This is a genomic window from Nitrospinota bacterium, from assembly GCA_029881495.1.
Taxonomy (GTDB): Bacteria; Nitrospinota_A; UBA7883; order JACRGQ01; family JACRGQ01; genus JAOUMJ01.
Window position 1 is genome coordinate 1 of record JAOUMJ010000003.1, and the last position, 57,671, is coordinate 57,671.

The following is a 57,671-nucleotide window of genomic DNA, read 5'->3' on the forward strand; positions in this document are numbered from 1 at the left end:
AAAAGAAAGCGGCAAAGAAAGCTTCGAAAAAGGCGAAAAAGAAAGTAGCCAAAAAGGGGGCAAAAAAGAAGGTCGCAAAAAAGAAAGCTTCAAAAAAGGTAGCCAAAAAGGGGGCTAAAAAAGCTGTAAAGAAAACAGTAAAGAAGAGCGCCAAGAAGGCCGCAAAACCTGCCGCGAAAAAACAGGTAGTGAAAATATTTTACACGGATACGGATGAGGCGCCGGCTCTTGCTACCTACTCATTCCTTCCCATCATTCAGGCTTTCACGAAGGACTCAGGTATAATAGTTGAAAAAAGGGACATATCTCTGTCAGGGAGGATCATCGCGAACTTCCCGGAAAAGCTGACATCAGCGCAACGGATCGATGATGAGCTCTCAAAGCTCGGCGATTTGGCAAAGAAGCCCGAAGCAAATATTATCAAACTGCCAAACATAAGCGCTTCCGTACCCCAGCTTAAAGAAGCGATAAAGGAACTCCAGGATAAAGGTTATAAAGTACCGGACTATCCCGAGAATCCGAATACGGATGCGGAAAAGGAAATTAAGGCGAAGTATTCAAAGGTTCTTGGAAGTGCCGTTAATCCCGTATTGAGGGAAGGGAACTCAGACAGGAGAGCCCCGGGCGCGGTAAAGAATTATGCCAAAAAGTTCCCGCATTCAATGGGTGCCTGGAGTTCAAGCTCGAAATCCCATGTTGCGACAATGAGCAGCGGCGATTTCAGGTCGAATGAAAAATCCGTTACTCTTTCCAAGGCTACCACAGCGAAAATCGAATTCGTGGACGGTAGCGGAAAAGTAAATGTTCTGAAGGACAAGCTCCCTCTTGATGCAGGCGAAGTCGTAGACTCGACATTCATGAGCATTAAGGCGTTGAAGAATTTCATCGCGCAACAGATCGATGATGCCAAAGCGAAGGATGTACTCTTCTCCCTGCACATGAAAGCGACGATGATGAAGGTGTCGGACCCTGTTATTTTCGGTCATGTGGTCAAGGTTTTCTTCAAGGATCTGTTCGAAAAACATGCCTCTACGTTCGCTCAACTGAAAGTGAACGTTAATAACGGTCTTGGGGATGTCTATGCGAAAATAAAGAATCTCCCTGCCGAGAAGCAGGCTGAAATCGAAGCTGACATCAAGGCGGTTTACGCAAAACGACCGGCGATAGCGATGGTAGATTCGGATAAGGGGATCACCAATCTTCATGTGCCAAGCGACATTATTATCGATGCCTCAATGCCTGCCGCAATACGCGCTTCCGGGCAGATGTGGGGACCGGATGGAAAACAACGCGATACCAAATATGTTATCCCGGACCACAGCTATTCAAGTCTGTACCAGGCAACTATTGAAAACTGCAGAGCGAACGGTGCTTTCAATCCGGCAACAATGGGGACTGTTCCGAACGTCGGACTTATGGCGCAAAAAGCGGAAGAGTATGGCTCGCATAACACCACTTTCGAATCGCCCGGAACAGGAAAGATACGGGTCGTTGATTCTTCCGGCAAGGTTATTCATGAACATAGCGTGGAAGAGGGGGACATCTGGCGCATGTGTACCGTTAAGGATGCGGCGATCCGCGACTGGGTGAAGCTTGCCGTAACAAGGTCAAGAGCCTCGGGTATGCCAGCTGTTTTCTGGCTCGATAAAACGAGACCGCATGACGCTCAACTGCTGGAGAAGGTAAATAAATACCTGAAAGATCACAATACAAGCGGGTTGGATATCCGGATCATGAACGTTGCGGATGCGACAAAGCTTTCGCTTGAGAGGATGAGAAAAGGGCAAGATACTATTTCCGTTACCGGTAACGTATTGAGGGACTATAACACGGACCTCTTCCCGATCCTTGAGCTAGGGACAAGCGCCAAGATGCTTTCAATCGTACCGCTCATGAACGGTGGTGGATTGTTCGAAACCGGCGCAGGCGGATCCGCTCCGAAACATGTTCAGCAGTTGGTCAAGGAGAATCACCTCAGGTGGGATTCACTTGGAGAGTTCCTTGCCCTTGTGCCCTCGCTTGAACACCTCGGAAACATCACGAAGAACAAAAAGATCCAGGTGCTTGCGGACGCGCTCGACAAGGCGACTGAAATGCTGTTGAATAACAATAAGTCTCCGAGGCGCGGTTGTGGCGAACTGGACAACCGAGGAAGCCATTTCTATCTCGCGCAGTACTGGGCAAAGGCGTTGGCCGACCAGAATGTTGATGCCGAGATAAAGAATCGTTTTGGCAAGGTTGCAAAACTCCTTCTTGAGAATGAGTCAAAAATTATCAGCGAGCTCAATTCCGTTCAGGGGAAACCTGCCGATGTAGGCGGATATTATCGCCCGGATGCGGAAAAGGCTACGAGGGTAATGAGGCCAAGCCCTACGCTTAATTCAATAATTGATTCTATCTAGTTAATAGGCGGATATACATGGGTGGGCGCACAAACGTCCACCCATGTCTGCTTTTAACGGATTTTTTAAAATGTGGCGCTTGAACTATAAATGCGCTAATTCTTATCTATCAGGGAAGAGATTCGTATCTCGTATGTCTTGATCTTATCCTGCAGGTTTTTTCTGGCCAGCTGGATCATCTCAGCCGTTTTGGAAATGTTCCCCTTGTTGAGGATAAGCGCTTTTTCCAGATATTCTTTTTCAAATGACTGCTTCGCCTCTTTCAAGGCGACGATCTGCTCACCTTCAATGGCCATCTGTTTTCCGGGTTCGTGGCGGATGTTGTCAGGGAGGTCGCCGATATCTATAACAGTCGTTTTTGCCAGAACGATCGCGCGTTCTATAACGTTTTGGAGTTCACGGATATTTCCCGGCCAGTTATACCCCATAAGGGCGGCAATCGCTTTGTCGGATACGGATGAGATATTCTTCTTTACCTCAAACTTGTATTTCTCAAGGAAATATTCGACCAGAGTAGGGATGTCGTCCTTCCTATCCCGAAGCGGAGGCATTTTTATCGCGATAACATTAAGACGGTAGAAGAGATCTTCCCGGAAACGCCCCTCTTTTACTTCAAGCGCCAGATCCTTGTTTGTGGCGGAAATGAGTCTTACATCTGTCTTTATGGTCTTAGTTCCGCCGACCCGGTCGAACTCTCTCTCCTGGAGCACCCGAAGAAGCTTGACCTGGATTGAGGGGGAGATTTCGCCGATCTCATCCAGAAACAGGGTTCCGCCATCGGCGTATTCAAACCTCCCTTTTCGCTGGGCAATTGCTCCCGTGAAGGAACCTTTTTCATGTCCGAACAGCTCGCTTTCGAGGAGGCTTTCCGGCAAAGCGGCGCAGGCGACTTTTACAAACGGAGCGTTTTTCCGGTCGCTCGCATGGTGGATGGCGTTGGCTACAAGCTCCTTGCCGGTTCCGCTTTCCCCTTGGATAAGGATAGTTGCGTTTGTATTGGAAACAGTCTTTATAAGCTCAAATACGGCTTTTATTTGAGGGGTATTGCCGATAAATGCGTCGGGCTGTCTTACTCTTGCCAGCTCTTCCTTCAAGGCGAGGTTTTCTTTCTTCATATTTATGAGGTTCATGACCTTCTTAACCTCATTCAGGAGGTCGTCCGGTTCAAAAGGTTTCAGGATGTAGCTGTAAGCCCCTTTTTTGATTGCTTCCACAGCCGATTTGACGCTGCCATGAGCCGTTACAATAATCACCTCGGTATCGGGCCAGGTGGCTTTTATCTTTTCCATCAACTCAATACCATCCATGTGGGGCATCATCAGGTCGCTAAGGACTATCTGGAAATGATCGACTTCCATTTTTGCCAAGGCTTCCATGCCGGAAGTGGCTGTTTCATATTCAATATCGTCGCTTTCCAGCATATGACCCATCAGGTCGAGATTTTCCAGATTATCGTCTACTATCAATATTTTTCGCATATGGGCTAGATGATATATTATCCGGCTGTTATAGTAAATCCTGCAAAAATTGATTGAGAACAACAGATAAAGGAGATTATTTAGGCATGAACCAACTGCTAAATCTGATTAATGCAACGGTGCTGGTAGCCGACGACACGAAAAGTGACAGGGAGATGCTGGTCGAGCTGTTTAATGATCTGGAGGCCAATACTTTTGTGGGGGAGAGCTTGGATAGCGCCCTTAATTTGGTAGAGAAGCATAGATCCAGGATCGATATCATATTGGTCGACCTGAATCATCCTGAAAATGACAGCATAAGATTCATTAAGAAAATACGGGCGATTCCCGAACTGAATCCAACATCGATAATACTCCTTTCAAATTCCGATATGTCGCATGAAACATTGGCGCTTGGCGTTGAATCCGGGGCGAACGATTTTTTAAGAAAGCCGATCAATCAGCTCGAACTGGTTTCAAGGAGCCTCTCAATGCTGCGCCAGAAAAAGCTGCACGAAAGAAATATAGATCTCCAAAGGGAACTTGAGTTGGAAGTGGTGGAAAGGAACATTGAGCTGGAGCAGACCAAGGATGCCGCGCTGTTCGGTTTTGCGAAACTAGCGGAAGCCAGGGACCCTGACACCACTACACATCTTGAATGCGTGCGGGATATTTGCGCAGAGGTATCCAGGCTTTTATATAAGGCCAGGATTTATAAGGACCAGATAAACGAAAAATTCATTAGTGATATTTATAAGGCGGCTCCACTGCATGACATCGGGAAAGTCTCAATTCCTGATAGCATTCTATTGAAACCGGGCGCCTTAACGCCGGAGGAGTTTGAGTTTATGAAGAAACATTCCGCCATCGGAGCGGAGACACTAGAAAAGACATCGGCGCACCTGCAAAACAGCTCATTTCTTGCCATGGCCAGGGATATTTGCCACTATCACCACGAAAGGTGGGATGGAAAAGGATATCCTAAAGGCTTGAAAGGGGAAGAGATACCTCTTGCCGCAAGAATAATGTCGCTTGCAGACGTTTTCGACGCTCTTGTTGCGAGGAGGGTTTATAAGGACCCTCTCCCGGCTGGGCAAGTAGCGGAGATCATCAAGGATTATTCGGGAAAGAATTTCGATCCGGTCATCGCTGAACTCTTTTTGGAGAATATTGAAGTTTTCCATATGATCAAAAACAGACTGGAAAGGGATGATGCTTAGAGAAAAGGTCGGAACCTTTATCAGGGAGAACCGGCTGTTTGCGAAAGGGGATGCCGTAACGGTTGCGTTCTCAGGCGGGCCGGATTCAACGGCACTTCTGGTTATTCTGAATGAACTGAAGGACGATTTCGGCATTTCGCTTTCGGCGACACATATCAACCATGGCCTAAGAGGTAAAGAATCGGAAGATGATGAGGCGTTCGCGATTGAAACGGCAAGGAAATTATCTCTGGCGATTCATGTAAAAAGGATCAATGTCGGAAAATTCAGAAAAGGGTGGGGCGGGTCGATACAATCTGCTTCAAGGGAGTTAAGGTATAAGGTATTCTCCCACCTGGTACAAACCGGCGTCGTTAATAAAGTGGTTACGGGACATACGGCGGATGACTCCGTTGAAACGGTATTGATGAATATCCTGAGAGGAACAGGCATCCATGGTCTCTCAGGCATACAGACCGTAAGGGATGGCTATATTTTACGGCCTCTCATTAATATCTGGAAAAGTGAGATTCTTGAGTTTCTCGAAGATAAGCAGATACCTTTCAGGGTTGATTCATCCAATTTCAGCATGAAATATACACGGAACAGCATCAGGGAAGACCTCCTCCCATTACTGCAGAAATACAATCCCGAAATCAAAAGATCGATCAAAAGGTCGTCTTCTGTAATGTCCGATCTCCGGAATTTTCTGATGAAGGCCGGCAGGGAGGGGTTTGAAAAAACCTGTTTAGAAAGTTTGCCTGGAAAAAGCATCATACTTGATTGCGAGAAGTTGAGAGGTATGGATAGGGCAGTACAGATGGAGATAGTAAGGTATTCGGTTGAATTGGCTACCGGAGGGGGGGCTGAGATATCATTTGACCATTTCGAGGATGTTTTGAAGCTTGCTCTCGGTAACGATAGCGGAGAGACCCACATTCACGGAATAAAAGGGGTAAAATCCTCGAACAGGCTTTATCTGAAAAACAGCCAGGTCGCCTCGGTGCCGTGGTATTCATACGACTTTATAAGCAAAGGTGATATACAGATAAACGAAACCGGCTCTATAGTTCATGTTGAGCCTGTGCCGGCTCCTGATCTGGTATTTGACCAATCATGCAAAAGGATTTTTATCGATGCCGACGCCTTGCCGAAGAACGCGGTAATAAGGAACAGGAGGGATGGGGACAGTTTTCGCCCAATGGGATTAGATGGAATTCAGAAGCTGAAAAAATTCTTTATAAATAACAAGATCCCCAGGTGGGAACGGGAAAAATTACCCCTGCTAGTTTCGGGGAAAAGAGTGCTATGGATACCAGGCTACAGGCTCTCCGAGGATTTACGTATACGGGAGGGGGCAAGAAACATCCTTTGTATTGATTACAGGGATTGAATAAATTGATCGTCCGCGGATCTACATGAACTCCTTTGGAACACTGCTGTAGATTTTCAGCTTTTTAGCGAGAGAAGAGCCCATGTTTTTGTAGAATTTGACCTGGGTTTTTTCCGGAAGGTCCCGTATCTTCAATCCGTCGATCACATAAACCACCGTTTCGTTCATGCTCAGCATGCTGGCTGTCCTTTGGCCATCAAGGAGTATTGCCATCTCGCCAATGCAGTCCCCCTCTTCAAGAGTGTTCAGAAGCTGTTTTCTTCTATCCTTCTTGTATTGTTTGATTATCCCTACGCTCCCTTTGATGATGACGTAAAGGTTGCTGGCTATGCTGTTCTCTTTTGAGATATATTCATGGTGTCCGAACTTTTTTATCTCCCCCATTTTGATAACAAGCGTTATTTCGTCGTCATCGAAATCGGCAAAAAAGCTGACCCCTTTTAAAAGCATTTTCCAGCTTTCAATATCAGAATCCTCTATCATGTTCCTTGTACCAGTCTGAAAGCCAGATAGTCTGTTGTGCCGTGGTCAGACTTATGGCTTTCAGTTTTTTGGCCAGGTATATGGCCAGCTGTTTATAGAATTTTGTCTGCGCCTTTTGACTCATGTTTTCTATTAAAGCACTTTCTAGCGTGAACATGAAAGTCTCTTCAGAGGCAATGATTGTTGCGGTGCGCTTCTCCTTGAGGAGGGTGGCTATTTCTCCTATTACATAACCCGCTTCAAGAGTGCCGATCTGCGTTTTGTTCTGCATGGCGCTATCTTTCACGATACTCACCCTCCCTCGGAGAATTATATAGAGACGGGAGGATGGGTCTTTCTCCCTAATTACGTACTCGTGCATCCTGTATTTCCGCCCTTCGCCGAATTTTAGAAATTCGTCAAGTTCGGCATCATCGAAAGGGGAAAAAAAGCTTGTTGCCTTCAGCAGTGTTTTCCATTTTTCACCGGATGTAATTTCCATAAAACTTTATATCCTGGAAAAAGCCAGTTATTTAATTTTATCGATAGCTCGCCTAAGACTCTCTACAAATTTTATCCCACTTTTAAACTTTGTTGAAGCAGAACCGCCTTCCCCGAGTATTTTCACAAGAGCGCTCCCTATGATTACCCCGTCGGTGATTTTCCCTATCTCATATGCCTGCTTTGGATTGGAAATGCCGAATCCGCATGCTACAGGGAGGTTCGTAACTTTTCGGATGAGAGCAACCTGATTCCTTATCTCGGAAATATCCGGTTTCTTATTCCCGGTAATCCCCTTCACGGAGATGTAGTAGAGGAACCCGCCGCTCGATTTGCCGATTTTTCTAAGCCGCTCCTCCCCGCTTGTCGGGGCGGCGAGAAAGATGGCGTGTATCCCGTATTTCTTGAATATCGGGATGATGCTCTTCGCTTCTTCGGGTATCAGGTCCGGCAGTATCAGACCGTCAACACCTGCCTTTGAGGCCGCAACGGCAAACGCCTCTATGCCGAAGTTATAGACAAGATTATATGCTGACATAAGCACCAGCGGTTTGTCGGTCTGTTTACGGACGGTTTTAACCATCTCAAGGATATTTGCGATCGAAACCCCTTTTTTCAGAGCCCTGATAAAGGAACTCTGGATAGTAGGTCCATCGGCCAGCGGATCTGAAAAGGGGACGCCGATCTCGATGATGTCAGCGCCGGCGTCAAAAAGCGGAGGTATCAGCCTAGCTGTGGTTTTAATATCCGGATCCCCGGCGGAGAGGAAGAGTATCAGCGCTTTCCGCTTTTCAGCTTTGAGCCGTTTAAAGGTTGCGTCTATTCTGTTCAAGCCCTATACCCCCATGTTGTGAAGCTGTCCGACGTCCTTATCCCCCCGGCCCGAAAGACATACTACGATAATTTTGTCCTTGCCGAGCTTTGGAGCTATCTTGCTTACTTGAGCTATCGCGTGAGAAGACTCCAGGGCTGGCATTATCCCCTCCAGCCTGCTAAGCATTCTGAATCCCTCTATCGCTTCCTTGTCGGAAACGGTAACGTATTCAGCCCTGCCGGTACTTGCGAAAAAGCTGTGTTCTGGGCCGACACCGGGGTAATCAAGTCCTGCCGATATGGAATGGGTAGGGGCTATCTGTCCGTTTTTATCCTGCAACAGGTAGCTGAGATTTCCATGAAGTACCCCTTTTCGCCCTCTGGAGATGGTCGCACCATGTTTGCCCGGGGCGTTCCCAGTCCCGCCAGCCTCAACGCCGATCATCTTAACGGTTTTATCGCTAAAAAAGGGGTGAAATAGGCCGATAGAGTTGCTCCCTCCCCCTACGCAGGCAACCAGCACGTCAGGAAGCTTTTTTTCCGTCGAGAGAAGCTGTTTTTTGGTCTCCTGTCCTATTACAGACTGAAAATCCCGCACCATCATAGGGAAAGGGTGCGGTCCTACCACCGACCCTATTATGTAGTGGGTGTCCTTTACGGAGGCAATCCAGTCCCGTAACGCCTCGTTCGTAGCATCTTTCAGGGTCTTGCTTCCGGAGGTGACCGGTATCACTCTGGCGTTCATCAGCTTCATCCTGTAAACATTCAGGCTCTGCCGTTCAATATCATCGGTGCCCATGTATACGTCGCACTTTAGGCCGAAGAGGGCGGCAGCAGTCGCAGTTGCCACACCATGCTGTCCAGCGCCGGTTTCCGCGATAACTCTCCTTTTCCCCATTCTGAGCGTGAGGAGTCCCTGTCCGATTGTATTGTTGATCTTGTGTGCGCCCGTATGATTCAGGTCTTCTCGTTTTAGATATATCTTTGCCCCGCCCAGGTGCTCCGTCAGGCGGCTGGCAAAATATAAGGGGGTAGGGCGCCCCACATAATCTTTTAAAAGAGAGGCGAGTCTATGTTTGAATTCGGGATCTTTTCGCGCCCTGTTATATTCGGCTTCAAGTTCTTCAAGAGCGGGGAGGAGTGTTTCAATAACATACCTCCCCCCGAACTCTCCAAAATACCCATGCTTGTCAGGAAGGGAGCTGCCTTTTGCCACTGTAACCTAAACTGACGGAAGAGCCGCAAGCGAACTTGCCAGCAACTTGTCGTCAAGAGAGTAATCCTGAAGCTTTTTGGCAAAATATGCGTCGTATGCTGCCATATCAAAGTGTCCATGTCCCGAAAGGTTGAAGACAATTGTCTCCGCCTTCTTCTCTTTTTTGCACCGCATCGCTTCCGCGATCGCACCTTTGACCGCGTGAGCAGATTCCGGCGCGGGAATTATCCCTTCGGTTTTAGCGAAAGCAACCGCCGCCTCGAAAACCTCGATCTGGTGATAGGCTTGCGCTTCAATGACCTTGTCGTGATAAAGCTGGGAAACGATTGGGGCATCCCCATGATATCTAAGTCCGCCGGCGTGGATTCCCGGCGGTACAAAAGAGCTCCCTAGTGTGTACATCATTGCCAGCGGCGTGAGGCCGGCGGTATCGCCGAAATCGTAGGCGAATTTTCCCCTTGTGAGGGTTGGGCACGCGGAAGGCTCGACAGCGACCATTCTGATCTTTGCGCCATCGTTCTTTTCCGGAAGGAAAGGGAGTGCGAAGCCCGCAAAATTGCTCCCTCCGCCGCATGACGCAACAAGAACGTCCGGTTTCACTCCGGCGATCTCAAGCTGTTTCTTCGCTTCAAGACCGATGATAGTTTGGTGAAGGAGAACGTGGTTCAAGACAGAACCGAGAGAGTACTTGGTGTCGTCATGCGTAGCCGCGTCCTCTACCGCTTCGGAAATGGCTATCCCTAGTGATCCCGGGGAGTTTGGGTCGTTGGCCAGTATCTTTTTCCCGGAATTTGTAAGCGTGGTTGGGGATGCGTAGACCTTGGCGCCCCAGGTTTCCATCATCGACCGCCTATACGGTTTCTGTTCGTAGGAGACCTTGACCATGTAAATGGAGCATTGCAGGCCGAAATGGGAACAGGCGAGGCTTATGGAACTACCCCACTGGCCCGCGCCCGTTTCGGAGGCTATCCTTTTTGTGCCGACCATTTTATTGTAGTAGGCTTGCGGAACCGCCGTGTTCGGCTTGTGGCTCCCTGCAGGGGATTCCCCTTCGTATTTATAGAAAATCTTAGCAGGCGTATCGAGAAATTTCTCAAGGTTGTATGCCCTGTGGAGGGATGTGGGCCTCCAGAGGGTAAGGACGTCAAGAACGTCATCCGGGATGTCTATCCATCGTTCGGAACTTACTTCCTGTTCGATAAGCGGCATCGGAAAAAGAGGCGCAAGATCATCAGGGCCTACAGGCTGTTTGGTGCCCGGGTGCAAGGGTGGAACCGGCGGGTTTGGCATATCCGGAATAACGTTATACCATTTCCTCGGTATGTCTTTTTGTGCCAGAACGATTTTCTTCTCTTTCAATTTGCTCTCCCCCATATTATTGAATTGAGCCCGTATATTACCTGAATTCTTTACTTTCAGGCAAGTTTTCGTTACAATACTTCTAGAAAAATTAGGAGTAGAAAAGTGTCAGTTATAATCCAGGGAAGTGTTCAGGGAAAGCTTGGAGAAGATACTCCAAACGTTCTGGCCGCGACAGGGGACAAGCCAAACCACAAAAGACAGGCGTCCGGATTCATGAAGCTCGTTACTGATAACAATGCGAAGGTTGCCGAAGCGCACAGCACCCTTTACCAGACGATAAAGCCGAAAAATACAGCTGAGATCGTAGCCATGACCGCAAGGACCGCCATGGACGCTACTCCCGGCCAGCTCGAATCGGGAAAAGGCAACAAAATAGCATCCAGGGCGTAAGCTCTCCTTTTGCATAACGACTCAGGATAGTTTCAATTGCGTTATTTTCTTGTAATTGACAGCTTTAATATTATTACCTCTATTCAATCGTTTATTCCCAAAGACGATGATGTCATTATCTGCTCTCCTGATGATGAATTTTGCCGGACAAGATCTGAAGATGGACGCGTTATTCTGAACCTGGATTCCATAGAATCATATGGACTGAATTCAAGGGACAGGGTAGTGGTGAACATCTTCAAGGAACCCAACATCGAAAGCGTTATCGCCAGATTACGCTCGTTTTCTTCTGATGTGCCAATACTGTTATTGAGCCAGTTCGACATGCAGGATATCAGCAACAGGGACCCAAGCATTGATACGTTCAGGATAAGCGATATGTTGAAAGAAGGGGTGCAGGAAAAATGGCGTCACCTGAATATCAAAAGGAAGGTTCGGAACCTTCGTAACGCCGTTGATCCGGCAAAGGAGCTTCTGATTTTAACTCAGGATGACCCGGATCCCGATGCCATTGCGAGCGGCATGGCGCTAAGGGAGGTGTTGGGAAGGGATTTTGAAAGCGCACCGATAGTCACCATGAAAAAGGTCTCCCGCAACGAAAACGTAAACATGATCAACCTTCTCGGTATTGCAGTGAAGGAAGTTTCGGAAAAGACACTCCTCGAAGCGGATCAGATAGCGATGGTCGATGTACAGCCATCTGTTTTCCAGCTAGATTTCTCTTCGAATTTGAAAATTATTGTGGATCATCACCCTGGAGCTAAGGATTACTCTGTTCCGTTCCAGGATATCCAGGTTGAGTTCGGAGCAACATCGAGCATGTTCACGGAGTATCTGCTGGCCGAGGGTGCGGAGTTATCCACCAATCTATCAACTGCGCTTTATTATGGAATAAAAACTGATACGCTTCTTTTTGGCCGTGAAGTCTCGAAATACGATTTTATTGCGTTTTCCCGCCTCTGGCACAAGGCGAACCATACGCAGATATCCCGCATGGAAAGGCCCAACCTGAAACAGGACGACATCGGGATGTACATCAAGGCGTTGAAGGATTATGAAATCAAGAACAGATCCCTTTTTGTTCCGCTTGGGAAGGTTCAAAAGGACAACATCGTTCCACGTTTGGCGGATTTCGTCGTCCAGATAGGGAATACGGAGTTTATCGTGGTATGGGGAATAATCGGCGAGGAAGTGACTTTCTCGGCCAGGTCGCTGTCGCCGAGGATCCACGCGGGCGAGGTGATGCAGAACTCTTTTCAGATGATAGGGAGCGCAGGGGGGCATCAGTCAATGGCGAGGGCTACAGTTCCGATGAAAAAGCTCAGAAAAGAATTAAAGGCAATGACGAACCGGAGCATGAAGGAAAAGATCATATCCCGGATACTGAATAACATTGCGGAACAGAAAAACAGTATATAAACGTCTGCCGGAGGATCGCTATCATATCTGAAGAGAAGAAAACGGAGAATGTATCAGTTCCAGGTGACAGGATGGGGCCGTTCTTCCTCTGGATCAATAAAGCGACCATTTATATTCTCGCAATTACGTTTCTTCTCGGTGTAATATCCCGGCCCGGTTTCGATTTTACCGGAGCACATTCCTTGACAGGTCTTTCCGCCTCAGTCCTTGGACTGTTCGGACTTGTTGCGATTATGTTTTTCCTTTTGGCTACAGGGGGATATATGAAAGAACTGCTGAAAGGGGGGAGTGACGAAAAGGAATTTTCCAGGCGTATCGCTTCCCTGAAGATGAGTGTATACCCCTGGTGTACGCTTGAAATAGCTCTGCTGATAGCAGTCACTGTTGCAGGTGGGGGATTGCTCTCCGGCGCCCCGGTTTACTGGCACCATTTGGCGCTCTCAATCCTCACGCTTGCCGCTTATATCAAGACATACAAAATCTCAAAGATAAGTTTTCTCGAGAACAGGGAACTGCTTAAAAGTGTGCTGGAAAAGAAGAAAGATATACCAAAGCCTTAAACTTCCAGCAGACGATCAGGAATAGCCAGTCAACTGGCGGAATATAAAGTAATTTGCGCTCGGGAAATATTTAAATCGTCAGAAAGGGATCAGGCTGTTTTCAATTCGTCGGGAAGAACCATATCGGTTTCAACCATATCAACCGAGAGTACCTGCGAGATACCGGGCTGTTGCATGGTGATACCATAAAGCCTGTCTGCGAAGGCCATGGTCTTTTGGTTATGCGTGATGACCATGAACTGAGTAGTTTCCGCAAAGTCTCGCAAAATATCTTTAAACCGTTGAATATTTGATTCATCCAGTGGCGCGTCGACCTCGTCCAGAAGACAGAACGGCGACGGCATAACCATAAAAACTGAGAAGAGGACGGATACTGCGGTCATCGCCTTTTCCCCTGCGCTTAGGAGGGTAATATTCTGCCTCTTTTTACCTGGAGGGCGAATTATGATATCTATTCCTGTCTCAAGCATATTTGATTCGTCCATTAAAATCATGTCGGCCTCTCCGCCGTTGAACAGTCTTTTAAATACAACCTGGAAGTTGGCCCGAACCTGCTCAAAAGTATCCTGGAACAGTTTTCTCGATGTTCGGTTAAGTTTATCAATTACTTTCGATATATCATCTATAGACTGGGTGAGGTCATCGCGCTGGGTTGTCAGGAATGTAAGCCTCTCCATCACCTGGTTGTAGTCCTCAATTGCGGAAAGGTTTACGTCTCCGATCTTGGACATTGAATCCCTTAGTTCGGCATAGCGCTCCCTGCACTCTTCTATGTTGAAACCGCTCAGATCGAACGTCTTTACGGTATCAATGTTGAAATTATGCTCCTCTATCTTCTCGGAAAGGGAGGATATCTTAACAGTCGTTTCTGAATTCTTGATTCGGGCTTCGCTTAGTGTGTCTTTTGTAAGATCCAGAGAATCATGTGAACGTTTGAGATGGTCTTCCTTGTCCCCGATCTGACCTCTGGCATTTTCGAGAGTTTCGTTCAGTTCAGTAAGTTTTCCGGTGAGACTATCTTTTTTGGCGAGGCCGTTGTGGATAGCCTCTTTCGCCAGTTCAATTTCTTCCAGGAGTTTCGATTTTTTAGCATTTGCGGATTCAATTTCCCCCTGCATTGCGGCAATCCGCGAGGTGAGATCCGATATTCCGGTCTCAAGGCGGTTCTTTTCTGAAGTCAGCATGTTGAGATCACCTTTAAGGGAGGTAAGCTCTATCTCCATATTTGAAATCAATTCCGCAAGGCCGGCAATTGTGCCTCTCGATTCCTTTTCGGTTTTTTGAAGCTCGGCCAGTTCAGCGGCAATTGCGCTCTTCCTGTCTGTCAAATTAGCAATTTCACCTGAAAGGTTGCTGATGTCGGATTCAAGTCTTCTCTTTTCGTTATCGAGCGATTCGATCTCATTTTGGAAAGTATTTATTTTTTCGGACTGGCGGCGCATCTCCAGGTCGATAGCCTCAACGTCCCTTTTTTCATGGACCAGGTTGAGCTCCTCATCCTTAAGGAGTTTTTCCTTCTGCTCTTTCCGCGATTCGGATTCTGCAAGCTCGGCGGTAACTTTTTCAAGTTCCGATACCAGGGTTTCGGTCATCGCCTTGTTGTCTGCCAGCGATTTGGAGAGCTCTTCGATGGCCCGTTTCCGTTCGAGTATCCCTTCGCTTGCATTGCCGGATGTTCCCCCGGAAATTACACCAAAACGATCAACAACATCGCCTCTTGCGGTTACGAAGGTAAGGTCATTATTTGCCCGCAATCTTATGGCGGTCTGGATATCCTCAACGAACACGACGTCGAACAGGAGACGTTTTAAAAGCGGACGAAGATTTGGCTCGGTTTCGATCAGTTCGGTGGCATGTCCGATAACCCCGTTCCCTTTTGGGATATCGGCGATCTTTCTGTCATCAAGGAATTCAACGGGGAGGAACGTGCTTCTGCCAAGCCGGTTTTTATGCAGCAGCTCAATAGCTTCGACGGAGTCCTCAGGTTTTGAGATAAGGAGAGCCTGTAACTTGTTCCCAAGAAGAACCTCAAGAGCAGTTTCGAATCTCTTGTCTACCTTAACTTTTTCAAGGAGAGTCCCATGAAGTTTTGACCTGATGTCACTGTTATCCTCGCCAAGCTGAAGGAGCGATTTGATGCCGTCCTGATACCCTTCAAGCGATCTATCCACTTCGGTGATAGATTCGAGCCTTGCGCCAATCTCGGTAACTTTAGTTTTCTGGTCGATTACCTGGTTTTCCTTCTCTTTTTTATCCCCTGCGAGTTTTTGCAGTTTTTCGGTCAGTTCCGAATTTTCGGATTGAAGCTGTTCGAAGCGGGCGCGCACTTCCGCTTCGTTCTTTAGTTTTTCGCTCTTTTTCAGGGTCAAGTCGGCGAGATGTTTCTCCGTCTCTTCCTTTTCACCTAAAGTTTTTTTCCGTCGCCCTTCAAGGATTTCGATTCTGGTTCTGTCAGAAGCGAGGTCGTTCCCTTTTTGGGAGAGCTGGCTATTTAACTCGGCGATCTCGGTCTCCTTGGAGTCTATTTGCGAGTTGATCTCCTCCATTCCGGACTGCCCCGAATTCAGGCTGTTCTTTTTTGCCTCAAGTTTTGCGGTTTTATCAGATACTTCGTTTAGTAGTTCAGTTCTATTTTTGTCTTTTTCCTCAAGAGAGGCGCTCATCTCCTTCGATCTTGCATTCATCTCGGCAATATCCGCCTCAAGGCGCTTCACACGTGTGGAAGATTCCTCTATCTGGCTGGTGAAAAGAGCTATTTTGCCTTCGCTGTTCTCTACCATGGAAGTTATTTTGAATTCCTCTTCCTTTACCGAGGCTAGTTCTCTGGAGTTCTCATCAATTGTCGATTGAATTGAGATAAGGTTGTTTTTCCTCGTGGAGATGTCTGTTTCCAGCGAAACACGAACCTCTTCAAGTCTCTTTATCTCTTCCTCTATCGTGGCCTGAAGACTGTTCAATCTCTTCCATTCATCGGAGGCTGTGGCAAGGAAAAGTTGATCCATTTCATCTTTGTACTGCTTATATCTTTCAGCTTTGTTCGCCTGTCTTTTAAGTGAGTTTCGCTGACGCTCAAGCTCGTTAATGATATCGGTTACACGCTCAAGGTTTGTCTTGGCGGCGGTAAGCTTGTTCATTGCGGCATGTTTGCGGTGTTTATATTTCATTATCCCGGCGGCTTCTTCGATGATGAAGCGGCGCTCTTCGGGTTTGCTGGTGACTATTCTCTGCACCTGGTCCTGCTCAATGATGGAAAATGCCCTGGTGGAAATACCGGTATCAAGGAAGAGGTCGACAACATCCTTGAGACGGCACTGCGTTTTGTTTATCAGGTATTCACTTTCACCGCTTCGGTAGAGGCGTCGAGTGACGGTTATTTCGTTAAATTCCGCCAGCTCCGGTATTGAGATCTTTCCCGCCACGTCGGAGATAGTTATCGAGACCTCGGCCATGCCTGCCTGCTTCCTGCTGGCTGACCCGGAGAAGATAAAATCCTCCATCTTGGCGCCACGAAGCATCTTGGCGCGTTGTTCGCCAAGAACCCATCGTATTGCGTCGGAGATGTTGCTCTTGCCGCATCCGTTGGGACCGACAATAGAGGTTATCCCTTTTCCAAAACTTATCTTCGTATGATCAACAAACGATTTAAAGCCGGTGAGCTCAAGACTTTTAAAAAACATTAAACCTCAAATTGGAAAGAGTTTTTCTCATATTTTCAGGTGATTATATGGATGATGGAGGGTCAAGTAAAGCGAAAATATCAATATATTGTGGCTAAAAATATTCATCGCACTAGATATTGTGACAATATATTGAAATATAAAGGCATATCTCTATGTAAGATGACTATAGCCAATCCCTCCAACAGAAATTTCGTTGTTCTCAGTATCTCTCACAACGAATCCTTTTTCCACTACCTCCCCGATTTCAGTCACGTTTGATGAGAATCGTTTCAAAAGTATTATTTTGTTTTTCGGGACTGTGAAGAGGAGTTCGTAATCCTCACCAAAACCGATCATGTGGGGGGTCGGGTTTGTTTTTTTCAGTTCCGGTTCTATTGGAAGGCTATCCCAGTTTAGAACGACGCCTACACCTGATTCAGAAGCGATATGTGCCATATCCTGAAATATGCCGTCGCTGATATCAATGCACGAGTTGGCGATACCTTTTTTTGAGAGATATATCCCAAGCTCGCACTTTGGTGAAGGGTTCGCCCATCGTTTCAGAAGATAATCATCCGGCCTTAAACCCTTTTTAAACTGCTGATAGGCAAGTGATGACGCGCCGATAGTTCCGCTTACGAAGATCGAGTCTCCAACCTTCGCCCCCTTTCTGGAAAGAATAAATCCTTTTTTCACCCATCCGGTAATTGTGAGATGTATTGAAAACTCAATAGAGGAGGTGATGTTCCCCCCGGCTAGTGAAACGTTGTACCTTTTGCAGTCGTTACGAAAGCCGTCCAGTATTCCATCGACAAGTTTTTCGTCGATATCTGCCGGAAGCGCGAATGTCAGCCAGGCGTAATATGGAGGAAGAGCCCCCATGGAGGCCAGATCGGACAGGTTTACCCTAAGTACCTTGCGTCCAATTTCGACTGGTGTGAAGTATAGGCTGGAAAAATGGTTTCCGTCGACGAGGGAATCGACGGTTGTCACCTGGAGGAGATCTTTTGGCGGTTTTATTACTGAGCAGTCGTCGCCGATAGGGAGAAGAAGATTCCGGTTCTTCGAATGCCCCTTGAATTTTTTCTTTATGGATTCAATGAGCTCAAATTCTTTCATCAGGCGCTTTCCAAAACAAAGGATTTACAGAATTTCACTTGGCTGAAAGGATAACATTGACAAAAGCGGTTTGGAACTTCGATATCACCGGCATTAACAGTGAATTGATATTCTGTCATGTAATTTCCGTGTGATTACAAAGAGATACAGGCTAAATATTAAAGCATTGCAAGAGCGAAGTTCGCGTTCAGGCCAGGTTGCCGAACGGTTTGTTCTTCGATTCGAGTCTGCTTTCGCCGCCTCTCAGGAATTTATCGACTTCCCTTGCGCATTCACGCCCTTCGGATATCGCCCATACGACAAGCGACTGCCCTCTGCGCATATCACCGGCGGAAAAAACACCTTCAGCCGAAGTGCGGTAGTTGTCGTCAGTTTTAACATTCCCTCTCTCATCTTTTTCAACGCCCAACTCCTCAAGCATTCCTTTCGGGTCTGCGTAGAGGAAGCCCATTGCGAGAAAGGCGAGGTCAGCTTTGTATAGAGACTCACTGCCTGGAACCTCTTCAAACTTGGTATCGCTTATCCAATTGATCTTTACATGCCGTACGCCGGAGAGATTTCCGTTTGCATCCTTGACAAATTCCTTGGAAAGAACGGACCACTCGCGTTCACACCCTTCTTCCTGGGAAGTGGAGGTGCTCAGCATTTTTGGTCCCGGGTGCGACGGCCAAGGGGTCTTATCGGTTCTGGACTCCGGTGGTTTCGGCAGGAGTTCTATCTGTGTGACGGAGGCGGCGCCGTGGCGAATGGAAGTGCCGACGCAATCGGAGCCGGTATCGCCACCACCGATCACAAGGACATGCTTTCCTTTTGCATGAATTTCCTCTTCGGGTGATATAGCATCGCCTGCAACACGTTTATTATTCTGTTTCAGGAATTCCATGGCGAAGTGTACCCCTTTCGCATCGCGTCCCGGGATGGGGAGATCTCTTGGTACCGTAGACCCGCCCGTAAGGACGATCGCGTCGAATTCTTCTCGCAGGTTTGCAACCTTCACATTGACACCGACGTGGGAGTTCGTGACGAAAAAGATACCTTCATCTTCCATCAGCTTTACTCTTCTATCGATGACCTTTTTATCGAGTTTGAAATCGGGAATACCGTATCGTAAAAGCCCGCCAACGCGGTTATCCTTTTCGTATACGGTTACACGATGACCAGCCTTGTTCAGCTGATCCGCAACGGCAAGGCCGGCGGGACCGGAACCTATAACAGCCACGGTTTTACCAGAGCGCTTTTTCGGCGGTTTTGGACTCATCCAGCCTTCCTGGTAGGCATGTTCGATAATGGAGAGCTCTATATTTTTTATTGAAACGGCTTCATTGATCAATCCAAGCACGCAACCCGATTCGCAAAGGGCAGGGCATACACGCCCTGTAAACTCTGGAAAACTGTTGGTGCTAAGGAGGCTTTTTAAGGCTTCTTCCCATTCGCCTCGATAAACATGGTCATTAAAGTCCGGGGCGATGTTATGTACAGGGCAATTCGGGTGGCAAAAAGGTGTACCGCAATCCATGCACCTTGCCGCCTGTGTTTCTATCTCCTCTTTGGAGAGAGGGACCATGAATTCAAAAAAGCCTTTAACCCTTTTCTCTACAGGTTCATATCCCGGATTTTTCCTGTTGAATTCTCTAAAACCGCCATGTTTACCCATATTGCTTTACCTCGATGCCATATCGGTTTAACCCGCCATGGTTTTAATAAGTTCCTTTTCTTCAGCCATCTCGGCCAACGCCCGTTTATAATCCTTTGGCATGACTTTTATGAATTTGGCAACGGAGCTGTTCCACTTGGCCAATACTTTTCTTGAAGTGTTGCTGCCGGTAAAGTTGTGATGTCTTTCAATCATCCCCTTTACCTCCTCGATTTCGGCAGGATCTGAAAGTCTTTCCAGGTCCACCATTTCGGGATTGATCCGTTTTTTGGACATACCGTCGGTTTCGAGAATATAGGCAATGCCGCCGCTCATGCCGGCGCCGAAATTCTTCCCTATGCTTCCGAGGATGATGACTCTCCCGCCGGTCATGTATTCGCATCCGTGGTCGCCAACCGCTTCAACAACCACTTTCGCGCCTGAATTCCTGACGCAGAAACGTTCGCCTGCAATGCCGCGGATATAGACCTCACCATTCGTCGCGCCGTAAAGCGCTACGTTTCCAACGATAACATTTTCGTGTGCGTTGAATGTCGAATTTTTAGGAGGGTAGAGGATTACCTTGGATCCCGAAAGACCTTTGCAGAAATAATCGTTTACCTCTCCTTCAATTTCGAATGTAACCCCTTTTGCGCCGAATGCGGAGAAACTCTGCCCAGCGGAGCCGTTCGCCTTTATGTAGATGGTATCGTCCGGGAGCCCTGCAGCCCCGTATCTTCGGGATATCTCGGCTGACAGCATCGTCCCTATCGTCCTGTTGATATTCCTTATTTTTATTTCCCCTTTGACCTTTTCACCCTTTTCCAAGGCTGGTTTTGCCATCTCGATAAGCTGGTGGTCCAGCGCGTTTTCGAGTCCGAAATCCTGTTCTTCTACACAGTATGAGGCACAGGAAGGGGATTTCGCTTTGTGTAAAAGGTTGTCCAGGTTCATATGTTTCGCTTTCCAATGGGAAACATTGCTACGCATCTTGAGTTTATCCACTCTTCCGACCATTTCATTCACGGTTCGGAATCCGAGCTGAGCCATATGATTTCTCATTTCCGTTGCGAGGAAGGTGAAGTAGTTCACCAAGTATTCCGGTTTGCCGGTGAAAAATGCACGGAGGTCCTTGTCCTGTGTTGCTATCCCTACAGGACAGCTGTTCATGTGGCATTTGCGCATCATTACGCAACCGCTCACGATAAGGGCGGATGTTGCTGCGCCCCATTCCTCGGCTCCGAGAAGTGTTGCCACTGCGACATCATACCCGGTAAGTATGCGGCCATCGGTTTGAACAACGATCCTGCTCCGCAAGTCGTTGCGCATGAGCACCTGATGTGTTTCGGCGAGTCCAAGTTCCCAGGGGAGCCCGGCATGTTTTATGGAGCTTTGTGGAGAGGCCCCTGTGCCGCCGTCATGCCCTGATATCAGGACTGCTTCCGCGTGACCTTTGGCGACGCCGGCGGCAATGGTTCCGACGCCGATTTCCGAAACTAGTTTTACGTTGATCCTTGCCTTTATATTCGAGTTCTTGAGGTCGAATATTAGCTGTGCAAGATCCTCGATCGAATAAATATCGTGATGAGGAGGAGGGGAGATGAGTCCTACCCCTGGGGTAGAATTCCTGGTCTTTGCGATAACCTTATCCACTTTATGCCCCGGCAACTGCCCCCCTTCACCAGGTTTTGCTCCCTGCGCCATTTTTATCTGTATCTCGTCGCTATTCACCAGGTAGTGTGACGTTACTCCGAATCGCCCGGAGGCAACCTGCTTTATGGCAGATCTGGCGGAATCGCCGTTTGGAAGAGGGGTAAACCTTGCGGGATCTTCGCCCCCTTCGCCGGTATTGCTTTTTGCGCCCAGCCTGTTCATCGCGATAGCGATCGTTTCATGCGCTTCCTTGCTAATCGAGCCGAACGACATCGCGCCTGTGAAGAACCTCTTTACAATGCTTTCGACCGGTTCGACCTCTTCGACAGGAATCGGTTCATTGTTTGCAAACTCAAGGAGGCCGCGGATCGTATTCAGCTGGATCGTATGGTTGTTCATTGTTTCCGTGTACTTCTTGAACATACCAAAATCGTTCATGCGAGTTGACTGTTGAAGGAGATGGATGGTTTCCGGATTGAAAGAGTGATGTTCTCCTCTTGCTCTCCAGCTGTATTTTCCGCCATGCTCAAGCCTGATGCTTCCTACCTCGTCTTTCCTGGGATAGGCGTAACGATGTCTCATCAGTGATTCAGTTTCGATAATGTCAATCCCGACACCGCCCAGTCTTGACGCGGTTCCTGAGAAATATTTGTCGATAAACTCTTTTTTCAGGCCAACCGCTTCGAAAATCTGCGCCCCTATATACGATTGAATGGTGGAAATCCCCATTTTTGAGAGGATCTTCAGTAAACCTTTGTCGATCGCTTTCATGTAGTTGTCGCGCGCCATCTTTCTGGTGATCCCCGGTTCAAGCTGTTCATTGAGCCTTAGATCCTCGATTGTTTCAAGCGCAAGATAGGGATTTATTGCGCTCGCACCGTATCCGAGAAGGGTAGCGAAATGGTGGACTTCTCTCGCTTCACCAGATTCCACGATGATACTGCACCTGGTTCTTACACCGTTTCTTATAAGATGGTAATGCACAGCCGAGACTGCCAGAAGCGTCGGGATTGGCGCGTATTTATCATTGACCGTCCTGTCGGAGAGAATAAGGATGTTTTTTCCCTTTGCAACTGCGTCAGTTGCCTTGCGGCAAACTTCATCTATCGCTTTTTCGAGATTGTGGTTTCCACCTTCGGCTCGAAAGACGATCGGGATCGGCTCCGCGTGGAAGAACGGAATATTTACCTGTTTGAGCCTTTCAAGCTGATGATTGGTAAGTATTGGATGAGGAAGTTCGATGACGCGGCAATGCTCCTTTGCTTCTGTCAGTATCTGGCCTTGAGCGCCTATGAAAGATACAAGCGACATAACGGACTCTTCTCTTATGGAATCGATCGGCGGATTTGTCACCTGCGCGAACAACTGGTAGAAGTAGTTGAAAAGGAGTTGCGGTTTGTCCGAAAGAACAGCCAGTGGAGTGTCGTTACCCATGGAGCCGATAGGTTCCGAACCGTTGTTGGCCATAGGTAACAGGATCATCCTGATATCTTCGAGTGTGTTGCCGAAAACCGATTGCCGGCGCACAAGGGTGTTATGGTCCGGTTGATGCGGGGACCTGACTTTCTCAAGCTGGCGGAGTTCAAGTTTCCCTTCGGCCAGCCATGTTGAGTATGGGGCCGTGTCGGCCATCAGCTCTTTAATTTCCTCATCCGGGATGATCCTATGCTCCTCCAGGCTCGCGACGAACATCCGCCCCGGCTGTAGCCTGCCGTTGAGGACGATTTTTTCCGGCGGGAACTCAAGCACGCCAGCTTCGGAGCCCATTACCAAAATGTTGTCGTCCGTCAAAAGGTATCTGGAAGGGCGCAAACCGTTTCGGTCGAGAGTTGCGCCTATCACCTTGCCGTCGGTAAAGGCGATGGACGCGGGGCCGTCCCACGGCTCCATCATCGTCGCGTGGTATTCATAGAAAGCCCTCTTCTTGGGGCTCATCTCCTTGTCGTGCGCCCATGCTTCGGGGATTAGCATCATCATTACATGCGGAAGTGAGCGACCATTCATAACAAGTAGTTCTACTGCGTTATCTATGATGGCAGAGTCGGACTGCGTGTCGTCGATGATAGGTTTCAGCTTTTCCAGTTCATCGTCGGTAAAAACGTCTGATTTAAAAACAGCTTCCCTGGCGGCCATTCTGTTGATGTTCCCCCTCAAGGTGTTTATCTCGCCGTTATGGGCAAGATATCTGAAGGGCTGTCCCAAAGGCCAGCTGGGGAACGTGTTAGTGGAAAACCTGCTGTGCACAAGAGCGAGGGCCGATGTAAAAGTCTCGTCGCTAAGATCCCGGAAATACTCCATGACCTGAGGAGAGGTGAGCATCCCCTTGTAGGCTATCGTCTTGTATGAAAGCGAGGAGATGAAATAGTCTAGGGAACCTTCTATTCCGCTATTGAGCACTTTCTTTTTTGCGTATTTGCGAATTACGAAAAGCCGTCTTTCAAATCCCATGGGATCAAGGTCATTGCTCTTTTTAATGAAGACCTGGGCCATGTGCGGTTCCACGTCACGCACCATTTTGCCGAGACCGCTGTTGTTTACAGGAAGGTCGCGCCAGCCGAGCACTTCCTGTCCCAGCTCTTTCACGCAGTTTTCAAAGATTTCCTTTATTTTTTCGCGGCTATCCTTTTTCTTCGGGAGGAAAATGATACCTGCCCCGTACTCGCTGAATTCCGGCAATGTTATGCCAATGGACGAACACTCCTTTTTCAGGAATTGATGAGGCATCTGGACAAGAATTCCCGCTCCATCGCCGGAATTTTTTTCGGCTCCTACTGCTCCCCGGTGTTCAAGGTTTTCAAGTATCTCAATCCCTTTTCTCACAATCCAGTGAGACTGCTCACCATTAAGGTTCGCAATAAAACCTACCCCGCAAGCGTCATGTTCATAACGAGGGTCGTATAGACCGATATTCTTTTGTTGATTCCGTTTGTCCATGCAATTCTTTCTTCTGTCACACCTTAATTAAAAGAAAATATTTAAAATTCATTTATAACTTGATCCGTGCATTTGCTTTGCTCGGACCCCCCAACAATCGGCTCCACTAGTATTGCCTCCAAATTGGACTAACTACTTTACGAATTACCAACAACATTTGCAAATGTTCTCTTTGAAATCTTTTATAACAGGTTGATAGACAACCAGTTTTAGCGATGCGGCAGGATCATATCCCTTTTTCAATCCGGTATTATCGTTTTGTCAGGGCCGGATTTCATGCCGATTTTCTATAGATGCGGCCACCTGGGATCGGCAAGATTCAAAAAACGGAAAAAACAATATCTCCCAAGCCTCAAATTTCTTTAATCACCCATCCGCAGTATCTCAAGTAGGAGCTTTATGCCTCAATTTGAATGCCGGTAATTGATACGCGTGTAATAGAGGTCCCTGCAATTGCTGGATTATCAACGTAAAAGAAGCTACCAAAAAAAAAATTGTATGTGACATAAAAAACTTTATTGTGATATTTACCAGTCAATTTCTTTCCGCTGGTGTAAAATTGAAATCGGAAGCAAAAACAATGACCCATTAATTGTATGGGGCAGAGATTTAGTGGACTTGCTTCCGTAAGTGTTTGGTTTGTTTGTGTTTAGTATGGGGGTAAGTTTTCATTGTATATGAAGGCAAATACTGTTCAAAGAAAAGCAGTATTGAATGGGGATATAAGGATTATAACTTTGTTGGGAGGATACTGAAATGCCTAGTTTTGTAATAGCGGAAAAATGCGACGGCTGCAAGGGGAGAGATAAAACAGCCTGCATGTATGTCTGCCCGCATGACCTGATGAAACTCGATACGGGGATGAATAAAGCATTAAACCAGGAGCCTGAGCAGTGCTGGGAATGCTACAACTGCGTAAAAATATGCCCTCAGCAGGCGATAGAGGTTAGAGGTTACTCAGACTTTGTGCCGATGAGATCAGCGGTAATACCTCTGCGAGGGAGCGATTCGATAATGTGGACCGTCAAGTTCAGAAATGGACAGATAAAAAGATTCAAATTCCCTATCAGGACCAAACCTGAAGGTTCAGTAGATCCATACGCTGGTACTGGCGACGCGGACATTTCAAAGATTAAACAACCTGGGTTTTTTACTCATCACGCGGCTGGTGTAAATATGCCTACACCTGACAGCAAAAAGTAGGGGGATAGGAAAATGGCTGAATTCAAATATACTGCGAAACCTGAAATAGTAGAAATTCACACAGACATCCTTTTAATAGGCGGGGGAATGTCAGCCTGCGGAGCGGCATACGAAGCCGCCCGCTGGGCAAAAGGGAAGAATGTAAAGATAACCATGGTCGATAAGGCGGCTGCGGAAAGAAGCGGCGCCGTGGCTATGGGTCTTTCTGCCATAAATACATACCTCGGTGAGAACTCGCCTGAAGATTATGTAAGGATGGTACGCACCGACCTGATGGGTATCATTCGCGAGGACCTCGTATTCGATCTTGGCAGACACGTTGACGATTCTGTTCATCTCTTTGAGGACTGGGGTCTCCCCATCTGGAAAACTGACGACGAAGGGAAGGGACATGACGGTTCCTACAAGGGAAAATCCCTGCGTGAAGGTGGAAAGCCGGTCAGGTCGGGCCGATGGCAGGCGATGATAAACGGAGAATCGTACAAGGTAATCGTCGCGGAAGCGGCCAAGAAGGCGCTTGAAGATAACAGGAAAGAGACCGGAGTGGAGCAGAACCTCTTCGAACGTCTCTTTATAGTAAAGGTACTTCATGATGCAACAGAGGATAACAGGATAGCCGGCGCATGCGGCTTCAGCGTTCGAGAAAACAAGGTTTATGTATTCCATGCAAATGCGGTAATGCTGGCGACAGGCGGATGCGTAAACGTATTTAAGACTAGGTCTACCGGTGAAGGTCAGGGGCGGGCATGGTTCCCGGTCTGGAACGCCGGTTCAAACTACGCAATGGGCGCGGAAGCGGGCGCGGAGCTGACCATGATGGAAAACAGGTTCGTTCCTGCCAGATTCAAGGATGGATACGGCCCTGTTGGCGCATGGTTCCTCCTCTTCAAGGCGCAGGCAACAAACTCGCTTGGCGAAGACTACTGCGTGACCAATCTGGAAGACGCGAAAAAACTCTACGGCAAGTACACGGAAAAGCTCGGCACATGCATGAGAAACCACATGATGTTGCAGGATATGAGAGCGGGTAAAGGTCCAATCCTTATGCGCACCGACGTGGCGATGAAAAAGCTGGCAGAGACAATGACTCCGAAAGAAATAAAGCATCTTGAGGCCGAAGCGTGGGAAGACTTCCTCGATATGACGATCTCCCAGGCAGGAGTTTGGGCCGCTAACGATATCGAGCCGGATAAGAAACCTTCAGAATTGATGCCTTCCGAACCTTACCTTCTTGGCTCTCACGCAGGTTGTGCAGGCCTTTGGGTAAGCGGACCAGACGATTTCGGCCCGGAAGAGTGGTCGTGGGGTTATAACAGAATGACAACAGTCAAGGGATTGTTCACGGCCGGCGATGGCGTAGGAGCATCGGGGCATAAATTCTCATCCGGTTCGCATGCGGAAGGGAGAATGGCGGGCAAGAGCATGGTTGCCTGGGTTCTTGATCACAAGGATTACAAGGCAAAGGCTGTTGAAAACGCCGAAGATGTCGCGTACGAGATCTACAAGCCTCTCGAAACTTTCGCGCAACATAAAGGTTATACAACCGCGCCGAACGTAAACCCGAATTACATCAAACCGAACATGTTCCAGGCCAGACTGCAGAAAATCATGGATGAGTATGTCGGAGGTATCACACCGTCATATACGACCAGTAAAACTCTGCTGGAAGCAGGCATGGGATACCTTGAGGTTCTCAAAGAGGACAGCAAGCTCCTGGGCGCCGCAGACCTGCATGAACTCCTCCGCGCATGGGAAAACTACCACAGGCTGATAGCGGCCGAGGCTCACGCAAGGCACATTCTCTTCAGGGAAGAGACAAGGTACCCTGGCTACTATTACAGGGGAGACTTCCTTGCGCTGGATGATGAGAACTGGAAGTGCTTCGTAAATTCGAAGATGGATCCTAAAACCGGTAAATGGGAAGTGTTTAAAAGGGAATACAAACAGCTTATCGCCGATTAATCCTCGGAAATTTGGTAACATGGAGGCCTTTTATATGGGCCTCCATGTTCAATATGTTTATTTGAATCATCTGCAGGAGGAATTGTGCAATCGGGAAAACCGGTAGTTGTTATTGGCGGCGGGACTAGCGGCATTACAGCCGCGGTGGAGGCGGCAGAAGCCGGCACACAGGTTATTCTCCTTGAGAGAGAGGCATATCTCGGCGGTCGCGTATTCCGCATGAATAAATATTTCCCGAAACTCTGCCCTCCGCAATGCGGGATGGAGATAAATTTCCAGCGGATAAGGTCCAATCCGAATATCAGGGTCATCACTTCCGCGACCGTTAAATCTGTCAGCGGAAGCGCGGGAAATTTCAAGCTTGAAATATCAACGGCAACAAACCCAGTAAACAATAAATGTACAGCCTGCGGCGACTGCGTTCCTGTTTGTCCCGTTGAGACCGTGGACGATTTCAACTATTCGATGTCAAAAAGAAAAGCGGTTTACATGTCGCATCCGATGGCGTATCCGAACAGGTTCATTATCGACATGAAAACCTGTAAAGGGGCCGAGTGCTCCAAGTGTGTCGATGCATGCAAGTACAAGGCGATAGAATTCGGGAAACCGGCGGAAGAAATGAGTATCGACGCCGCATCGGTGGTAATAGCGTCGGGGTGGAAACCGTATGACGCGGGAAAAATAGAGAACCTCGGTTTTGGAAGCTTTAAAAACGTAATTACCAACGTAATGATGGAGCGTCTTGCGTCCCCCGGAGGACCTACCGGCGGGAAGATTACTAGGCCTTCGGATGGAAAAGAAGTCAGAAAGGTAGCTTTCGTTCAATGTGCTGGATCAAGGGATGAGAACCATCTCCCATACTGCTCCGCAGTATGCTGTCTTGCTTCCCTGAAGCAGGCTACCTATGTGCGAAGCAATCCCTGACGCGGAGGTGATCATTTTCTATATTGATATGAGAACACCCGGCAAGTATGAAGCCTTCATGAAAAAGGTGTCAGGCGATGAAAAAGTGTCGCTCGTAAAGGGGAAGGTCGCAAAAATCACTGAAGACTCGTCGACAAAAGAGGTAATACTCTCCGCGGAAGATGTGATGGGCGGGGAAAAGATCGAGTATCGAGCGGATCTGGCGGTTCTTGCAACAGGGATGGCGCCAAGCCTCAATGGCGAGGCAAAAAACCTGATGGTACAAACCGATGAAAACGGATTCATTCTCACTGATAAACTTCCCGACGGCATATCGGTAGCAGGCGTTGCCGAAAGACCGGTGGATGTAGTCGCTTCGGTAATGGGGGGGACAGCCGCCGCGCTTAACTCCCTGCAGTGGGGTGGGAAATGACTGAAACCAACGGCACAATAAACAGCTATGTTTGTACCGGATGCGGTATAGGCGAAAGCCTGGATGTTCCAAAACTCTGCAAGGTTCCGGTAGAGCACTCAGGTCTTCCGGAAGCAAAAACGCACCCGTCGCTCTGCAGTGACGAAGGGGTAGCGTTCCTAAAACAGGATGTAAGCGCGGGCGCAAACAAGATCGTGATTGCCGCCTGTTCAAAAAGGGTATTCTCCGAGAAGTTCGACTTTGGCCCGTCCGTTATGGTCGAGCGTGCGAACATACGTGAAGGGGCGGTATGGATCAGTGAGCCGAACAACGAGAATACTCAGCTCCTCGCCGAAGATTACTTCCGCATGTCGGTTGTGAAATCGGGGAAGAGATCGCTTACTACCCCTTACATTCAGGAACTGGACAAGAAGATACTTGTAATCGGCGGAGGTATTGCGGGGCTTTCGTCGGCGATACAAGCTTCAAGAGCCGGAAAGAACGTCGTGCTTGTCGAAAAGGAGAGCAAGCTCGGGGGATTCATGAACCGGTTGAAGAAAAAACTCCCCTCGGGCGATGATTCGCTAAATCCTGCCGAGACCGGAATCAGCGGGAAGATAACATCGGTTGAGAACGATCCCAAGATCGACGTGAAACTGTCAACCGAGATAGAATCTATTTCCGGCCAGCCAGGAATGTTTGACGTGACGATGAACTCAAGTGGAAAGAGCATTACCATTCGCGTAGGGGCGATTATCCAGGCAACCGGCTCAAAGCCATACGATCCTCAAAAACTTTCGCATCTTGGATATGGGAAGAAGAATATAGTTACGAATATTGAGTTCGAGGATATGGCTGTCAAAGGTGAGATCGTGCGCCCATCGGACGGCGGAAAAATAAGATCCGTTCTTTTCGTTCAGTGCGCCGGCTCGCGTGATGAAAAACATCTTCCGTACTGCTCTTCTTACTGCTGTTCGACCACCCTGAAACATGCGGTCTATCTGCGTGAACAGGATAAGGATATAAAGATATATATCGTCTACAAGGACATAAGAACCCCAGGCAAATACGAACTCTTCTACAAAAAAGTTCAGGAGGATGATGGAATCTTTTTCACGAAAGGCGAGGTAGCCTCAGTGGAAGAGGGTGATGGCGGAAGCGTGAACATCACTGTAAAGGAGACACTCCTTGGGGGTGAGATAACTATAAAAGCCGACATGGCGGTGCTCGCAACAGGTATGGAGTCATCGGCGAAAAATGGCGGGGCTCTTAAACTCAAATACAGGCAGGGGCCGGAACTGCCGGAATTGGCGTACGGTTTCCCTGATTCGCACTTCATCTGTTTTCCATATGAGACAAGGAGAACCGGAATATACGCAACAGGGACAGTGCGACATCCGATGGACAGTCGTCAGGCCGAGATCGATTCCGCTGGAGCTGTACTCAAGGCGATCCAGTGTCTGGAACTTTCGTCTACAGGAAAATCGCTTCATCCACGTTCGGGCGATACCAGCTACCCTGAGATAGCAATGGACAGGTGCACACAGTGCAAGAGGTGCACCGATGAATGTCCCTACGGGATGTACGACGAAGACGAAAAGGCGAATCCGATACCGAATCCTTTGCGTTGCAGAAGATGCGGCACATGTATGGGAGCTTGTCCGCAGAAGATAATCTCGTTCAAGGATTACCATGTAGATATGTACAGCGAAATTATCAGAGCTTCAAGTATGCCCGGTGAAGAGGAGGAGAAGCCGAGGGTGCTTATTCTTGCGTGTGACAACGATTCTGTGCCTGCTTTCGACATGGCTGCCGCCGAACGATTGAAGATCAGCCCTTTCGTGAGGATCGTTGCGCTTAGATGCCTCGGTTCAATGAGCATGGTATGGCTAAGCGACGCATTCTCGAAAGGTTTCGACGGCGTGATCCTGATGGGATGCAAACATGGGGACGACTACCAGTGCCATAACGTGAAGGGGAGCGAGCTTGCTAACGAGCGAATGGGGAAACTCGAAGAGACGCTCGGAAGGATGGCTATTGAACCACAGCGCGTGCAGTTTACACCGGTTGCGATAGGGGATTACAAAAAGCTTCCTGGGATAATCGACGAATTCATGAAAATGATAGACGAAGTAGGTCCGAATCCGTTCAAGGAGTTCGGAGAATAATGAGACGGGAAAGGAGTTAACGTGAGTTCCGGTCAATTCGTATCGCCAGACATGGAATTTATCGCGCAGCTGAAAAGTGCCGGCGCGGATGCGTTTAAAAAATGTTTTCAGTGCGCCACATGTACTTCCGTCTGCGGAGTATCGCAGGGGAGTACCCCCTTTCCGAGAAAAGAGATAGCGCTTGCACAGTGGGGACAGAAGGATAAACTCCTTTATGATCCCGGCGTATGGGTCTGCCACCAGTGCGGTGACTGCACAAAACATTGTCCGCGAGGGGCGGACCCTTCCGCGGTTCTTTCCGCGATTAGGGGGATAGGATACAGGGAGCTCGCTGTCCCTGCGGTGCTCGGCAAATTCATGTCGTCACCGTCGTACCTTGTTCCGTTGCTAGCGGTTCCGATCGCCGTCCTTCTTCTCGTGATCATGGTTGTGAATGGAATTTCACTCCCCGAAGGTGATGTTGTTTTTTCAAAACTGATGCCGATCGCGGTGATAGACTCCGTGTTTCTCCCGGTCGCGTTCTTCGCTGTTGTAACGGCTCTTTTGTCGATAATGAAATTCTGGAAAAAAATGTCCATCAATACCGGGAAAGAATCGAACGTCGTATCGGGTTTGATAAAAACGATCATGGATGTGATACTTCACAGGAGGTTCAGCAAGTGCGAGACAAACAGCCAGCTGAACCTTTCGCATCTCCTTACCTTTTACGGTTTCATCGCCCTTTTCATAACGACAAACATGGTGATGGCCTACCACTACCTCTTCGGCATAGAGACGCCGCTTTCACTGGGTGATCCAGTCAAGATACTGGGTAACGTGGGAGCGGTGCTTATAACGCTGGGATTGGCATGGACCATCTTCAGGCGGCTGACAAATCCGAAAGCCTCCGGCAAGGCGACATACACTGATTGGACATTTATAATAGCCTTGACGCTTACGGCGCTAACAGGCATAGGGGCGGAGCTGTCGAGGCTTGGCGGCATGGCTGGAATTGCCTATACCGTTTATTTCATCCACCTTGTAATGGTCTTTTTTCTCTTTGCGTATATGCCTTTTTCCAAGTTCGCGCACATCCTGTACAGGACTACCGCGATGGTTTTCTCAAACGGTATTAAAAGCTCGGAGGGCAGATAATGTCTAAACTTGTGAATCCCCATGGTTCGAAAAAACTGAAATGTCTCCTCCTTTCCGGAGAGAAACTGAAAAGCGCTAAGAAAAAGGCCGAAAAGCTGAAACAGATTCGGATGACTTCCAGGGAAACCGGCGATCTCATCATGATGGGCATTGGAGCGTTCACGCCGCTGGATGGGTTCATGGGTAAAAAGGACTGGAAGGGTGTCTGCGAGAAGATGAAAATGGTGAACGGCCTCTTCTGGCCCATCCCGATAACCATTTCCGTTTCCCGCGAGGAGGCCGCCAAGATAAAAAATGGGGAGTCTGTCTCGCTGGTGGATGATGAAACTGACGAGCTTATGGGGAGCATGGTCGTAAAGGAAAAGTACGAACCTGACCTTAAATTCGAATGCAAGCACGTATTCAAGACAAACGACATGCAGCATCCGGGAGTGGCGAACGTCATGGCACAAAAGCCTGTAAATCTCGGAGGGCCGGTAAAGGTCTTCAGCGAGAGCTATTTTCCGCAAGAGTTCAAAGGGCTTTACATGAGACCGGAAGAGACCAGGAAAATTTTCGACAAGAAGGGGTGGAGCAGTGTTGCGGCGCTTCAGCTAAGAAACCCGATGCACCGCTCCCATGAATACCTTGCGAAAATCGCGATAGAGATAGCCGACGGCGTATTCATTCACCAGCTTGTCGGGAAATTGAAACCTGGAGATATCCCCGCGCCTGTGAGGGTAGAGGCGATAAACGTGCTTACAGAGAAATATTTCGTAAAGGACACCTATCTGATGGGGGGATATCCGCTCGACATGAGGTATGCCGGACCGAGGGAGGCTCTACTGCACGCGCTCTTCCGGCAGAACTTCGGATGTTCTCACCTCCTGGTCGGGCGAGACCACGCAGGGGTAGGGGAGTATTACGGCCCGTTCGACGCGCACAAGATATTCGACGAGATACCGAAAGACGCGCTTGAGATTCGCCCGCTGAAGATCGACTGGACGTTCTACTGCAGGAAGTGCGACGGTATGGCCTCCATGAAGACCTGTCCGCATGCGCCTGAAGACCGGGTTCTCCTTAGCGGAACCAAACTGCGGAGCATGTTGTCGAATAACGAGCCTGTCTCATCGGAATTCAGCAGGCCGGAAGTTCTTGAGGTTTTGAAGAGATATTACGACAACCTCGAAGAGAAGGTCGAAATAAAGCTCCATAAGTACTCCGAAGGTGAGAAGGTTACATAAGTATTCATAGAGAGATAAAGGTATCAAGCGTAAAAGGGAAGAGATTTTGAAAACCGATTTTCAGAAGATATAATAAGCGGATACGATTTTGCTCCTTGATAGTGGCGCAAAATTTGGTGTAGTAAATAAGGAATTATTAACCAGCCGGGAGGTAAAAAGGGTTGAGGGGTCTACAAGGGTTAAAGCGGTCTTTATCCATAATAATGGCTTTCTTGATGTTTCCGCTGAACGGCACCGCCTATTCCGCTACTCGCGCCGAGAACATCAAGACAATTGAAATGTATCTGAACCTCGACTCAAATGATATCGGGATAGCCGAAAACGGTGAAACCGACGAATGGATCATCAAAGAGATAAACGGACTGAGTTCGGATCAGCTGGAAAACCTGGTTGCGAAGGCCGAGGCGCAATCTTACCAGGCAAGCGATTCGGGCGGAGACTCTCACTTCTGGAGAACCTTTTTCATAACCTGGCTGGTAGTATTGGTTGTAATGACCGGGGGCTTATTCTACCTGTTCGGGGTCATTTGACCTCTACTGAAATAACCCCTTTCAGTATCCGCAGAGCTTTTTATACCTTCCGGATCATTTAACTCCGGCATCTTCAGCATGCGGAGAAAAATCCTTCCCGTACCGGCTCATCTGCGCCGGGAGGAGGGGATCGCCAGGGAGATGGCCGGTTAGGAGCATGTTCCAGTAAACCCATTTGAATCCCATTTTGCCGAGATGGTTCAGGTGGCTCTCCTTTAACAGCGAAAATGGGCCGACACCCGGCACGGGGAATGTCCCGGCTAGAGGCTCAGTATCGTAATTAAAATCAAACAAAAGAGCCTTGTGGAATCCCGATTCGATAAAACAGTTAGAGTGCCCGTCATAATCGGGCAGGGGCTTTTCCCCTTTCAGCTCTCTAAGGAAATTTTCAACGATAATTTCAGCTTCAAAATGGGCGACCGAGCCCGCTTTGGAGGTCGGGACATTCGTGTTATCGCCAAGCACATAGATATTGTCCGCCTTCTGGCTCTTCAGCGTATGCTTGTCCGTAAGGGCAAAACCGGCTCCGTTGCCGAGGCCGGAGTCTTCGATGACCTCCGGGCCGAGATTGGGCGGTATGGAGACAAGCAGGTCGTAAGGAACGCTTTCGCCGGTAAATGAGAAGATGGTTTTACTTTTGCCATCGACCCTTCCGATGGTGAAATTCGGAATTATTTTGATGTTCTTCTCCGCAGCAATTTCGTTCAGCACCCTTGTCGCTTCAGGTTTGGTGAATGCTCCGGTAAGGGGGGTTACAAGGTCGATTTCAACCTTGTCCCGCATGTTTCTCTTGTGGAAATAGTAGTCGGCAAGAAAGACAAATTCGATCGGAGCGACTGGACATTTGATAGGCATTTCGGCAATGTTCAGAACAACGCGTCCCCCTTTGAAATTTTCAAACGATTTTTGGAGGGAGAGCGCGCCATCAAGGGTGTAGAAGGTGTTCGCATGCTCGCCGAAAGCCTCTTCCATCCCTTCAATCTCAGATGGTGCAACATGTGTTCCGAGGGCAAGAATCATCCAGTCGTAGTCGTGGACACCTTTATCCGTTTCGACGCGATTGTTTTCATGGTCGATAAGTTTTATCTCTTCATTCAGGAAGGTCACCCCTTTTGGAAGCGGTTTTGTTATCGGTTTTGTGACATCCGCCCGAGTTTCATAGCCATACAGCTTGAATGGCAGGAAAAGGAAACCAGGCTGATAGTAATGCTCGGATGCCTTGTCGATCATCGTAATGGACCACTTTTTAGGATCGAGCTTTTTCGAGAGTTGGTTTGCGATTATCGTACCGCCTGTGCCTGCGCCTAGTATCAGCAACTTTTTCATCTGAAACCCCTTTCAACGGATTTTTTAAACCCTTTTGTCTGTCTACTTTTAAAGAGACATTTCCGCAGTGATGGATTCGAAGTATTTTTTGGAAAAATAGAACCGGAAAGCTGAAATAAGTTGAAGTGAGAAATGAATAGTTTAGGTGTAACTACCAGAAAAGCGGATACTTGCGGCTTGGGGCAAGGTTGTTTACCACCAGGGCAACCAACAGCAGAAGGGTGGCCCCAAGCGCTACTGGAATCAGTGCGTAAAAGTAGCCTAGATCATGTATGGCAGGGGAGCCTATTACGGCGATAAGTGCGGTTGCCCCTCCGGGGGGGTGCAAGGTATTGGTGAGAAGCATGATCGCAACCGAAACGGAAACAGCAATCGATCCGGCAAGCCAGATGACATTGCCAAACATCTTGAAGCAGAATACCCCTACCAGGGCCGATAGCACATGACCGCCGAAACAGTTTCTCGGCTGTGCCAAAGGTGAGTGGATCGCCGCGTACAGGAGTACGGCAGAGGCCCCAAAAGAGCCGATTATCAGGGTCATATCCATCCCTTCAAACCAGAATGATGTAAGCCAGCCGCAAAGGCCGATGCCGATGGCAGAGCCGAGCCATGACCAGAAAACCTCTACCATACCGGGGAAAACGTGGGGCTTCCCGTATCCGTGCATCTTCTCAAAAAAATATTTCAACATAATGAGCAATCCAAAAAAACTAATATGAAGGATGAATTATATGTTTATGAAAGCCTGCGGTCAAACAGCTAGCGTTTTTGATATCGAGAATTTGTCAGGTGAAAAGCTGAATAAATGATTGGGGTTGTCCATCCCGGGCGAACAACCCGTTCCCGGCGGCGCAGTTCCCAGAAAACAACCGCCTTCGTCAGTTAGAAATATAGTTGACCCTTAAGGGAGAATCAAGGGGAGGGCGAAAGAGACGTGGGAGATGACGAGGGGGGAGTTTGAAGAATTTAAACAGGAGGAGAGATATGCTTCAGCTCTGTGAGCTAAGGATCGGATTGCTCGCCATGTTTTTTCTGAAGTTGCCATAATATAGATTCTGTATATGGTTCCCCTGGATGAAGAAAAGGCTTCTTTCGATCACAAGCCCGGCTGTTATAAGCACAAGAGTCAATCCCGTTGAAAACGCGCTCGGGACAAAAAAGAAAAGGAGAATAAAGGGGAGCACAAATATTAAAGTAATTGCCAATAATTGGCGCGTAACTATTTGTATATTTGTAATGGGGAAGAAGTATTCTTTCGTATTGAAATGCGCGTATGAAGTCCCCCAATCGAGGATTTTTATCTGCCCGACGGAAATTCCGAGTGCGTTATTTTCGGTGATCGGCTGATAGTGACGCGCATTATAAACATACGCGGAGATCTTCATTACCAAAGCGACAGCGCCGGTCGTGAATGTGATGTTCAGTACCAAATCAAAAACCGCTTTGTCCATTCCTGCAAGTGCCAATCCAGCAAGGGCGGCGATAAATCCCGATGTAAGTCCAAGCAGGAAAAAATTGATAACGGTATACGCGTTCGCCCACTCTTTGATAAATCTGATCTTGGCATAGAGCATTGAAGTCGAGAGGTAGAGGCCGAGACTTGAGAGAACGCCCAGAACGCCTGCGACCCTTCTCGTATTTTCAGGCGAGCCTGTGTAGAAAAGGAATGTGTACGCAAAAACGAAAAAGAGGAATGCAGGGGCGAATATCATCTCCCTGGAAAGCCATGACTGTTTCCATTTGCGAAACGCCTTGTAGCCCCTGGAAGGATTTCCAAGGTGGAACGTTGATGCCAGTATCCCCAGGGAAGGGAGGATGAACGACATCGCAAGAGATATGTATACAAAATCTCCTGACAATCTTTCCATATATAGAAAATCGAGAAGTACCAGCAGGATAAACAGCCCCTGTCCGATTCCAGAAAGAACCGACAGCAGTACAAGTGAAATTTCAGGATGCATCTTTTTCTCCTATGGAACGGCCCAGTCTTCCGATGTTTTTGTGTCATCAGGGGTTGTTTTCTTTGGTTCGAGCTCAACGACAGCGTGTCGCTGTACTTCAAGCTCTTCCTTGTCGAGTTTGATTTCCTTGCGTCTTTTCGGGAGATAGTGGTTTGACGGATTTGTGCCGGCTTCGCTCATTGCCCTGTATCCATGTCCGCTTTTGATAGCCTTTGATGCTTCGCTTTCCGGATCGTCAATATCGCCATAGGTTCTGGCGTTTGCGGGGCAAGCAAGAACGCAGGCGGGTTTGCGTTCATTCTCTGGAAGGTCTTCGTTGTAGATCCTGTCAGCGCAGAGCGTGCATTTCTTCATCACGCCGTCGAATTCGTCAAACTCCCTGCATCCGTATGGGCAGGCCCATGAGCAGTATTTACATCCGATGCAGTCGTCATAATTTACAAGCACCACCCCGTCTTCCGTCCTTTTCAGGGAGGCTCCGGTAGGGCATACCTCCACGCAAGGGGCGTCCTTGCAGTGCATGCACGATTTTGGGAAATGGATGACTTCCGTTTTCGGGAATTTTCCCACTTCGTAGGTCTGCACGCGGTTGAACCAGACCCCGGAAGGTTTATCGCCGTAAGGTTCGTTGTCCGTGAGCGGACCGAATTTACCCGCGCTGTTCCAGGCCTTGCAGTTCGTGGCGCAGGCGTGGCATCCAACGCATTTGTTGAGGTCTATAACCAGGGCCAATTGTGTCATTTACTTTTTTCGCTCCGTCAATATTTCCCTGATGATCTTCGGCGCTGTGACCATATGTTTCAGCTTCTTTAACGGCTTGAACTGCGGCCAGTGCCCGCTCTCGTCGGCCTTGTATATTTTGACTCTCAGGTCGTACCATGCCGCCTGCCCGGTAATCGGATCGGAATTCGATATTCTCGTGCCGTCTTCGTGGTCCAGCTCTTCGGTTATCAGATGGTTGAGGAGGAATCCTTTTTTGGCCTCATCGGCATCGGGGGAGAGGTTCCAAGCCCCCGGATATTTGCCGATGGCGTTCCATGTCCATACGGTATCCGGCTGAACAGCCTCGGAATATTTTACCTGTACCCTTATCTTTCCGATTGGGGATTCGACCCAGGCCCAGTCCATATCGTTGATGCCAAGCTCCAGTGCGCGGTCACCGTTCATGTAAAGGAAGTTTTGCCCGGCGATCTGCCTCAGCCAGGCGTTCTGGCTATCCCACGAGTGATACATAAATGGAGGTCTCTGTGTGATAGCCGAGAAGTTATATTTCTTCGTGTCTATCTTTGTATGCTCAATCGGCTCAAACCAGAAGGGGAGCGGATCGAAGTATTTCAGGATCCTTTTTTTCTGAATTTCTGTTTTCGGTTTTCTGCTGTTGCCGATACCTTTTGCGGCAAGGCGGAAGGACTGAAGCGGCTGTGAGTAGAAAGACATTATCAGCTGGTCGTTCTCTCTTATCAATTTGTTCTTCTGGGCCCAGTTGAGATACTCCTGATTGATGTTCCGGTTGTACTGCATTGAAGGTTTCAGTTCGTGCTGGTAAAAGCTTTTGTTTTCGATATATCTTTCCCACTGGTCGGGGTTTGGTTCGCCAACCATGCTTTTGGAGCCATCCTTCCCGCGCCAGCCGGACAGGAAGCCTATCCCCGCGCCAGGCTCCGGTTCCCATCCGGTGATGAACTCCTTGTAGGTCTTGAAACGAGGCTTCCCTTCGGCGTCGCAGAAACCCTGCATCCCGATAGCATTTGCCAGGTCGATGAGTGTCTGCTGGAAAGGTACGCATTCCCCTTTCGGTTCAAGTATCGGGTGCCTGATGGCATCGCCGGTTTTATCGTATTCGCTGATGGGCCTGTCGAGCATTGAAATGACGTCGTATCGTTCGAGATAGGTAGTATCCGGGAGGACCAGATCGGCAAATGCAACCTGCTCGCTGTAGAAAGCGTCGCTGACTACGATGAAAGGGATCTTGTATTCGCCGTCATCCCCTTTGGCCTTGAGCATCTCAATCACGCCGCTGGTGTTCATTGTGGAGTTCCATGCCATGTTTGCCATGAATAGAATAAGGGTATCTATGGGGTACGGATCCCCCTTGTAGGCGTTTGTAATTACGTTTTGGAGCATTCCATGCGCCGTAAGCGGAAATTCCCAGCTGAAAGCCTTGTCGATCCTTACCGGTTTTCCGTCATTATCCACCAACAGGTGGTCGGGGTTGCTCGGAAAGCCAAGCTCCGGGTTCGGGAGCGGCGTATTCGGTTTAATCAGATCGGGGGTGTTGATCGTTTTGGGGCAGGGGGGGATAGGCTTCGGAAAAGGAGGTTTAAACCTGAAACCGCCCGGCCTATCAATGATGCCGAGCAACATCATGAAGATGGAGAGACCGCGTACGGTCTGGAATCCGTTTGAATGTGCGGCAAGACCTCTCATGGCGTGAACAGATACAGGGTTGCCGGTAGTTGTTTTATGTTCTTTTCCCCATACGTCTACCCACTCCACTGGGAGGGTGATGGTATGGTCCCTGGCTGTTTTGCCGATCTCAAGCGCGATACGCTCTATCTGTTCTGCGGGGATACCGCATATTTTTGAAGCCTTTTCGGGGGTGTAATCCTCCTTGACCCGTTCAACCATAAGTTGGAAACCGGTCTTCAATGTTTTACCGTCGGGGCTTTTGAACGTCCCCTCAAGGGCAGGTTCTATCCCTTCAAGATGAGCTTCCTTGATGGAGCCGGATTTAGTATCCCATACCACTTGCTGCTGGTATTTGATCTGTTTTTCAGGCTGAAGATAGAACATACCTTCATCCTCTTTCCCTTCATCCTGCACTACGAGGTAGGCCGCGTTGGTATGCGTGAGGAGGAACTCCCTGTCATACATCCCGTTTTTCAGAAGTACATGCACCATTGCCAGTATAAAGGCTCCGTCCGTCCCCGGTTTTACGGGAACCCATTCATCGGCGATCGCACCGTACCCGCTTCTCACCGGATTTATCACTACGACCTTTCCGCCGTTCTCCTTTATTTTTGAAATTCCGATCTTCAGCGGATTCGAGTCGTGGTCTTCGGCAACGCCGAAAAGCATGAAATACCTTGTCCTGTCGTAATCCGCGCCGCCGAACTCCCAGCTTGTGCCGCCGATAGAATAAATCATCCCTGTGGCCATATTTACGGAGCAGAAACCGCCATGCGCGGCAAAATTCGGCGTACCGAACTGTTTTGCCCAGTAGGAGGTAAGCGCCTGCATCTGGTCGCGACCGGTAAAGAAGGCAAGTTTCTTGGGGTCTTCGGCCCTTATTTTTTTTAGCCGGGGAACAAGTATTTTCATTACTTCGTCCCACGATATTTCTTCAAATTCAGCTTCCCCTCTCTCGGCCCCTTTTTTCCTGAGGAGAGGCTTTGTTATCCTGGCAGGACTCAGCTGTTTCATCACGCCAGAGGAGCCCTTTGCGCAGATAACCCCCTTATTTGTAGGGTGGTCGGGATTTCCCTGAATGTATCGAATTTGACCATCTTGTGTGGTAACCTTTATCCCACATCGACAGGCGCACATATAACAGGTGGTGTACTTTATATCCTCGCCGGGATTTAGTCTGTGGCCGTCCTTAAAGGTTTTTTCTGTCGGTATGTTTTGCATATTAAGCAATGTTAGCTTTCCGGTGTGAAAAATAGCAACGCATTAATTCTGATAAAACGATAAATAAAATTAATGGTAGGATTTAGACGATGAGATGTAATTGCCCGGTAAATGGTATAGGGAATAGATTGAATGCTTGATTTTAAATATAAGGTTTTCCTTTCTGCCGGAAGGCTGTTAAGTTTTTCAAAGGCGGCAAAAGAGATTTCACTCACACAGCCGGCAGTCAGCTTCCAGATACGGCACCTCGAGGAGGAGCTAGGCACACGGCTGTTTCTGAGGTATCCAAACAGAATAGAGCTTAGCCCTGTTGGTGAAATGCTCCTCAAGGAGCTTGAGCAGATGGAAGGGTACGCGGAGCAGGCACATCAACGGGTAATGAAGAAACTGGATAAATTCTGGGGTACCGTTGAAATTGGTGCATCAACAACGGTAGGCGACTACTTCCTTCCCCCTGTTCTAGCGGATTTCAAAACAGAATATGACGAGGTGGGGCTAAAGGTACTTGTGGGAAATACCAACGAAGTTCTTGGCTATCTGGCAGACGGGCTCGTTGATTTCGCCATTGTCGAAGGCCCGGTAAAAACAAGGCAATGGGAAGTACAGGCCGCTTTTCTAGATGAGCTGGTCATCATCGCACCGAGGGATTTCTACTGCATGGGTGACGGGTATATAACTAAAAAGCAACTGGCAGGCCAGCCGTTCATTTCCAGGGAACCAGGCTCCGGCACGCGGGCGGTAATCGACAGCATCAAGGATGGTGAAAAACTGCTTGTTCCTAAGTCAAATATAGTACTTGAGCTTGGTAGCAATACGGCGATAAAAAGGGTAGTGGAGTCCGGGCTAGGGATTTCCATAGTATCCAAAATGACGATTGCGCGCGAAGTTGCTAATAAATCCCTGTCAGTGATTCGAGTAAAGGATTTCCCAATCTACAGGCAGATATCGTTCGTGTTCAACCGCGGGGTGGAGAAGACCGATCTGGTCACAAAGATGGTCAAATTATGCGAGCAAAGGGCACGGGAGGTCGGATTGGAAAACGCAGAGGGAAAAAATAACGTCTATTGACGCTTGTCAGGTGACATGCCGTTCGGTTCCATAAAATCTCCGCAAGCCTCATAACCGGTTTCATCTGTCTGCAATACGCATCCGGACCGGGCTAATTCCATATTTTTTAACGAAAAAATATTGATATAGAAAAAATCGCTTATCAATGTTAAATTCTACGGATAATAGCAACATTGGATAATTATCCTGACGGAACAAAGATGGAATTGACAACAGACATGATCCTGGTGATGGGGTTGATAGGCCTCGCCATTTTTCTGTTTGTAGTAGAGTGGATAAGGGTTGATGTTGTCGCAATCCTCATAATGGTGCTCCTTCCATTGTTCGGTCTTGTTGAACAAAAACATGCCTTCATAGGGCTTGGGAGTAATGCGGTTGTTGCAATAATCGCCGTCATTATTCTTGGAGCGGGGCTGGATAAAACAGGCGTTATAAACCGCATTGTGTCGCCGGTAGTCCGCTTTGCCGGGAAAAATCCGAACAGGATAATTGTCGCCATCTCCTCAACCGTAGGAACCATTTCAAGTTTTATGCAGAACATAGGCGCGGCGGCGCTTTTTCTTCCGGCGATAAAACGGATCAGCAAATCGATGAATATCTCAATATCGCGTCTTCTAATGCCTGTCGGTTTTGCCGCGATCCTTGGGGGAACGATAACGATGGTAGGATCAAGCCCTCTCATTCTCCTGAATGATCTTCTAAGGCCGCTTAATTTGGAACCTTTTGGCCTCTTCGATGTAACTCCGATCGGCTTGGCGTTGCTGATCTCTGGTATCGGGTATTTCGTGCTGTTCGGCAAATTCGTCCTGCCTCAAGGAGACGAAGATTCTGAAGAAGCTTTGCTGGAAGAGAGTATTACCCAGCATTATGAATTTCTTGGCGAGCCTTTTGAGCTTCGGACGCCGAAGGGCTGGAAGAGTATTCCGCACACTCTTAGAGAGATACGCACAAACTACGGGATAAGCGTAGTTGCCATTGCCGATCAAGACAAGGAGTATACCCTCGCGCCTGGAAGGGAGAGCGTGCTGGTACCGGAAATAGATATTGGCGTATATGGCAAACCGGAAAACGTAAAGAGGTTTGCTGATGAAAACGGAATCATACTGAAGGAATCGCTCGACTTTTTTAAAACACTCCTCTCTCCTTCGATGTCAGGTACCGTCGAAGCTGTAGTCTCGCCGCATTCGCAAATGGAAGGAAAAACTCTGCTGCATTTCAATTTCAGAAAGAAATATCACCTGGTCCCGATGGCAATTTACAGAAGCAAGACTGAGATCTTTCAATCAAACCTTAGCGATGTGATATTGAAGGTAGGGGATGCTGTTCTTTTACACGGTTCATGGGATCGACTAAAGATTCTTGAGAAAAACAAGAACTTTATCATCGCAAGCCCCATTGAAACAGAACCTCTCAGGCCTGAAAAGTCTCATCTTGCGGTTTTGTGGTTCGCCGTTTCATTGTCCATGGTCATCTTCTTCAATATACAGCTCTCTGTTTCCCTTATGACCGGGGCTCTTGGAATAATAATTACCAAGGTGATTACAATTGACGAAGCTTATCAATCCGTGGACTGGAGGACGGTATTTCTCCTTGGTGGCCTTATCCCGCTCGGTGTTGCAACGGAAGAAACAGGAACCGCTGAATGGATCGCTTCAAATATTTTCGATTTGGTCGGCATCGTTTCACCGATAACACTGCTACTGATAATTGCGGTTCTGACTTCCTGCTTTACTCTCGTAATTTCGAATATAGGCGCTACCGTTTTACTAGTTCCGCTTGTAATTAATCTAGCCATGAAGACCGGTACGGATCCAAGAATGGCCGCCCTGATGGTGGGCATTGCGGCATCAAACTCTTTCATACTGCCGACTCATCAGGTTAATGCGCTCTATATGGGGCCGGGAAGATATAGAAGCATCGACTTCATTAAGGCTGGCACTATCCAAAGCATTATCTTCATTGTAGTGACAACAGCCATGATGTACCTTTTCTACGGTGTTCAGCACTAATTAAGATTAGTTGATCAAATACACCAACATATGGTGTGTTTACCTGCTAAAATATGGCGCAAAAGCCATATTATCAAGAATAGCCCTGGTTGATTTCATTTATGCCTATATATATCAATGCGATACATGCCAATGTATCCGGTACGAACCTTGCTTTAAATTGGTACAATATAAGTGCAAAGGCGAAAAACATATCTTTTTTACCATAGGTATTGCACCTTTTCGGCATTTACTGGCTCTAAGAACTGATGTGGTAAGAATAGGTCGCCTGGTTGGGGGTAATTGTGTTGGATGTATGGCATGAATGATAAATTCTCTGATGAATTGGGTTCGGTGAGTTCCCTTATTTCCAAGCCTGAGAATAGCCCTATACTTCAATCTATCTTTGACGGTCTTCCAGACGGAATAATCGTCATAGACAAGTTCTTCAAAGTGGTAATGGCCAACAAGGCCATGCAAACCCTACTTGACAAGCCAAGCAACGAACTGGAGGGGAAGTACTGTTTCTATATCTGTCACGATACCAACAGGGTATGCGGAGACTGTCAGGCGGAGAATGTTTTCATGAATATGCACCCTCCTGCGCGGATCAGGAAGTGTTCGAAAGATAACAATGAGAACCGGCAGTACGAAATACTGAATTTCCCAATACGCAATATGAACGGAGAAGTTCATTACATGATCGAGTACATAAGGGATATAACGAATCTGCAAAATATTGAGAAAGAGCTGATGGAAACCCGGCGTCTCTCAATTATCGGAGAAATGGCGGCAAAGACGTCACATGAGATACGAAATCCGCTCAACGCCATGGAAGGAGCCGCTCACTATCTCCTTGAAGAGTATAAGGATGATCAAAAGATTCAGAAATTCGTGGGTCTTATCAGGGAGCAGATTCTGAGATTGAACGATGTGACGACGAATCTTCTCATGAAAGCCAAACAGAAATACAAAGGCGAAAAGGATCAAATAAGCACGGTACTGGTCAAGTCAATTGAAATAGCCCAATATGCGCCCAACGGCAAAGAGGTGGAAATTGAGCTCTTCCTCGATGAAACGCTCCCAGCTGTTTATTTCGATCCATCGGCCATGCAGGAAGTTTTCGTAAACATACTGAAAAACGCAATGGATGCCGTCCAGGAAAATGGAAGAATAGAGGTCGTTGGCCAGATGCGGCAGAGAAGAGGCGAGGATTTTGTCGAAATAAGCGTTATCGATAACGGAGAGGGGATTCCGTTTCATAAAAAGGATCAGGTTTTCGATACATTTTTTACAACGAAGGCAAATGGAACCGGACTCGGCCTGGTAATTGTAAAAGACATTATGAAGGCACATGGCGGTTATATCTTTATCGACAGCGAACCGGGCGGAGGCACCTGTGTCGTATTAGGGTTGCCCGCACAATGAAAAATGATCTCCTTCGGACTCCAATACTTCTGATCGATGACGAGGAAGCGATTCTTGAGGTAATGTCCGTTAATCTCGAAAAGAAAAACCACATAATTGAAACCGCAAAAACCGGTCAAGAAGCGATCTCCAAGGTCTCGGAAAAAGATTACTCGACAATCATTCTTGACTATGCGTTGCCGGACATGAACGGACTTGATGTCCTGTCAGCCATCAAGAAAAAACGGCCAAATGTGCCGATAATCATGATAACGGCCTACGGCACGATAGAGATGGCCGTTTCCGCCATGAAAGCCGGTGTATTCAATTATCTTGTAAAACCGATCAATTATGAAGAGATGGAACTCATAGTGGACAAAGCGGTCGAACATTACAGGCTGATAGTAGAAGTTGGAACATTGCGAAAACAGCTGGATGACAGTTTTGGTCTCGACAATATTATAGGCAAGGGCACGGAAATGCAGAAGGTATTCGAAAAGGTGAAAATGGTTGCCGAGACCGATGCTACAGTGCTTATAAGGGGCGAGACCGGAACAGGAAAGGAGCTTATCGCGCGCGCTGTTCATAGCAAAAGCCTGAGATCCCGAAACAGTTTTATACGAATCAACTGCGCCGCAGTCCCGGCAACACTCCTCGAAGCAGAACTTTTCGGACATGAAAAGGGGGCTTTCACCGGAGCGATAAAGCAAAAACCAGGAAAATTTGAACTTGCCAATAAGGGGACGATCCTGCTGGACGAAATAGGGGATGTATCCATGGAGATGCAGACCAAGTTGTTAAGGGTTTTGCAGGATGGAGAATTTGACAGGGTAGGGGGAACAACAACTTTGGTCACGGACGCAAGAGTTATCGCCACGACAAATAAAAACCTTGAAGAAGCAATAAAGGAAGAAAAATTCAGGCTAGACCTGTTTTATAGATTGAATGTTATCCCAATAAATGTTCCCCCTTTGCGTGAAAGGAAGGAAGATATTCCGCTTCTCATAAGTCATTTTATTCATAAATACTGCGGAAAAAACAATATGGCGATAAAGGAAGTGCCGCCGGCATTGGCCGCTTCGCTCATTCAATATTCGTGGCCCGGAAACGTAAGGGAGCTGGAAAACGTTATCGAAAGAGCGGTCGTCCTTTCACGCGGCAAACAGCTTGAAAATGTGGAGATAGTAGAAACAACCGCGAAAAAGAATGGAGCGGGCAACTTGAATTTAAACGAAACGAATTTCCAGACTGCCAAGAAAAAGATAATCGAGTCTTTTGAGGAACAGTACCTCGATAGCATGCTGAAAAAGCATAAGGGAAACATAAGCGCATCTGCAAGAGAATCGGGGCTCGACTATAAAAATTTCCATACGAAACTGAAGAAATACAATATCCGCAAGAGAGAGTTTGAAGATAATTAAATAACTAATTATTCATAAATGCTAAAAAGGAGGGAAAAGATGAACGTAGTAAAGAAACTGGATTGCAAGGGGATGAGTTGTCCGGAACCTATTCTGAACATCAAGATGACGATGGGGCAGATCAAGTCGGGTGAAATTGTCGCAATGGAAGCGACTGACCCCGGCTCAGTAAACGACATGGCATCATGGGCAAAAAGAACCGGCAATGAAATAGTGGATCAAAAACAGGACGGAAAAGTGTTCACTTTTTTTGTCAAAAAGAAATAAAGGGGGGGCATTGTGAGCAGTAACGGAAACAAAAAAATAACGATAATAGCCGCAAATGGTTCGCTGGACCAGGCATATCCTCCATTGATCCTCGCAAGCACGGCAGTTGCGATGGATATGGAGGCGTCCATTTTTTTTACATTTTACGGTCTTGACATAATCAAGAAAAACAAAAAGCTGTATGTTTCGCCGATTGGAAACGCGGCTTCGCCTCCTCCAATCAAGGGCGTTCCTATCGGGGTGCCGAATATCCTTGGCGTATTGCCCGGTATGACCGCAGTTGCCACGATGATGATGAAAAGCTGGATGAAAGGGGCGAACGTAGCCAGCAAAGACAAGCTCCTTGAACAGTGCTTGAAATTCGGAGTGCGGATGATCGGTTGCCAGATGACAATGGATGTCATGGGCGTAAAGAAAGAAGAACTGATAGATGGAATAGAGATCGGCGGAGCCGCAACATTCCTGGATGTAGCGGCAGAGGCTGATATAACACTTGCATTCTAGCATCACGATCTTGGCAAACAATCTTGCCGTAAATGAAAACTGAGATCCGGGCCTTTTAAAAAGGCCCGGATTTTCATAATCATGTTCGAAGCTTATATTGGGTCTTATCGAATCACTTGGAGATATTTTTTCCGATGCATTATGGCAAAGATGCGTTGTTCACTTTTGCAGGAATCTTTGTACGGCAATTCCGAGTCCGTATATATAAAACCAATCTATAGCCGAAACTTTTTGTTGAACCGGGCGTTATGCAGTTAATGACAATTTGAAATAATTACTTTATTGCATTTTCAAGCATATCGTTGATCGCGTCCGGCGTAGTGATTATCTTTGTAAACGTTACCATGGTCAAGGCCGGCCAATGTATCGCAATCCTGAATCTTCCATGAAGCATCGTTGCCTTGTTTCCCTGAAGTACAAACTCATAAGGGAGCGCCGCCAAATGGCTCTCGCCAATAATGGGGAGGAAAAATTTCTCCCCTCTGTCGGGATCTGTCAATGCAACTCCGAACACAGCGGTTTGTGATGATTCGTCGACTATTGAATATACCTTTTTGACGCCCCCTTTGTTCGCAGATAGCGAAGACTCAATTTTGGCGAGTCCTTCCTGGAACGTTTGAAACTTTCCAAGAAGCACAGGATTGTCAAAGTACTCCATTCCAAACATATAGTGATAGTGTTCCAGATCGCTCGTAGAAACCGAACCTCCAAAAGGGGTGAACTCCGAACCGACTTTGCCAAGCGCCGCCTTAACATCGGAGGCCACCTTGCTTAATTGAGCATTGTTTGGCTTGTAACTCGACATCAGGTATCCCCTGAAAAGGTATTCAGGGTTTACCATCGAAATTTCAGTCTTCCCGCCGGTAGAAATGATGCCTACTTTAAGCGCGGCGGCAAGAAGACCTCGATCTTTTACCTTTAACACGGTAGCTATAAGGTCGTCTCTGGTATATGCAATAACTCTCATATTATCACTATCTTCCGGCTTATATTCGCCAAGAACCTTGAAGTTGCCTGCAAGAAGCGCTTCTTTCACACCGGTGGCGGCGGCGTCCACGTTTCCGCTGAATACACCAACTTTAAGATATGGTGAAAGATTCTGTTCTGCCCCTGCGTAATGAGGAGAGAAGAGCAGAAATGCAAGCGCTATGAAAGGGATGTATCGCTCTAGATTTCGAAACAATGAAAAAGATAACATGATTTTTCTCCCCCAAAAAAATGAAAATCGACAGGAATTGAATTAAGAAAGCTTTTTTAAATGTGAATTGCTATGCCTCCGGTAAGGTTTCCCTGTTCTCTTCCTCTTTGGTAACCGGCAGCATCTCAAAAAACTTGATCGCAAAGAGATAGATTAGCAATACTAAAGCGCCTATACCGACAGAAAAGAGAATCTCGGCGGTGCTTACGCAATAGTTGGCAAGCAATCCATCCTGAAAACTGCTGGTAATGTTGTATCCCGGGAAAAGTTCCAGGGGCAATACCTGACCAGGTATTACGATAATGTATCGTTCTGCCAGAACGCCAATAACTACCATGACGCAGGCAACGATAATCCATTTGACCGATTTGCCGGCGGGAGAGAGGAGCAGAAGGAGAGGGAATATGTTCCCCAAGCCGACCATTCCAAGCCAGAATATCAACGAGATCTTTCCACCGTCAAAAAGGAGGAAATGTTGCAGTTCATAGTTTTTCGGGATATACGAACGTGTGATGTTTTCCACGAAAAGGAAATAGGTCACTATCATTATAAAACCGGCAAGGTATCTTGCAAGTTTCAGCACTATCTTCATATCAAGGTATCGTTCTGAATATCTGAAAGTTGCCAACAGCACCAAGATCATCAATGCAGTTCCAGAAGAGAGCGCAGCAGCGATAAAACTGGGCGGCAGAAGAGGGGAGTGATAAAGCTCCCTTGCGCCGACAAATCCGAAGATTGCTCCCGTTCCGCTATGAACCAGCACCGCCCAGAAAACAGCTGATATACCAAGAAGTTTTTCGAGCTTCTTCTTTTCAGCGAACATCGCCCAGAGATAAACGATGCCGATTCCCATATAGACCGAATAGAGGACGCCGTTAAGTGAGAACATCGATCTCGGCTGGAAATGGAAGAAAGGGATAAAGAGCCGTTCCGGTCTTCCCCAATCGAGAATAATTGAAAGTAGTGCGCCGACTATAAGGACAACCGCAAGGAGAGCGGCGATCCTTGAGAATGGCTTGAATTCAGTCATGCCGAAAACTGACGAAAGGGCGGAAAGAACAAGGGAACCGGCGCTAAGGCCTATGAAATATACGGCCATTACTATCGGGAGCCCCCAAGGAATCTGGTTTGTCATTCCGGTTATGTAGTGCCCTTCATGTTCCATCATGAAAGATGCCCACGCTCCTCCAAGCGCCAGTAGGAATAGGAATCCGGCGAACATCCAGAACCCTTTTGAAGTCCCTTCAATAGCCGTGAAAAACAGGTTTCTCTTTTCCATCATATCCCCCTGTAATAGACCTTCGGCTCAAGGCCGAGGTCCTCTCGAATCCGTTTAGGAGCATGCTCTTTAATATATTTTGAGATATCGCTGTTTGGGTCGTTAAGATTGCCGAAGATCATCGCCTTTTCACCTTCACGATCGCAGGCGGTAACGCATGCAGGGAGTTGCCCGTCATCTATAAGGTGCACGCAGAAATTGCATTTTTCAACAACCCCCTTGGAGCGTATTGGCACTTTCGGGTTTGTCCAATCTCTTGTTTTTTTGAAGACGAAAGACCTCGCTTTGTAGGGGCACGCGATCATGCAATACCTGCAGCCGATACAGCGGTGCTTGTCGACAAGCACAATGCCGTCTTTCCTGGTAAATGTCGCCGCGGTAGGGCAGACATGCTGGCACGGCGGATGTTCGCAGTGATTGCAGAGAAGAGGAAGCGATATCTTTTTTTCAGGAGCGTTCTTCGGTGAAATGGTCGCCTTCCGGATCCAGTGCGCGTCTATTTTCTCGTCGCCAAAGAGCGGGACGTTATTTTCTTTTCTGCAGGCGGAGGTGCAGGCGGTGCAATCTTCCTTGCAGAGGTTGGTATCGATAACCATTCCCCATCTGTTTTTATCGGAAGCAGAACTATCATTAGCGCGCGCTTCGGCTTTTTGGGTGAACAGCGTAATGCCAGGGGCTATCGCCGTGCCGACAAGCAACGCGCTCCCTTTCAAGCCTTCCTTTAAAAATGAGCGCCTGTTAATTTCCGTCATACTCTTTCCTCATCCCTACTTGTAGTAATGGCAATCGAAACATTCAGGGTTCGCGCCAACGTATTCGTGGCACCTGTCGCAGAACTCTTCCCTGCTAGTGTGACAACTGCTGCAGTTGTGCAGGGAGTGCGAGATCTTCCTTACACCTTCGCGTACAGCCTCATCCCTGGAGTTTTTAAGGACTATCATATGGTTGGCCCGCATGTAGGCTGTCTCTTCCACGCATTTGCTACCGGCTTCGGCAGGTATTACGAGATTAGGCCCCGCTTTTTTTTCCGAAAAGGCGCTGGAGCCAAATGTATACAGGAGGGGCGTTGCCAGCAGAGCTAGCACGATTGCCAGTATCGCTATTGAACCCGATTTTGTATTCATTTAACGCTACTCACCTTTTCCGCCAAGCACGATGGCGTTACTTACCAGTTGATGTACGCCCATTACCGCATCCATCGAAATATCATGATAGGGGAGAACCTTGGTGAACTGCGCCTTGCATATGGCGCAGATCATCGCCATGGCGTTCACCTTTTTGCCATCCATGACGTCCTTTAGCGCCGCAACGCGAGGGGAGACCCCTTTCACACGAATCTCCATCAGTTCATCCGTGAGAAGACCGCCGCCACCGCCACAGCAGAATGTTTGCTCTCCGGTGGTCCTCGGATCCATCTCCACGAAATTGTTGCAGACGCTCTTTAGGACTTCACGAGGAATGGAAAGCTGGCCACCTTCACGATCGCCCATTCTGCTCCCTCTTGCTACGTTGCAGGAGTCGTGATAGGTGACTACAAATTCGTCGTTTGCGCTCTTATCGATCTTCAAGGCCCCTCTTTTGAGGAGATCGTTCGTAAATTCGCAAATGTGCTGTGGATATTGGTAGTTCGGATCGAGAAAATCAAATGGGCCGTTAAGGGTGTTCCAGAATGAGTATGCGACGCGCCAGGCGTGTCCGCATTCCCCGACAACTATCCGTTTTGCCTTCAGCTGGCGAGCGGCATCTACTATCCTTTGCGCTATTTTCCTCATCTGTTCGTAGTTCCCCATGAACAGACCGAAATTCGCGAATTCGGAAGCATATGAACTGAAGGTGAAGCTTATGCCTGCCTGGTGGAAAACCTTAGCGTACCCGGCAAGAGAATCAATATGGGGCGAGGAGAAAAAATCTGCCGAAGGTGCAATTAAAAGAACTTCCGCTCCTTCAACGTCAAGTGGGAATTTTACATCCACCCCAGTTGTCTCCTGCACGTCCTCTTCCATGAAGTCGAGGGTGCTTTGGAGCGCCGGTTTTGGAATTCCAAGGTTGTTGCCAAGCTCATGCACCTTACCCATGATCTCAAGCGAATACTTTTGCCCCACGCCGACGGACTGCATCAGTTCCCGTGCCGCCATGGTAATTTCCGCCGTGTCTATTCCAAAGGGGCAGAATACAGAACATCTTCTGCATTCGGAGCATTGAAAGAAGTATGAATACCACTCCTTGAGAGTTTCTTCCGTCAACTCTTCGGCTCTGGTGTATGAGCCGAAATATTTGCCCCCTGTCGTGAAATATTTTCTATATATCTTTCGGAGGAGTTCCTGTCTCCCTACCGGCATATTGTTCGGGTCGCCAGTCGTTAGGAAGTAGTGGCATTTATCCGAACAGCTTCCGCATTTAACGCAGATCTCCATGTAGAGTTTCAGAGATTTATATTTTTGAAGAAGCTCTTCAAATTTTTTCAGCAATACTTCCTGCCAGTTGTCCACGAGCTTTTCAGGAAAGCCCATCGCCCTCATGTGGTCTTCGCTTGCAGGGTGGCATTTCAATCCGGCTGTAGCGCCAGGTTTTACCGCGGGAGTGGCCAGAATCGGGCCATCATATATGGGAAGGTCGTATTTCTCGTTTGCCATTTAGTTTCCTCCCCCTCTGTTTGCCCAAGGATTCACCCATCGCACTTCACGCACGTTCTCAACCTGCATCCGCGTCGGGCTGAAGAATATCCCGCCTGAATGGAGAAGTTTGCTGAACGGGAAATATCCCGCCAGCAGAAGCACGAGTGAGTAGTGCGTGATGAACAGTGTGCTTTCCGGAATGTTCACTGGGCTAAGCGTGATCAGTCCGATTATGAATGCCTTTATGGATGCCACGTCCGGGTGAAAAAGGAGTTTTAGAGCGATGCCGCTGAGAGCTATAAGCAACAGCAGAAGGAGAGCGAATATATCGGCCCCGGATGTTATGAAATTCAACCTGTCAACGTATCGCCTCATTATCCAGAGGAATATGAGCGGTACCGGCAGCAGAAGGCCGGCGACAACTCCAATTGGCTGTATGAACGCAATGGAACAGCTGAGAGGTTCCACGAAATACCTGAGGTGCCTTAGGAATACCAGAAGGAGTATCAGGTGAAGGGTGTATCCTCCGAGCCAAGTCCACCTGTTGCCCCTGAAAACGCTCTCGAATGTCGCTATCAGCCTGGCATTTTTTAATATTACACCGACGGCTGTGGTTGGCTGGGGTGTTGTCGCAATATTCAAAGGTGACGGCGTAACCGCGTAACCCCAAAGCTTATAAATGAGGCCGCCGAAGAATACCGCGGCGACCATGTAGCTTAGGGCGATATACACCACAGACAGAGCAGATAACTCTCCCATACCAACCTTTCAGCAGAAAATTTCTATTTTTATACGCAACCGGTAGGTTTCGGCAGGCCAGCTATTTTACAAGCCTGTTTTGCCGGTCCGGCCGGGTAAAGTTCGTAAAGATACTTTGTGTTCCCTTTTTCCTTGCCAAGTTTCTTGCCGAGTTCTTTCGTAAGAATACGTATCATCGGGGCGATCTTATATTCCTTGTAGTAATCACGAAGGAAATTTACAACTTCCCAATGGGCTTCAGTCATATTCAGTCCTTCGGACTTTGCCATTTCGTCGGCTATCTCCTGGTTCCAGTCATCAAGGTTTTTCAGGTATCCCTCTTCATCTGTTTCAATTGTCTTGCCAGCTACTTCCATCGACATAGTTATCCCTCCAATCAGGTTAAATGGTTACTTTTTCCAAACTTGTCTCTTTGCTTAAAGAGAAAAGTGATTTTGGCAGTTTTGAATAATTGATTCGTTTTGCGAAGTTGACGAATCCTTCAGCCCAGTTCGTGCACCCGAGATGATGCAGGTGACAGAAGGAGGCTGTTACGTTTTTATAGACGATACCGTCATGCTTGCCGTCTATCCCGTTCCCTCTTAACACATCAAACGCGAAATCGGTATGGGATGAATTCACCACTTCGCCATAATGGAATTCATGCGCCTTCATTTCACCTACACAGGTGATCCATGGAGACTTTCCCGTAGATTTCAATGTCATATAGCCGTGCCCCTTTGGGCGTTTTCTTATGATAACTTCGCAGTCAAGCGCGCCTACCATCGGAGCGGTGACGTTTTTCCACGATACCGATTTCGCAAGGTATATTAGGCCGCCGCATTCAGCATGAACAGGCATACCGTTTTCAATGGAGAGCCTTATATCCTCGCGAAGCGATTCGTTCATCCCTATTTTTTCCATGAACGCCTCTGGAAATCCTCCGCCGACGTAAAGGGCATCGATATTTTCAGGGAGCCTGCCATCCATGAGACTGTTGACAGGGACAAGATTTGCTCCCGCGCTACGCAATGCTTCAAGATTCTCGGGATAGTAAAAGGTAAATGCCTTATCCTTCACTACGCCGATAGTGACAGAAGGGGTAGGGAAGGTCGCGCTCTTTACAGGTTCGAAAGCCATTGGCTCTGCCGAGCTGGCGATTTCGAGTATCCTGTCGAGGTTCACAGAGGCGCCAACCACTTTCGCGATCTCCTTCACGGCAGGGTATAGCCCCATCTCTTCGCCAGCAGGCATGAGTCCGAGATGCCTTTCCAGAACCTCCATCTCTTTCGATTTGCGGATAACTCCTAGTATCTCCATATCGCAATACTTTTCTATCACGGCGCGCAGTTTTTGCTCATGTCTGGCGCTCGCAACCTTATTCAAAATCACGCCGGCAATCCTGATATCGGGCTCAAAAGCCTTGTATCCAAGGAGGAGAGGAGCTACGCCGCGCGTAATCCGGCTGGTGTCCAACACTATCACGACAGGAGCATTTAGGTGTCTCGCAAGGTTCGCGGTAGATCCTTCGCCGTCTACTTCTATAGAGTCGTAAAGACCCTTGTTCCCTTCGATGATATTAACATCCGAGTTCCTCGAGTGTCTGGAGAATACGTCCAATACGCCATCCCAGCCGGTCATGAAATAATCGAGATTGTGGCACTCCTTCCCGGCGGCGGTTGAGAGCCAGCCGGGATCTATATAATCAGGCCCTTTCTTGTATGGCTGGACGTTTATCCCCCGTTCCGCCAGGGCGGCGCATATCCCTACTGTGGTTACAGTTTTCCCTGAACTTTTATGCCCGGCGGAAATAACCACTCTTGGGCAGTTGCGAGTAAGGTCTGATTTCATATCAATATCCATTTTACACCTTGCAAGCGGATTACGCGTTACAATCCCATTCCCATTTCGATATAGCCGCATGGACACGCTTCCGCACAGATATGGCAACCGTTGCATCGGGTATAATCGGTAAACATCGTTTTTCCTTTTGGCCGATCGATATCTTTGCTGATAGCCTCGCGCGGACAGTGAACACGGCACTGGTCACAGACAAAACAGAGTCCGCAACTCATGCATCGTTTCGACTCTGCGATAGCGTGTTCCATGCTGAGCGTTTTTTTGATCTCTTCGAAGCCGGTTGTGCGCACGTTGACAGGGAGTTCTTCTTCTTCGTGCCGCTCCATGGGAGGATAGTAATCCCTCCTCATTTTGTTGAAACTGATCGGGCGAACCTGCGGTCTTGCGCGGTACTCCCTCTTGCTCAGGAAATCGTCCATCGCTTCAGCGGCAATGCGCCCCTGACCAACCGATTTTGTCGAGATACCTAGGCCGAGAGCGTCCCCCCCCGCGAATATGCCCTTATGACGTGTTTCGTGATTTTTATCGGCTTCAACCCAGCCATGCGCGTTGGCAATTTCAGCCAGACCTCCCGGCAGTTCCGGCGCCTGACCGATACCTACAATGACTGTGTCGGCATTAACGGAGAATTCCGAACCTGGAATTGGTTCTGGCCTTCTTCTGCCAGATTTGTCCGGCTCGCCCAGCTGCATCCTGACGCATTTGATAGCCGTAGCCCGGCCATCCTTTACGGCAAATTCAATGGGCGCGGCAAGGAATTCCATTTTGATCCCTTCCTTGATGGCTTCATTAACGTCTTCAGCGATTGCGGGCATTTCTGCCTGTGTTCGCCTGTAGAGTATTGTCACGTTCGCCTTTTCCATCATCCTTTTCGTTACACGCGCGGAATCAAGCGCGGTTTTGCCGTCTGTCGCGCTCATTTCATCATCCGAAGAGCTCAGGAGGCGAAGAGACGTTCTCGCGGCATCAACAGCCGAATCGCCGCCGCCGATAACGACGACGTTTTTACCTATCTCGACTTTTGCGCCAGATTTGACCCTGTTGAGGTAGCTTGCGCCTGTGAATACGTTCGCTGAATCCTCGCCGTCAATTCCGATGGTGACCCCTTTATGAGCTCCGATCGCGAGATATACTGCGTCATAATCCTTTTTGATTTTGTTGAAATCAATATCAACGCCGATTCTCGTATTGCATTTCAGCTCAATGCCAAGGTCGAGTATGTTCTGGATCTCCTTGTCCAGGATATCGACCGGCAGCCTGTATTGGGGGATGCCGTAGCGAAGCATACCGCCAGGTTTCTCGAACCCCTCATAGATAGTCACCTTGTAGCCGCGTCTGGCCAGCTGGTAGGCGCAGGAGAGGCCGGAAGGACCAGAGCCGATAACGGCAATCTTCTTGTTGTTGCTCTTCTCGACAAGCTTTTTAAATTTCAGGCCGCGCTTCAAGCCATGATCCCCGATATAACGCTCGAAGTTGTTGATAGCCACGGAGCCATCCTCAAGATGCTGTCTGTTGCACCCCTTTTCGCAAGGGTGGGGGCATATCCTCCCATGAGTCGCCGGCATCGGATTCTTATCAGTCAAGATGTACCAGGCTTCATCAAAGGAAGCCTGTACATCCCTCTTGTAGATATCGCTCTGCGCGACCTGGGTAAGGTATCCTCGTATGTCCTCGCTACTCGGGCATTCGCTCCTGCAAGGAGGAAGACTCTGAACGTAGACCGGACATTTCCAACTCTGCCCATTGGTAACTACTATCTTTTCAGGGTCGCCTTTCCTTAGTAAGGAATCGTCGAAGACCTTTCCGGGCTCAATTATCGTTGTTTTCATGCAATACTCCTGCTTCTGGAATAGGTTATGTCCTTACATGTGACGACATGTTAAATGTTGACCTTGCGGCAGGGCTGTCGTCAATGTGGTACTTCGTGAATTCAAATCCTGTTTCCTCAAAGAAGCGGGGCCAGCCGACCCTGTCGATCCACTCACCAATCCGTTCCCAGGGTTTGGCGCCTTTTCTGTACGCATTTAAAATCTTGTCTACCGCTTCGGTTACTTCGGGCCAGCGCGGCGGATTGTTCGGGAGACCGAAAACTGCCAGCTTCATGAAGCTTGGTCCTTTTCTGGTGCTGGAAGACTTTCCTCCAACAAAAATGGAAATCGTATCCGTATCCGAATCGCGGATTTCCATTGCCGGGCACTGACCGTGGCAAGCGCCGCAATACATGCACTTCTCTTCTACAACCTCTACAGACTGCTTCCCATTCACAATTTTCGGCCTGATAGCGGCAACAGGGCATATGGCAACGACCTTGGGGACTTCGCAGTTCGGAACATTGTTATGGTCAATCCTCGGCGCGTGATGATGCTGCATGTTGAACGCGATATCAGACTGTCCACCGCAGTTTATTTGGCAACATGATGTCGACATGCGAACGCGGTTGGGGAGATTCTCGTTTTTGAACTCATCAATGAGATGATCCATCATCGCTTTTACTGAACCGGCGGCATCCGTATTCGGAAGGTTGCAATGGAGCCACCCCTGCGTGTGAAGTATGTTCGAGATGGAAGGGCCGGTACCGCCTATCGGGAAGCCAAGTGTTTTCTCGACCTCTTTTATGAGAGGTTCAATATTGGATTCTTTCGCAAGTCCGAACTCCAGATTGTTCCTCGTAGTGAAGCGAACAAATCCTTCCGAGTATTTGT

At 48.1% G+C, this 57,671-nt stretch carries 43 protein-coding genes and 2 pseudogenes (1 of these 45 running past the window's edge); 20 read left to right on the forward strand and 25 right to left on the reverse strand.

Going from position 1 to position 57,671, the window contains the following annotated elements; all coding sequences use genetic code 11:
- Positions 1-32: 32 nt before the first annotated feature.
- Together OEY64_01865 and OEY64_01870 are read left to right on the forward strand one after the other, a co-directional pair.
- Positions 33-110: pseudogene (locus OEY64_01865) on the forward strand (histone protein).
- Positions 111-188: 78 nt separating this feature from the next.
- Positions 189-2,402 (forward strand): NADP-dependent isocitrate dehydrogenase, encoded by a 2,214-nt coding sequence (locus OEY64_01870; GenBank protein ID MDH5541690.1) that lies wholly within the window; start codon positions 189-191, stop codon positions 2,400-2,402.
- Between the two features lie 95 nt (positions 2,403-2,497).
- Here the strand turns inward: OEY64_01870 and OEY64_01875 are convergent, their stop codons facing one another.
- The gene (locus OEY64_01875; GenBank protein ID MDH5541691.1) at positions 2,498-3,868 is read right to left on the reverse strand and encodes a sigma-54 dependent transcriptional regulator; all 1,371 of its coding nucleotides are present in this window, start codon (positions 3,866-3,868) and stop codon (positions 2,498-2,500) included.
- 98 nt (positions 3,869-3,966) lie between these two features.
- On the opposite strand from OEY64_01875, the gene OEY64_01880 reads away from it, so the two are divergent.
- Positions 3,967-5,079 (forward strand): HD domain-containing protein, encoded by a 1,113-nt coding sequence (locus tag OEY64_01880; protein MDH5541692.1) that lies wholly within the window; start codon positions 3,967-3,969, stop codon positions 5,077-5,079.
- Positions 5,069-6,451 (forward strand): tRNA lysidine(34) synthetase TilS, encoded by a 1,383-nt coding sequence (tilS, locus tag OEY64_01885; GenBank protein ID MDH5541693.1) that lies wholly within the window; start codon positions 5,069-5,071, stop codon positions 6,449-6,451. The genes OEY64_01880 and tilS overlap by 11 nt, the downstream gene beginning before the upstream one ends.
- 21 nt (positions 6,452-6,472) lie before the next feature.
- On the opposite strand, the gene OEY64_01890 is transcribed toward tilS, so the two are convergent.
- The 5 genes from OEY64_01890 to OEY64_01910 are packed head-to-tail and all read right to left on the reverse strand — an operon-like array spanning position 6,473 to position 10,817.
- Positions 6,473-6,934: a cyclic nucleotide-binding domain-containing protein gene (locus OEY64_01890; GenBank protein MDH5541694.1), complete on the reverse strand. Its 462-nt coding sequence runs from the start codon at positions 6,932-6,934 to the stop codon at positions 6,473-6,475.
- Complete coding sequence (locus OEY64_01895; GenBank protein MDH5541695.1) at positions 6,918-7,415, reverse strand: cyclic nucleotide-binding domain-containing protein; 498 nt, start codon at positions 7,413-7,415, stop codon at positions 6,918-6,920. Before OEY64_01895 ends, OEY64_01890 begins: the two co-directional genes overlap by 17 nt.
- A 27-nt stretch (positions 7,416-7,442) precedes the next feature.
- A complete protein-coding gene (trpA, locus tag OEY64_01900; protein MDH5541696.1) occupies positions 7,443-8,246 on the reverse strand; it encodes a tryptophan synthase subunit alpha in 804 nt (267 codons plus the stop codon).
- Between the two features lie 3 nt (positions 8,247-8,249).
- Positions 8,250-9,443: a tryptophan synthase subunit beta gene (gene trpB, locus OEY64_01905; protein MDH5541697.1), complete on the reverse strand. Its 1,194-nt coding sequence runs from the start codon at positions 9,441-9,443 to the stop codon at positions 8,250-8,252.
- A gap of 6 nt (positions 9,444-9,449) precedes the next feature.
- Positions 9,450-10,817 carry a TrpB-like pyridoxal phosphate-dependent enzyme gene (locus tag OEY64_01910; protein ID MDH5541698.1) on the reverse strand — a complete coding sequence of 456 codons (1,368 nt, stop codon included), beginning with the start codon at positions 10,815-10,817 and terminating at the stop codon, positions 9,450-9,452.
- A gap of 90 nt (positions 10,818-10,907) precedes the next feature.
- On the opposite strand from OEY64_01910, the gene OEY64_01915 reads away from it, so the two are divergent.
- From OEY64_01915 to OEY64_01925, 3 genes are all read left to right on the forward strand, one after another.
- Positions 10,908-11,195: a hypothetical protein gene (locus OEY64_01915; protein MDH5541699.1), complete on the forward strand. Its 288-nt coding sequence runs from the start codon at positions 10,908-10,910 to the stop codon at positions 11,193-11,195.
- Between the two features lie 36 nt (positions 11,196-11,231).
- Positions 11,232-12,614: a DHHA1 domain-containing protein gene (locus OEY64_01920; protein MDH5541700.1), complete on the forward strand. Its 1,383-nt coding sequence runs from the start codon at positions 11,232-11,234 to the stop codon at positions 12,612-12,614.
- A 71-nt stretch (positions 12,615-12,685) separates the two neighbouring features.
- Entirely contained in the window at positions 12,686-13,174 is a 489-nt protein-coding gene (locus tag OEY64_01925; GenBank protein MDH5541701.1) for a hypothetical protein, read from the forward strand.
- A gap of 89 nt (positions 13,175-13,263) precedes the next feature.
- On the opposite strand, the gene smc is transcribed toward OEY64_01925, so the two are convergent.
- The 4 genes from smc to gltB form a co-directional block, all read right to left on the reverse strand.
- Complete coding sequence (gene smc, locus OEY64_01930) at positions 13,264-16,851, reverse strand: chromosome segregation protein SMC (protein ID MDH5541702.1); 3,588 nt, start codon at positions 16,849-16,851, stop codon at positions 13,264-13,266.
- A gap of 153 nt (positions 16,852-17,004) precedes the next feature.
- Entirely contained in the window at positions 17,005-17,952 is a 948-nt protein-coding gene (gene thiL, locus OEY64_01935; protein MDH5541703.1) for a thiamine-phosphate kinase, read from the reverse strand.
- A 187-nt stretch (positions 17,953-18,139) separates the two neighbouring features.
- Positions 18,140-19,606 (reverse strand): glutamate synthase subunit beta, encoded by a 1,467-nt coding sequence (locus OEY64_01940; GenBank protein MDH5541704.1) that lies wholly within the window; start codon positions 19,604-19,606, stop codon positions 18,140-18,142.
- Positions 19,607-19,633: 27 nt separating this feature from the next.
- The gene (gene gltB, locus OEY64_01945) at positions 19,634-24,172 is read right to left on the reverse strand and encodes a glutamate synthase large subunit (GenBank protein ID MDH5541705.1); all 4,539 of its coding nucleotides are present in this window, start codon (positions 24,170-24,172) and stop codon (positions 19,634-19,636) included.
- A 756-nt stretch (positions 24,173-24,928) separates the two neighbouring features.
- Between gltB and aprB the strand changes: the two genes are divergently transcribed.
- From aprB to OEY64_01980, 7 genes and pseudogenes are all read left to right on the forward strand, one after another.
- Positions 24,929-25,375 (forward strand): adenylyl-sulfate reductase subunit beta, encoded by a 447-nt coding sequence (gene aprB / locus OEY64_01950; GenBank protein ID MDH5541706.1) that lies wholly within the window; start codon positions 24,929-24,931, stop codon positions 25,373-25,375.
- A 12-nt stretch (positions 25,376-25,387) separates the two neighbouring features.
- Complete coding sequence (gene aprA, locus OEY64_01955) at positions 25,388-27,337, forward strand: adenylyl-sulfate reductase subunit alpha (GenBank protein ID MDH5541707.1); 1,950 nt, start codon at positions 25,388-25,390, stop codon at positions 27,335-27,337.
- 84 nt (positions 27,338-27,421) lie between these two features.
- Positions 27,422-28,673, forward strand: a pseudogene (locus tag OEY64_01960) (CoB--CoM heterodisulfide reductase iron-sulfur subunit A family protein).
- A complete protein-coding gene (locus OEY64_01965) occupies positions 28,670-30,820 on the forward strand; it encodes an FAD-dependent oxidoreductase (protein MDH5541708.1) in 2,151 nt (716 codons plus the stop codon). Before OEY64_01960 ends, OEY64_01965 begins: the two are co-directional and overlap by 4 nt.
- 21 nt (positions 30,821-30,841) lie before the next feature.
- Entirely contained in the window at positions 30,842-31,954 is a 1,113-nt protein-coding gene (gene qmoC / locus OEY64_01970; GenBank protein MDH5541709.1) for a quinone-interacting membrane-bound oxidoreductase complex subunit QmoC, read from the forward strand.
- Positions 31,954-33,177: a sulfate adenylyltransferase gene (gene sat / locus OEY64_01975; protein ID MDH5541710.1), complete on the forward strand. Its 1,224-nt coding sequence runs from the start codon at positions 31,954-31,956 to the stop codon at positions 33,175-33,177. The genes qmoC and sat overlap by 1 nt, the downstream gene beginning before the upstream one ends.
- Positions 33,178-33,380: 203 nt before the next feature.
- Positions 33,381-33,707 carry a hypothetical protein gene (locus tag OEY64_01980; GenBank protein ID MDH5541711.1) on the forward strand — a complete coding sequence of 109 codons (327 nt, stop codon included), beginning with the start codon at positions 33,381-33,383 and terminating at the stop codon, positions 33,705-33,707.
- 54 nt (positions 33,708-33,761) lie between these two features.
- Here OEY64_01980 and OEY64_01985 read toward each other — a convergent pair whose 3' ends face one another.
- The 5 genes from OEY64_01985 to OEY64_02005 all read right to left on the reverse strand — a co-directional run bounded on the left by OEY64_01985 (position 33,762) and on the right by OEY64_02005 (position 40,624).
- Positions 33,762-35,033 carry an NAD(P)/FAD-dependent oxidoreductase gene (locus OEY64_01985; protein MDH5541712.1) on the reverse strand — a complete coding sequence of 424 codons (1,272 nt, stop codon included), beginning with the start codon at positions 35,031-35,033 and terminating at the stop codon, positions 33,762-33,764.
- Between the two features lie 151 nt (positions 35,034-35,184).
- On the reverse strand, positions 35,185-35,724 hold the full coding sequence (locus OEY64_01990) for an HPP family protein (protein ID MDH5541713.1): 540 nt from the start codon (positions 35,722-35,724) through the stop codon (positions 35,185-35,187).
- 298 nt (positions 35,725-36,022) lie between these two features.
- The gene (locus OEY64_01995; protein MDH5541714.1) at positions 36,023-36,994 is read right to left on the reverse strand and encodes a dimethyl sulfoxide reductase anchor subunit; all 972 of its coding nucleotides are present in this window, start codon (positions 36,992-36,994) and stop codon (positions 36,023-36,025) included.
- Positions 36,995-37,003: 9 nt separating this feature from the next.
- Positions 37,004-37,735 carry a 4Fe-4S dicluster domain-containing protein gene (locus OEY64_02000; protein MDH5541715.1) on the reverse strand — a complete coding sequence of 244 codons (732 nt, stop codon included), beginning with the start codon at positions 37,733-37,735 and terminating at the stop codon, positions 37,004-37,006.
- Positions 37,736-40,624 (reverse strand): molybdopterin oxidoreductase family protein, encoded by a 2,889-nt coding sequence (locus OEY64_02005; GenBank protein ID MDH5541716.1) that lies wholly within the window; start codon positions 40,622-40,624, stop codon positions 37,736-37,738.
- Between the two features lie 132 nt (positions 40,625-40,756).
- On the opposite strand from OEY64_02005, the gene OEY64_02010 reads away from it, so the two are divergent.
- From OEY64_02010 to OEY64_02035, 6 genes are all read left to right on the forward strand, one after another.
- Positions 40,757-41,692 (forward strand): LysR substrate-binding domain-containing protein, encoded by a 936-nt coding sequence (locus tag OEY64_02010; GenBank protein MDH5541717.1) that lies wholly within the window; start codon positions 40,757-40,759, stop codon positions 41,690-41,692.
- Positions 41,693-41,892: 200 nt separating this feature from the next.
- Positions 41,893-43,701: an SLC13 family permease gene (locus OEY64_02015; protein ID MDH5541718.1), complete on the forward strand. Its 1,809-nt coding sequence runs from the start codon at positions 41,893-41,895 to the stop codon at positions 43,699-43,701.
- Between the two features lie 300 nt (positions 43,702-44,001).
- The gene (locus OEY64_02020) at positions 44,002-45,108 is read left to right on the forward strand and encodes an ATP-binding protein (GenBank protein MDH5541719.1); all 1,107 of its coding nucleotides are present in this window, start codon (positions 44,002-44,004) and stop codon (positions 45,106-45,108) included.
- Complete coding sequence (locus OEY64_02025; protein ID MDH5541720.1) at positions 45,105-46,508, forward strand: sigma-54 dependent transcriptional regulator; 1,404 nt, start codon at positions 45,105-45,107, stop codon at positions 46,506-46,508. The genes OEY64_02020 and OEY64_02025 overlap by 4 nt, the downstream gene beginning before the upstream one ends.
- A 39-nt stretch (positions 46,509-46,547) precedes the next feature.
- Positions 46,548-46,775 (forward strand): sulfurtransferase TusA family protein, encoded by a 228-nt coding sequence (locus OEY64_02030; protein MDH5541721.1) that lies wholly within the window; start codon positions 46,548-46,550, stop codon positions 46,773-46,775.
- A 12-nt stretch (positions 46,776-46,787) separates the two neighbouring features.
- On the forward strand, positions 46,788-47,279 hold the full coding sequence (locus OEY64_02035; GenBank protein MDH5541722.1) for a DsrE/DsrF/DrsH-like family protein: 492 nt from the start codon (positions 46,788-46,790) through the stop codon (positions 47,277-47,279).
- A 274-nt stretch (positions 47,280-47,553) separates the two neighbouring features.
- Here the strand turns inward: OEY64_02035 and OEY64_02040 are convergent, their stop codons facing one another.
- The 10 genes from OEY64_02040 to dsrB all read right to left on the reverse strand — a co-directional run.
- Entirely contained in the window at positions 47,554-48,477 is a 924-nt protein-coding gene (locus tag OEY64_02040) for a hypothetical protein (protein ID MDH5541723.1), read from the reverse strand.
- A gap of 70 nt (positions 48,478-48,547) precedes the next feature.
- Complete coding sequence (gene nrfD / locus OEY64_02045) at positions 48,548-49,759, reverse strand: polysulfide reductase NrfD (GenBank protein MDH5541724.1); 1,212 nt, start codon at positions 49,757-49,759, stop codon at positions 48,548-48,550.
- Positions 49,756-50,508: a 4Fe-4S dicluster domain-containing protein gene (locus tag OEY64_02050; protein MDH5541725.1), complete on the reverse strand. Its 753-nt coding sequence runs from the start codon at positions 50,506-50,508 to the stop codon at positions 49,756-49,758. Before OEY64_02050 ends, nrfD begins: the two co-directional genes overlap by 4 nt.
- Positions 50,509-50,523: 15 nt before the next feature.
- Positions 50,524-50,880, reverse strand: coding sequence for a cytochrome C (locus OEY64_02055; protein ID MDH5541726.1), 357 nt, complete (start codon positions 50,878-50,880; stop codon positions 50,524-50,526).
- A gap of 6 nt (positions 50,881-50,886) precedes the next feature.
- On the reverse strand, positions 50,887-52,389 hold the full coding sequence (locus OEY64_02060) for a (Fe-S)-binding protein (GenBank protein ID MDH5541727.1): 1,503 nt from the start codon (positions 52,387-52,389) through the stop codon (positions 50,887-50,889).
- Positions 52,390-53,130 carry a respiratory nitrate reductase subunit gamma gene (locus OEY64_02065; protein MDH5541728.1) on the reverse strand — a complete coding sequence of 247 codons (741 nt, stop codon included), beginning with the start codon at positions 53,128-53,130 and terminating at the stop codon, positions 52,390-52,392.
- A 29-nt stretch (positions 53,131-53,159) separates the two neighbouring features.
- Positions 53,160-53,492, reverse strand: a complete 333-nt coding sequence (locus OEY64_02070) for a TusE/DsrC/DsvC family sulfur relay protein (GenBank protein ID MDH5541729.1) — start codon at positions 53,490-53,492, stop codon at positions 53,160-53,162.
- A 19-nt stretch (positions 53,493-53,511) separates the two neighbouring features.
- Entirely contained in the window at positions 53,512-54,960 is a 1,449-nt protein-coding gene (gene cobB / locus OEY64_02075) for a hydrogenobyrinic acid a,c-diamide synthase (glutamine-hydrolyzing) (GenBank protein MDH5541730.1), read from the reverse strand.
- Between the two features lie 38 nt (positions 54,961-54,998).
- Positions 54,999-56,798 carry an NAD(P)-binding protein gene (locus tag OEY64_02080; protein MDH5541731.1) on the reverse strand — a complete coding sequence of 600 codons (1,800 nt, stop codon included), beginning with the start codon at positions 56,796-56,798 and terminating at the stop codon, positions 54,999-55,001.
- A 25-nt stretch (positions 56,799-56,823) separates the two neighbouring features.
- Positions 56,824-57,671: the 3' portion of a dissimilatory-type sulfite reductase subunit beta gene (gene dsrB, locus OEY64_02085; GenBank protein MDH5541732.1), read on the reverse strand. The gene runs 235 nt beyond the window's last position; only the last 848 of its 1,083 coding nucleotides appear in the window; its start codon lies off the right edge, out of view — the gene reads right to left on this strand; the stop codon is at positions 56,824-56,826.

Excerpts from the sequence above, each read along its gene's own strand:
- sat (MDH5541710.1), top strand. The coding sequence starts at position 31,954 with ATGTCTAAACTTGTGAATCCCCATGGTTCGAAAAAACTGAAATGTCTC.
- OEY64_02020 (MDH5541719.1), top strand. The coding sequence starts at position 44,002 with ATGAATGATAAATTCTCTGATGAATTGGGTTCGGTGAGTTCCCTTATT.
- thiL (MDH5541703.1), bottom strand. The coding sequence starts at position 17,952 with ATGAAAGAATTTGAGCTCATTGAATCCATAAAGAAAAAATTCAAGGGG.
- OEY64_02060 (MDH5541727.1), bottom strand. The coding sequence starts at position 52,389 with ATGGCAAACGAGAAATACGACCTTCCCATATATGATGGCCCGATTCTG.
- OEY64_02030 (MDH5541721.1), top strand. The coding sequence starts at position 46,548 with ATGAACGTAGTAAAGAAACTGGATTGCAAGGGGATGAGTTGTCCGGAA.
- OEY64_01895 (MDH5541695.1), bottom strand. The coding sequence starts at position 7,415 with ATGGAAATTACATCCGGTGAAAAATGGAAAACACTGCTGAAGGCAACA.
- OEY64_02070 (MDH5541729.1), bottom strand. The coding sequence starts at position 53,492 with ATGTCGATGGAAGTAGCTGGCAAGACAATTGAAACAGATGAAGAGGGA.
- smc (MDH5541702.1), bottom strand. The coding sequence starts at position 16,851 with ATGTTTTTTAAAAGTCTTGAGCTCACCGGCTTTAAATCGTTTGTTGAT.
- OEY64_01890 (MDH5541694.1), bottom strand. The coding sequence starts at position 6,934 with ATGATAGAGGATTCTGATATTGAAAGCTGGAAAATGCTTTTAAAAGGG.
- cobB (MDH5541730.1), bottom strand. The coding sequence starts at position 54,960 with ATGAAATCAGACCTTACTCGCAACTGCCCAAGAGTGGTTATTTCCGCC.
- OEY64_01965 (MDH5541708.1), top strand. The coding sequence starts at position 28,670 with ATGACTGAAACCAACGGCACAATAAACAGCTATGTTTGTACCGGATGC.
- aprB (MDH5541706.1), top strand. The coding sequence starts at position 24,929 with ATGCCTAGTTTTGTAATAGCGGAAAAATGCGACGGCTGCAAGGGGAGA.
- tilS (MDH5541693.1), top strand. The coding sequence starts at position 5,069 with ATGATGCTTAGAGAAAAGGTCGGAACCTTTATCAGGGAGAACCGGCTG.
- OEY64_01880 (MDH5541692.1), top strand. The coding sequence starts at position 3,967 with ATGAACCAACTGCTAAATCTGATTAATGCAACGGTGCTGGTAGCCGAC.
- gltB (MDH5541705.1), bottom strand. The coding sequence starts at position 24,172 with ATGGACAAACGGAATCAACAAAAGAATATCGGTCTATACGACCCTCGT.
- OEY64_02000 (MDH5541715.1), bottom strand. The coding sequence starts at position 37,735 with ATGACACAATTGGCCCTGGTTATAGACCTCAACAAATGCGTTGGATGC.
- OEY64_02005 (MDH5541716.1), bottom strand. The coding sequence starts at position 40,624 with ATGCAAAACATACCGACAGAAAAAACCTTTAAGGACGGCCACAGACTA.
- OEY64_02080 (MDH5541731.1), bottom strand. The coding sequence starts at position 56,798 with ATGAAAACAACGATAATTGAGCCCGGAAAGGTCTTCGACGATTCCTTA.
- OEY64_01990 (MDH5541713.1), bottom strand. The coding sequence starts at position 35,724 with ATGTTGAAATATTTTTTTGAGAAGATGCACGGATACGGGAAGCCCCAC.
- OEY64_01995 (MDH5541714.1), bottom strand. The coding sequence starts at position 36,994 with ATGCATCCTGAAATTTCACTTGTACTGCTGTCGGTTCTTTCTGGAATC.
- OEY64_01910 (MDH5541698.1), bottom strand. The coding sequence starts at position 10,817 with ATGGGGGAGAGCAAATTGAAAGAGAAGAAAATCGTTCTGGCACAAAAA.
- OEY64_02050 (MDH5541725.1), bottom strand. The coding sequence starts at position 50,508 with ATGACGGAAATTAACAGGCGCTCATTTTTAAAGGAAGGCTTGAAAGGG.
- OEY64_02055 (MDH5541726.1), bottom strand. The coding sequence starts at position 50,880 with ATGAATACAAAATCGGGTTCAATAGCGATACTGGCAATCGTGCTAGCT.
- OEY64_01925 (MDH5541701.1), top strand. The coding sequence starts at position 12,686 with ATGGGGCCGTTCTTCCTCTGGATCAATAAAGCGACCATTTATATTCTC.
- aprA (MDH5541707.1), top strand. The coding sequence starts at position 25,388 with ATGGCTGAATTCAAATATACTGCGAAACCTGAAATAGTAGAAATTCAC.
- OEY64_02015 (MDH5541718.1), top strand. The coding sequence starts at position 41,893 with ATGGAATTGACAACAGACATGATCCTGGTGATGGGGTTGATAGGCCTC.
- OEY64_01985 (MDH5541712.1), bottom strand. The coding sequence starts at position 35,033 with ATGAAAAAGTTGCTGATACTAGGCGCAGGCACAGGCGGTACGATAATC.
- OEY64_02025 (MDH5541720.1), top strand. The coding sequence starts at position 45,105 with ATGAAAAATGATCTCCTTCGGACTCCAATACTTCTGATCGATGACGAG.
- OEY64_02065 (MDH5541728.1), bottom strand. The coding sequence starts at position 53,130 with ATGGGAGAGTTATCTGCTCTGTCTGTGGTGTATATCGCCCTAAGCTAC.
- OEY64_01940 (MDH5541704.1), bottom strand. The coding sequence starts at position 19,606 with ATGGGTAAACATGGCGGTTTTAGAGAATTCAACAGGAAAAATCCGGGA.
- OEY64_02010 (MDH5541717.1), top strand. The coding sequence starts at position 40,757 with ATGCTTGATTTTAAATATAAGGTTTTCCTTTCTGCCGGAAGGCTGTTA.
- nrfD (MDH5541724.1), bottom strand. The coding sequence starts at position 49,759 with ATGATGGAAAAGAGAAACCTGTTTTTCACGGCTATTGAAGGGACTTCA.
- OEY64_01980 (MDH5541711.1), top strand. The coding sequence starts at position 33,381 with ATGGCTTTCTTGATGTTTCCGCTGAACGGCACCGCCTATTCCGCTACT.
- OEY64_02040 (MDH5541723.1), bottom strand. The coding sequence starts at position 48,477 with ATGTTATCTTTTTCATTGTTTCGAAATCTAGAGCGATACATCCCTTTC.